The organism is Streptomyces sp. R33 (assembly GCF_041200175.1).
GTDB classification, from domain to species: domain Bacteria; phylum Actinomycetota; class Actinomycetes; order Streptomycetales; family Streptomycetaceae; genus Streptomyces; species Streptomyces katrae_B.
The window spans coordinates 285242-340522 of record NZ_CP165728.1 but is presented as its reverse complement, the minus strand read 5'-3'; the positions used below and the strand labels follow the sequence as shown (position 1 = coordinate 340522).

The window sequence follows — 55281 nt, the reverse complement described above, 5'->3', positions numbered from 1 at the left end:
GATTACGAGCAACGCGGTCGACTTCGCCAGGTCGCAGTGCCTGCACCTGGTGGACCGCAAGGTCCTCGCCGAGTGGGCCAGCGGCTCCCGTCCTCTGTGGGAGCTACTGCGGGCCGTCCCTCCGCCCCGGCCGCCGTCCTCACTGTCCTGAGCACACCGAGCGGGCCCGTCCTGGATCCCAGGGACGGGCCCGCTCGCACATCCGGGCGCGTATGGGATCTCGGCATCGTCCGTTGGCCTACATCCGCCGGAACGCGGGCGGGACCGAGCTCACCACATTGGACAACCTCGAGCCTCTAGCATCCGAACGTTCGGCAGGTCGAAGGAGGCGGGACGTGCTGAGAAAGAAGGCCGACGACATCTTCGGACCAAGACCCTGAGGTCGACGTGGTGCGTTCATGGGGGCAGCCTGCCCCCCGGATTGCTACCTTCGACGGCTGGGCCCGCTCCCTCGTCCAAGAAGTTTGGGAACCCTATGGGGACTTGGAAGATCTTGGGGTACCATTCACAAGTTCACAAAGTCCTGATTTCTGCATGTAAAACCCTCCCCCATGGGGATTTTGGCACCGAGAGCGTGCACTTTCCCTCGCTGGGGGGATTCTGGGACGGGTTATCAGTCTTCACTGTTTCTCAGCTGACACGGCTTTGGAATGGTCTCGCTCAGCGTCCGAGGTCTACCAGGGGGTGGCTCCCCCTGTTGATCTCTTGTGCTCGTAGAGCACGTATCAAGGCGGTCGCACCCCCTGGGGGGGGCGGCCGCCTTTGCGTTACCCCAAGGGATCTTGACGCTCGATCAACAATCTCTGGGTAGAGCTTTGTTGAATCCCGAACGCGCTTCCCCGACCCGCAGTTTCGGATGAATTCCCTCCGGGCGGCGGTAGTTTCGGTCGGGTCACTCGGGTGGCGTATTCTGCCGTGTAGCCGGTTCGACCCCTCGCCAGGGTTCGAGCTTCACCGGTCATGCGTTTCGCAAGTCGAGATCATTCCGAAGACGCGGTCGAGCTGTGCTTTCCCCTCGGGGCCAGTACGGCTCGGCCGCCATACCCTAGGGGTACACGTGTCTGGAATTCTCGCGGCGGTACTCACCGTCGCGATCGTGGTGGGGGCGGCCTGCTTCGCCATCCACTACCTCAACAAGACCGCCGGCCGCATCGCCGTCGTCATCACGGCCTTGGCCGTCCTCGTCGGTGCCCTCGTGCCGGTCGTCAAGATCCTCGCTGAGTCGCCCTCCCCTGCGTCTGGGCAGGTCGTCGCCCCCGCTGTGCCCAACCCGGGGCTCCCGCAGGCCGGGACCGGCCTCGGAGGGGGTGCTCGATGACCGACGTCGTCGAGGTCTACGAGCCCCGGCGGTTCCGGGCCTGGCCGTACAGCTCAGTCTCCGTGTACCTGAAGTCGCTGGGCCTGCCCTCGTACGCGGTGGAGTCGCTGATGCTCGCTGGCCGTATTGAGGCCCAGGAGCGAGGTGATGTCTTGGCCTACGGCCCGGAGTGGATCCACATCATGGGCCGCGGCATCATCAAGGAGACCACCCCCCACGGCAGCGCGCGCTTGTGGAGGACGGGCATGATCTTGGGCGACATCAGTCGGGTGATGCTCCGGAAGAGCAGCATCGATGAGTCTGGTTCCCGCGGGTCCGGAACGCACATCGAGTTCCTGCACATCGGATCTTGCCTGAGCGTCACCACCCGTACGTTCGCGACGCTGATCGAGAAGGAGCCGGTGCTGGCCCTCCTACTCGCCCAACTGACCAACGAGCGCTCCCGGATCGTGGAGTCGGTCTACGGGGCCACGAAGGCGGACCCGGTGGTCAGGGTCGCGCGCCTTCTGGAGTACCTCGCGATCGCGCCGTCCCGAAAGGGGGTCGATCGTTTCCGGTGGACCCGCACCGGAACCCACCAGGTGCCCACCGGCGCGGTCACGCTCCACGGCCCTAGCCAGGCCGACATCGCCGACGCGCTCGGACTTGGCCGCACCACGGTGGAGAAGGCCATCGCAAACCTGAGGGCTGTCGGGGTCTTGACCGAGCTGGCACCCGGCACCCGGTCGAATCGGTACTACGAGATCGTGGACTTCGGACACCTGAGGTCCCTTGCCCGCTCAGAGACGTGACCCTTCTGAACGAGCTTCCCGTGCCCCCGGCCTCTCCGGGGGCACAGGCGTTTCTGCCCGCGGGCAGTTGCTCGTGTTCAGTGGCTGGGTCGAGATCGGGTGGCGGTCAGCGGGCGAAGACATCACCGAGCTCTCCGTGTACGAAGGCCCGGATGACCTCGGCAACCTGGTGGGCGCCGGCGAGGGAGGCCGGAGCCATAAGGATGTCGGAGTCGCCCCTTTGTCCGCCTCGAGGGGTGGAGGGGCCGCGGTCTACGACGACACTGCCGCGGCGTGCGCCGAGCTGGGCCCTGAGGCCGATCTCCTCGGAAACCAGAGCCCTGGATAGGAAGCCCGTCAGGGAGGTGACCTTCGAGTCGGTGCGCTCGGTCTCCAGGTCACGCTCGTACGGGCAGGCGGCGAGGCCAAGCGCGCCTTCAGCCACGTTGCCAGTCCAGCTCCGCCGAGCGGGCGGCACGGAGTGCTTACCGCCTATGGCCCACAGGCTGGTGAGCAGCTCGGCGGCGTGCTCCAGGACGCTCGGCACGTACAGGGCGGGGGGTCTCGGTGGCGACCCGTGTGTTCGCGGATGACGAGCTGGCGCGGCTGCGCAGCTTTCCAGAGATCAACAAGGAAGAGCTGATCCGGTTCTTCACCCTGACGTCGGCGGACGTGGGGTTCATCGATCCGGGCCGCGGGCGTAGCCCGAAGGACCGGCTGGGTCTGGCGGTCCAGCTGTGTGCTCTGCCGTGGCTCGGGTTCGTTCCGGACGACGTCGCCTCGGCGCCCCCGGCGGCGGTGGCCCGGCTCTCCGAGCACTTGCAGATCCCCGTGGGCGAGCTGCGGTTCTACGGCGAGCGGAAGCAGACCCGCACCGGCACCCTGCGCGAAGTGACCCGGTACTTGAACTGGAAGCCGGCGAAGGCGCTGGAGCTGAAGGAACTGGACGAGTTCCTGCTCGCCCACGCGATGGAGCACGACTCCCCGTCCCTGCTGTTCCGTCTAGCCTGCGAACACCTCGCGTCCGCGCGGGTGGTGCGGCCCGGGGTGGTGAAGCTGCTGGAGCGGGTGGCCAAGGCTCGGGCGGAGGCCGGGCGGGAGACGTACCAGCGGGGATCAGGTCATCGGCTGGACTCACGCCCTGGCCTCTGCCTCGCTCCTCGAGCCTCGTGGGATGGACCGTGAGTGCCTGTTCCATATCCCCGTCGCCGCAGGTAGAGGCTCAGTTTCAGGGAGACCCGCCGCGAGACGCGTTCGGGGAGCGGTCACTGTGACCGCTCCCCGAACGGAAGTTCCTTGTTTCGATGAGCCTGTTGTGAAAGGTGCGGTGGTCACCGCTACCACCGCGTCCCGGGCTCCCCGTTGACGGGGGCGAACGCGGCCCGAAGGGCTCTACTCCGAGGGTAGCGCCGCCGACCGCGACCGGGGACGTGGAACAGGCACTCACCCTGCCATGTCTACGGGCCGTGCAACCACTGCGCGGGACCGCCTGTTACCTGGCTCTGCGACCGCCCTGATCCACGCCGCATTCGGCGGGCTTGGCCCGAGGCTTGCCATACGCGCAGGGCCCCTCCCAACGGGAGGGGCCCTGCGTTGTCTCGCACTAAAGAATCTTGAGCTGCTGGGGCTCGGCGTCTGGCTTCTCCGTCACGGAGACGGAACCCCCGGCGCTCCAGACCTCCTCCAGGTACGCATAGACCTGAATGGCTCGGATGATCGAGTCGGTCTTGCTGTAGCCGGTCAGTTCTACGATCCGCTCCAGGGCCAGTGCGGCTCGGGGAGGAAGGTTCGCGGTCACGCGATCCACCAGGCTCGTCTTTCCGCGGCCAACCCTGCTCTTGGTCACTTCAGCGGTCTCCGGCATCTGCGCCTCCTTAAGTACACGGTTCAGAGGACGGGTGAGGGCAGACCAGTCCGTCTCAGGCCCCTGGGCACAGAGCTTCTGACTATTCCCTTACCCAGGGAGCGGCCCAACCATACGCTGATTTACGTTCGAGAAGCAAAATATGTACGTAATTTGCACGCAAGGTGTACGCTACCTCTGGGCCCTCATCCGGAGCATGAGGTTCCGCTTGGTGGGAGAGGAGCATCTCGTGGCGAAAGACAAGGGCCACAAGCCCTCGCAGGGTGGCGATCCGCAAGAGCCGATCTTCGAAGTCGGGGAGCGGCGGGGCCCCTATCCGGAGATCGTCGATCACTTCAAGGAGCCCCACTCCATCGAGATCCGGGGTGGCAGCGACGGCCTCGAGGTGATCCTCAAGGCGCACCCCTTCGCCCCCGCCAGCATCGCCGTGACGTTCCTGATCCTGACGGTCGGAGGCCTCAAAGGCGGAGACTGGGTAGCAGGTCTTATGAACGGCATCGGGCCTCACTGGGTGGCGCCGGTGTGCGGGCTCGTGACGGGAGTCGGCGTGCTCTTCCTCGGCCTTGGAGTGGTACGGCGAAGCCTCGACAGGATCTTCGGTGGTGCCCGAGACGAGGGTCGCCACCGAGCCGACGAAACCTAGGGCACGCCGCACCTCGGAGTGCGGCAAGTCGGCCCAGACAGGGAGCCCGGGACGTGGTGGTGGCGGTGACCACCGCACCTTACACAACAGGCTCATCGAAACCAGGAACTTCCGTTCGGGGAGCGGTCACAGTGACCGCTCCCCGAACGCGTCTCGCGGCGGGTCTCCCTGAAACTGAGCCTCTACCTGCGGCGACGGGGATATGGAACAGGCACTGAGCTTGTTCTTTATGGTCTGGCCTGGTCGCGTTCGATGATGGTCTCGGGGCGCCTGACGGTTTTGCCCACGTCGTAGCGGGTGGCGGGCCGCTGGTTCTTCGAGCCGAGAGGTCGGCCGGGGCCTGGCCGGTTCGGTTTCGGCGCACGTGCCGGGCAAGACAAGTGAGCGCGGAGGTTCCGGAACCCGCGCCGGTCTCGGGCGGGGGTGAGCCGGCCGGGCTCGGCGGGCTTCTCCCAGGGGCGGCGGAGGTCCTCGGCCAGCGAACGGGTCAGGCGGAGCTGGGTGTGGGCGGTGTTGATCAGCCAGGTCCAGCGGTCCGCAGCCTCGGGGGTGCGGATCTTCGGTCGGGTCCAGCCGAGGGTCTGCTTGATTATCCGGAAGGTGTGTTCCAGGTCGAACCGGCGGAGGAACGCCTGCCAACCCAGGTCGACGGCAGCTCCGGTCATGCCAGTCTGGGAGGACCACAGCCACAGAGGCAGCGGATCTCCGCCGCCCGGCAGATGGTCGACCTGCAGGGGGATCAATGTGCCCTCGATGAGGGGTAGTTCGCCGTCGTGGTCAATCCAGGCCGAGCGAGTGGTGAGGCGGGGGTGGATGCGGTCCCAGGCCATGGCCTGGGCGGTGCCGTACCGGTCGGTGACCTGTGTGGTGGCCTCGTCCGGCTCGCCCCAGCTCTCCGGCTTGGCGAAGCGGAACTCCTTACCGTGCTTCGGGGGCCGCCCACCCTGGGGCGGGCAGATCCAAGGGCGCGGAACGGGCTTGCGCATCACGCGGTCCGACCGCAGCCGGCCCAGGACTTCAACGGGCAGGCCGCCAAGGAGGTAGGCCATGCGCGGGGCATCGTAGCCTGCGTCGAAGACGATGAGGATGTCGGCGTCGCCCTGGCGCCACTGGCCCCCGGCGATCAGGTCCTCGACCACGCGGCGGACCTGGGCGGCGGTGACCTCTGCGACATCGTCCTCAGGCCCCAGCCGGACGGCGTCCAGCAGCTGGCACCACGATGTCCGCCCTGCTTCGAGGGCGGCGACGAACGAGTACGGCCATCCGGGGATCATCAGGTGCTGGTCCCGGCCGCGGCCGAAGGTGTGGCAGAACAGCCGGTCCGCACTGCACTCCGCGTCCGGCCGCAGCCAGTTGCTCACGTCAACCGCCAGGACGAGCCGTGCGTCGGCGGCCTTCGGCTGGGGCAGCGCGGCCAGTGTCCGCCGCAGTCGGCCCGCGTCGATGCGACCCTCGTTCAAAGCCGCGTACAGGGCGCCGTGCCCACGACGATGCTCAGCCAGCAGTGTCAGATCCACCGGCGTGGTCACCGGCCCGTCCGCGCACAGCAGTGCGTCCGCGACCTCGAACAGGCCATCGCGCCGCCTGGTCAGACATTCGTAGAAGTCGTTCCGGAAGTGTGACGCCACGACGAACGCATCCCGCTGGCCATCGTGATGCAGCAGATTCATTCCCCCACGGCCTTTGAACTGGTCAGATGCCTCTTTGGTCGGAGCACAGGATCAGGCGAAGGCCGTGTTCACGTCTTCGGGATCCCTGAAAGAGTGATCACGTTCGTAGCACCGTTCGACCTCAAGCAGGCTTATGCGAGGTCGGAGTATGCGAGGTGGATCGCGCAACCGCGGCATCGGAACAGATGCGCTGGATGGTCGTCCTTGTCCAGCGAGCCGAGGTGGTGCTCGACCTGATCCGACGGCCAGCCCCAACCGCTCGTCTCCTGTCGCAGTGTCTCCAGCGCGTCAGGGTGAGCGGCGAGTTCGGCAAACCCGACACGACCCAAATAGGCGGCGCCTTCGCCGCAGTGGAAGAACCACTGGGGCTCCTGCGATGCCGGGAAGCCCGGAGTGTGTCTGTCGACTGCCGAGAAGACCTCGAGGGGTACGTCGTCACCCAAGCAGGTTCCTGCCGTGAAGTGCGCGTCAAACCGCTCGGCGACGCTGCCGCTTGCGATGCACCACGGGCACAGTCGGTCCTTGAGGTCTTCGACGGCGTACACCGGGCCCGTGTAGATGTACCCGCGCCCCCGCCCACAACAGATACAGGTCATATCGGGGTGCCGGTAAGAACCCTGTCACCAGCCGCAAACGGTGGTGATCTTGCCGGGTGTCCCTCGTGCGGGTGAGCCCGCTACCGTACGGCTGCGGTGTGTGAGCCCGCGCGAGGACGATCTACGAACGTGGCCCGTATCCCGTTGGATCTGGATGAGCTTGTCGAGCACTGGACGCTGTTGAAGGACGAGCAGGTGCTTGTGTCCGGCAAGCGCGGTGCGACGCGGCTGGGCTTCGCCGTCCTGCTGAAGTTCTACACGCAACACGGCCGGTTTCCCCGAGGCCGGGCGGAGCTGCCCGGCGAGGCCGTGGAGTTCGTGGCTCGGCAGGTGCAGGTTCCTGCGTCTGAGCTGGGCTTCTACGAGTGGACGGGCCGTACGGTCGAGTACCACCGCGCGCAGATCCGGGGACATCTCGGTTTCCGTGAGTGCAGCGTCGCGGATGCGGAGAAGCTGACGGCTCATCTGGCCGAGCACGTTGCGCACAAGGAACGCAGGCCAGAGCAGGTCCGGGTGGAGTTGCTGGCGCGTTGCCGCGTCGAGAGCATTGAGCCGCCCAGGCCGGGGCGGTGCGACCGGATCGTCGCAGCTGCCCTACGGGCGGCCGAGGAGGCGTTGACGGAACGGATCTCCTCGCGGCTGACCGCGGAGAGCGTTGCGCGGATTACGGCTCTCGTGGCCGGCGGCACCGACCAGGACGACGAGGCCAGCCCCAGCGACGGCGGCATCGACGGCGAGGACGGGCCGCCGGTGCTGGGGAAGATCAAGGAAGCGCCGGGCAACGTGAGCCTGGAGACGATGCTCACCGAGATCGACAAGCTCCTTGCGGTGCGGGCAATCGGCCTGCCGCCGGACCTGTTCATCGACGTGGCACCGAAGGTGCTGGCCGGCTGGCGGGCGCGGGCCGCAGTGGAGTCGCCCTCCCATCTGCGGACGCACCCGGTGCCGCTGCGGGTGACCCTTCTGGCCGCACTCCTGCACGAACGGGAGCGCGAGATCACCGACACACTGGTGGAGCTGCTGATCTTCACCGTGCACAGGATCGGGGCGCGGGCGGAGAAGAAGGTCACCGAGCAGCTGATCAACGCGTTCAAGAAGGTGTCGGGCAAGGAGAACATCCTCTTCAAGCTCGCCGAGGCATCGCTCGGCACTCCGGAAGGGACAGTCCGGCAGGTCGTCTTCCCGGCGGTGTCCGGGGGCGAGGCGACGCTGCGGGAGCTCGTGCACGAGTTCAAGACCCGTGGCCCGGTCTACCGGCGGACGGTGCAGACCACTTTGAAGGCGTCGTACACCAACCACTACCGGCGCGGGCTGATCAAGCTGCTGGACGTGCTGGAGTTCCGCTCCTCCAACCGCGCCCACCGGCCCGTGATCGAGGCCCTGGCGCTCGTGGCGCGGTACGCGAACGCCGGGAACACGACGTACTACCCGCTGGGCGAGACGGTGCCGGTCCACAAGGCGATGGGCGGGGACTGGGCAGAGGTCGTCCACCGCACCGACAAACGCGGCCGGCTCCGGGTGGTGCGCATGGTCTACGAGGTCGTCGCCTTCCAGGCCCTGCGCGATCAGCTCAAGTGCAAGGAGATCTGGGTGGTCGGCGCCGACAAGTGGCGCAACCCGGATGAGGACCTGCCACAGGACTTCGACGTACGGCGGGCGGAGAACTACCGGGAGCTACGCAAGCCGCTGGACGCCTCGATGTTCATCGACGAGCTGCGCGAGCAGATGACGGCCGAGCTGACCTTGCTGAACGACCAGATGCCCAAGCTGTCCTGGCTGGACATCGCGGAGCGGAAGTCCGGGGCGATCCGGCTGACCGCGGCCGAGGCCCAGCCCGAACCGCGCAATCTGCGCAGGATCAAGGCCGAGGTGCAACGCAGGTGGGGCATCGTGCCTCTGGTCGACATGCTGAAGGAAGCGGTGTTGCGGACCGGCTGCCTGGACGCGGTCACCTCCGTCTCTGGTGGCGGCAGCCTCTCGGCGGAGGTGCTGGCCGAACGCCTGCTGCTGGTCATCTACGCGTACGGCACGAACACGGGGATCAAGGCTGTGGCGTCCGGTGGCCACGGCCACACCGAGGATGAGCTGCGGTACGTACGGCGCCGGTATCTGTCCGCCGAGGCGGCCCGTGCCATCGCCGTCCAGATCGCAAACGCCACCTTTGCCGCCCGCAGCTCCGAGCTGTGGGGCCAGGGCTCGACCGCGGTCGCCTCCGACTCCACCCACGTCCGGGCGTACGACCAGAATCTGTTCACCGAGTGGCATTCGCGCTACGGCGGCCGCGGGGTGCTCATCTACTGGCACGTGGAGAAGAAGTCCCTGGCCATCCACTCCCAGCTGATCAACTGCACGGCCTCCGAGGTCGCCGCGATGATCGAGGGCGCCATGCGGCACGGCACGACCATGGACGTTGAAGCCAACTACACGGACAGCCACGGCCAGTCGGAGATCGGGTTCGGCATCACGAGGCTGCTGAACTTCGACCTGCTGCCCAGGATCAAGCGGATCAACAAGGTCAAGCTGTACCGGCCGGTGGCCGGCGACCCGGACGCCTACCCGCAGCTCACCCCGGCCCTGACCCGGCCGATCCGCTGGGAGCTCATCGCCCAGCAGTACGACCAGATGATCAAGTATGCGACCGCGATCCGTACCCGCACCGCGTCCACCGAGGCGATCCTGCGCCGCTTCACCCGCAACGCCTCCCACCCCACCTACGCGGCCATGCTGGAAGTCGGGCGCGCCCAGAAGACCATCTTCGTGGCCCGCTACCTTCGGCTGCGGGACCTCCAGCGGGAGATCGAAGAGGGCCTGAACGTCATGGAGGCCTCCAACGGCGCGAACTCCGTGATCGCCTACGGCAAGGGCGGGGAAATCGCCTCGAACCGGCGCGACGAGCAGGAGATGTTCGTCCTGTGCCTGCGCATCCTGCAATCCGCCCTGGTCTACGTGAACACCCTGATGCTCCAGGACGTCCTCGGCGAACCTGAGTGGGCCGACCTCCTCACTCCCGCCGACCGGCGCGGCCTGACCCCACTGTTCTGGTCTCATGTCCGCCCGTACGGCGAGGTCAACCTCGACATGGGCACCCGCCTGAACCTCTCAGCGGTGACCATGCCCGGCCCCCGCACCGCGCCCGATGCGGGCGCTGCGCAGCCGACAGGACACCGTGTGTGACATCGACCGTGGCTGTGCCCCTACCTCACTTCCCAGGCTCGCCCGGCGAGGCTCTACGCCCGCGTCGCGTCACCTGCGGGGCGCCTCGTGCGGCGTTACGGTTTTTAAGAGAGGCCGCTCAGGCGAGGAGGCCGGAAGATGCTGGTGGAGGCGCTGGCTGCAGCTGGCGGCACCGCGGTCGTACAGGCTGCGGGGACAGATGCGTGGAACGCATTCCGGCAGGCGGTAGCGCGTTGGTTCGGGCGGGGCGACGCCCAGCGGGAGCAGGCGGAACTGGAGCGCCTTGACCAGACCGCAACCGCCCTGCACACCACCGACCCAGGCCAGGTGGAGCGGGCGCGGCTTGTACAGAAGGCCTCCTGGCAGGCCCGCATCGAGGCTCTCCTGGAGAGCCTGGACGAGGCAGAGCGCGACCAAGCCGCCGCGCAGCTGCGTGCCCTGCTAGCCGAGCACGTCCCAGAGGTCCGGGTGACGGCCGGGCCGGGCGGAGTGGCTACAGGGGGGAACACAAACATCCGTGCCGAGGGCAGCTCAATCGCGGCCGGGGTCATCCATGGGGGTGCGCATATCAGCCCCCCTCCGACGCCGGATCCGCCCGGGGACTGAGCGGACCGGCCAGCCTTCCCCTGGCACCCGGCTCCATCGGCGTACCAGGAAGTGTCACGGCCCTCGGTCACAGCTTCGCAGTCGGCCAGGCCGACAAGGTCAACTATTACGCCGCATCACGTCCCCCGGTGACTGGGCCGCACCAGGTCGGCGTACTGCCCCGGCAAGCCGACTGCTTCCAGGACCGTGCCATCGCCCAGCAACTGGAGCACACGGTAGACGGCGAGGGCACCGTGGTGCTCAGCCAGGTATTGGCCGGCCTGGGTGGAGTCGGCAAGACCCAGCTCGCTGCCCACCACGCCCGCACCCAGTGGCAGGCCGGGAAGCTGGACCTGCTGGTATGGGTCACCGCCGCCACCCGCGACGCGGTCGTCACAGGTTACGCCCAGGCCGCGGTCGAGGTACTCGGCTCCGACCCCGCCGACCCGGAGCTCGCCGCACGCGCGTTCCTGGCCTGGCTGGAGCCCAAGCCCGGCACCGCGCACCGCTGGCTGGTCGTACTCGACGACCTCGCCGACCCAGCCGACCTCCGCGGCCTGTGGCCCCCCGCCAGCACGCACGGCCGTACCCTTGTCACCACCCGCCGCCGTGACGCCGCTCTCACCGGACACGGCCGTCAACTGGTACCGGTAGGCCTGTTCACCGAGGACGAGGCCACCTCCTACCTCATCACGGCCCTGGCCGCGCATGACCGCAACGAACCCGCCGCCCAGCTCGCCGGCCTCGCCGACGACCTCGGATGCCTGCCGCTCGCGCTGTCCCAGGCCGCCGCCTACCTCCTCGACGTCGGCCTGGACTGCGCCACCTACCGACACCGGCTGACCGACCGCGCGCACACCCTCACCGACGCGCTGCCCGACCCCTCTGGGCTGCCTGACGACCAGGCCACTACCGCCGCCGCCGCTTGGTCCCTGTCTATCGATTGCGCCGACCAACTCCCGCCGACGGGTCTGGCCCGCCCCATGCTGCAGCTCGTGGCGATGCTCGACCCCAACGGCATTCCCGCCACCGTTCTGACCAGCCCGCCAGCCCTCAACCACCTTGGCCGGCACCGTACTGCTGCCCCAGGACAGACACAGGCCGGAGAGGTCGCGCCCTCAGACGCCGCTCAGGCGCTGCGTGCGCTGCACCGCCTGAGCCTGATCGACCACAATCCCAACCGCCCACACCACACTGTCCGCGTCCACCAACTCCTCCAGCGCGCCGTCCGAGACAGCCTCTCCGCCGACCAGCACGGCCAACTCGTCCGGACGGCCGCCGACGCCCTGATCGCAGCCTGGCCCCAGGTGGAACGCGACACCACCCTTGCCCAAGCCCTTCGCGCCAACACCGAAGCGCTCACCCTCCACGCCGAAGACGCCCTGCACCAGCCCGACGCCCACCCCGTGCTCTTCCGCACCGGTAAGAGCCTCGGCGAGGCCGGCCAGGTCACGGCTGCCCTCCACCACTTCCAGCACCTGGCCGACACCACCCAGCACCACCTGGGACCCGATCACCCCGACACCCTCGCTACCCGCCACATTGCCGCCTACTGGCGGGGCGAGTCGGGGGATGCGATCGGCGCGGCCGCCGCATTCGAGCGGCTGCTCCCAGACAGGGAGCGGGTGCTGGGGCCCGACCACCCCGACACCCTGAACACCCGGAACACCCTCGCCGGCTGGCGGGGACTGGCAGGCGATGCGGTCGGCGCCGCCACCGCCTACGAATCAGTACTGGAACAGATGCTGCCGGTGCTGGGACCCGACCACCCCTACATCCTCAACGCCCGGCACAACCAGGCCCACTTCCGGGGCGAGTCGGGGGATGCGGTCGGCGCCGCCGCCGCCTATGAGCAGCTGCTGCCCGACAGGGAGCGGGTGCTGGGACCCGACCACCCCCTCACCCTCGGCACCCAGGCCACCCTTGCTCACTGGCGGGGCAAGGCGGGGGATCCGGTCGGCGCCGCCACCGCCTGCGAATCAGTGCTGGAACAGATGCTGCTGGTGCTGGGACCCCACCACCCCTACACCCTCGCCACCCGGGCCGCCCTTGCTCACTGGCGGGGCGTGACGGGGGATTCGGTCGGCGCCGCCACCGCCTGCGAATCAGTGCTGGAACAGATGCTGCTGGTGCTGGGACCCGACCACCCCTACACCCTCGACACCCGGGAGGTCCTCGCGGTCCTCCGGGGGGAGGCGGGGGATGCGGTCGGCGCCGCCACCGCCTATGAGCAGCTGCTGCCCGACATGGAACGGGTGTTGGGTCCCGACCACCCCGACACCCTCCGCACCCGGAAGGCCCTGGCCAGTTGGCGAGTAGAAGGCAAAAGCAGAAGTGTTGATCAATCGACCGATTGATGAGCAAGATCGGTAAGCGTACGTCTGCGGCCGAGTCGGCGCCGGATCATGCCCACAAAACGGTGTCAAAAAGTCGGCATGCTCAAGAACTTCGGCATGACCCCTTTCTGTACGATCTGGGGGTGCAGCAGCCTCCGGACGACGACACCGCCGATCTCCTCGCCCCCGTTCCGGCCATACGCACCGGTGACCTTGTGGGATACGCACGTGTGTCCACCAAGAGGCAACTGCTCGACCGGCAGATCTGCGCGCTCACCGATGCCGGATGCAGCCGGATCTTCTCGGACAAGAAGTCCGGCAAGAACGCCGAGCGCGAAGAACTCTGGAAGGCCCTCGACTACCTGCGGCCCGGCGACACCCTCGTCGTCCCGTCGCTCGACCGGCTCGGCCGCTCCATCCAAGACCTCATCGCCATCGTGTCCGGCCTGCGCAAGCGCGGCGTCGGCTTCACCTCGCTGCACGAGGCACTCGACACCACCACGCCCGGCGGGCGCTTGGTCTTCCACGTCTTCGCCGCCCTCGCGGAGTTCATCCGCGAACTCATCGTGCAGGGCACCAACGAGGGCCTGGACGCCGCCCGCGCCCGCGGCGCCCGCCTCGGCCGCCCGCCGGCCGTGACGCCGGAGCAAGTACGTCACGCCCGCGACCTGCTCACCCGCCCCGAGAACACCGTGACCTCGATCGCGAAGCTGCTCGGCGTCTCCCGCAACACCATCTACAACTACGTGCCCGAGCTGAAGGGCGGCCGCCAGGCGCTCGCCGAGGCGACCACCACGGCCGAGCTGCCGCGGCCGACCAAACCCAAGGAGTGATCACCGCCGTTTGCGGCTGGTGACACGGTTCTTACCGGCACCCCATATCCGAAGGAACGACCACGCCCGTGGCGACGGGGTCGGGGTGGTACGGGAACTCAGGAAGCCGCTCAGTCACAGCCGCGACCGTAACAGTCGTCACGGACAGTCAGCCGACCCGACCATAAAGAACAAGCTGAGCGCTGGTTGAAGGCCCAGTTCATCACCAGGCTCGACAGCATGCTGCTGCTCAGGGAAAAGATCGTGAAGCTCTTCGAGGACGCCGAGGAAAGCGCCTTTCAGTTCAACTGACCGACCCGCTTATCCTGCCCCGCGATCACTCCACGTGATCACGGGGCAGATTCGTTTCCCATGCGCCAGACCACCGAGCCCCTCTCCAGCAGACCGGGTACGTCGTTTCCTGCTTGATCCGAGTGAGTGAGCGCGGCGGTCTGCCCCGGCTGACGGGACCTGCCGTGGCACCGCCCCGGGGGGCGAGGAAGTCTTCCTCGCCCCCCGGGCCCCTGTTACTCGTCGGGGAAACCGGGCAGGAGTGACCGCTGTACGGGGCGGTGATGGCCGCCACCACGGCGGCGAAGGCGCCTGCTCCGTGCTGCGGGATCGCGGCTGAGCTCCACGGGAATCTGACGGGCCTGCGTCTCGAAGCCGAAAAGTCTGACTCTGCTTGCGAACCGGTTCTCCCGAATGTAGGCCTTGCTCCAGATGATGTTGTTCCCGTCTCTGAGCGGGATGGTGAACGGGGCGGCTTCGAGCGTGTCGCGCTTCTCGTGGCGCCATGCACGACTCCATGCCTCGTCCCACGCCGGCAGTGCTGCCTCGGGTACCTGGCAGGCGCGGAGGAAGGCCCGGAACTGGGCGGCCGAATGCGGTACCGCCCGGCGGTGCACGATCCGGTGGGCTGTGCTGCGGGGCAGCAGCCCGAACCCGCCAGCCCGCTGTTCCATCTCCCGGAGCGTGGGCGACCCCGCACGCTCATAGAGATGCCGCAGCTGCGTGCTGAGATCGGCAAAGTCCCGGACCAGGGCCGGAGGGCTGACGTTGTGGTGGGGGCCGCGACCGCGCCGGGCCCGGGCCTCGACGTAGCGGGCTTCCTTCCACAGCGCCTCCGCAGTGTCTGCGGATGCGTCACAGGCGAAGGCGTAGAGCAGGACTACACGGAGCTTGGGTACGGATTCTCCGGATGCGGCCCGCTGCAGGGTCGTGGCGTGCACGCCGGTCCCCGAGGCCAGCGCACGGTAGCTGGGCTGACCCATGCGCCGTCGCTGCGCGCGCAGCCACTCGGCGAGTTCCCGCAGTGCCTTGTTGTCGGTGCCGATCGGCTTCTCGGGGCGTCCCATGGCTGCGGCCTCAGACGGTGGCGCCAGCTGCGGCGGCCCGGAGGGCGAGCCGAAGTGCACGTGCGGGCGCTGAGGTGCTGAGCCCTACCAGCACGATCGCCAGCAGGCTCGCGCCTGCGAGCAGCTGCAGGACATCGGTGACGGGGAGACCCCGGATGTTCAGCGCCGCTGCGGTCAGGACGATGACGATGATGACGACGGCGTCCGGGGCGTGCAGCCGACGAGGAATGGGCTGCTGGATCTCGCAGGGCAGGGCAGGGTTGTTCTGGGGCATGACGCGTACTCCTGATGAGGCGGGACCGGCGACCGAGGCCGCCGGACCGCGCTATTGGCTCCAACCGGGTACAGATCACAGGGCGGTTGGCGCCGCCCTCGGCGTGGTCTGTGGACATAGATGTTGGCAGCCCCATCACGCAGCTCCGACATCCGCACTCAATGTCGGTGCCGTTTGATGCATGCCTGGCTCGCGTGTCGAATCGTGAAAGCCGTCACAAGCGGTCGCCGTACATCCGCGCGTGCCGTTTTAAGCTGCGGCAACACGCGACTCACTCTGGATGCTTGAGATGTCAGGCTTTCGTGGTAGCGGGCGGTTGATGCACGGGCGCCCCAATCGGCCTTGCTTGCAAGCAAGGGCTCCTGCGACCATGCGGAACCTGGCGCGGGCCGTACGGCCTGCGCGGAGGAAACCCTGATCGCTATTGGCTCCAACCACGGCATGAGCAGGGAAAACGCGGGTCCGTGTTGGCGCACGACCGCTCGAGAGCCGGTGCCTGCTGCAGGCACCGGCTTTCCCTGTGTCCGCTCAGCGGCCGAGAGGTTGATGCCATAGAGCGGGTTCAGCGCCTCGTCGAACGCGCCGCGCGGTCGCGGTACGCGGCAAAGCGCTCTAGCCGAGCAGGCGATGGACGGTCCGTACGGACGGGCGCTTGCCCGCGTTCTTCCCCTTGGGGATCGTGAGCCGCTGCACGATGTCGGGGACGGGTACGCCCTGGGTGTGCAGGAACTTGGCGAGGGTGGCCATGTCCCCGTCGGTGATGGAGGGGCGCCCGCCGTGGCGGCCGGCTTTGCGGGCGCTCTCCTGGCCTTCGAGCATCCGGTCGCGGATGTAGTCGCGCTCGGACTCCGCCGTGGCGGCCGCGATGCTCAGCGGTGATGGAGCAGGTTCAGCAGCGCACCAATCAGGGTGGTCATCGCGGCTGAGACGACGGCCCCGAGCACCGTCTGCGTGCCGACCCGGAGCAGGTCCTGCCGGGTACGTCGGCAGCGGTGTCGGGGGTGGTGAGCGGATCGGCGCATACGGTGGGACATGAAAGCCCTCCCAAGGGATCGGCCCCGTGCCGGAAGACCTGGGCAAGGAATGACCGGCGCGGGGCGGTTTCGGACACCAATCACCCTGCCGGGGGCCACCGAGTGCAGTCCTGCTAGAAGGCGCGAATCTCGGTGTACGTTCCAGAACGTGACAGAGCCTCAGCAGCACTGGCTTCCCGGTACGACGGAAGACCTGGTGGAAGACGCCCGCCAGCTCGGGGTGCAGCAGGTCAGCCCCCGCCTGGTCAAGGACTACGTCGAAGTCGGCTTGCTGGCCAGTCCGCAGCCGCGTAAGTCCACCCAGCGCGGCAGCGACCCACGCGTCTTTCCCCCGGAGCAGCGGCGCCTGTTCTCCGAGCTGATGAAGGCGAGGCGTCACTCACCGCTGGGCCGGGTGCCCTATCGGACGATGATGCCGATCGTGATCCAGATGTGGCTGACCAGCCCGCTGGGTGCTTCGGTGATCCCCGTCAACCAGGCTCGACGGGCACTTCGGACATGGGCTGAGGAGACCGGATTGCACAGCATTGCCTCCCGCAAGAAGTCCTCGCGGGCCGTCATCGAGCAGTTCGCCCACCCCACAGCGACCAGGAATCAGCGCCGACTTGTCGAGCACCTACTTCAAGAGGGTGAGCGGACCAAGCAGCCGCGTTGGGATCTGCTCACCGAGGCATTGAAGGACTTGTCCAGCCCGTGGCGCGCACACGCCCGCGCATACGGTCTCCACGGGACCGAACGGCGGATCGGACCTGCTGTGACGCCCATGAGCGTGGACGTTGCGGTGGCACAGTGGCGGTTCCACTGGGAGGTCAATCAGCAGCTGAAGGCGGAGTCCGTGAAGGCAAAGGAACTCCTGTACGCGCGGGAGCTCCACCGCCGGGCGTGGGCTGGGTATCAGCAGCGGCGCCCGGCGCTGATGGCCCAGGCTGGGGAGCAAGCAGCCTATTTCGCGACGCCGGACAGCACCGAACAGCAGATCCGTAAGGAAGTCGGGGCTTTCACCACCACACTTGGTCACGTCCTCGGAGTAGACGCAGGGCCTCGCGTTCCTGGTTGAGTGGCCATCCGGATCAGGCCCCGTAACGTGAGCCGTGAGCCGGCTTGCCTCGCCACTCGATCGGCTTGGTTCGTGTCCGGGGCGGTCGTCCGCAACCCCTGACCGGGAGCCGAGGACGGGATGCCTGGCTCGGCCGCCTGCTTTCGTGACGGCCGAACCGGTCTCGCGTTGTTCTGGGTATGGACGACGAGTTGCTGGACGTGCTCCTCGACGGGGTCACCGAGCCGCGCCTGAAGCTGATCAGCGAGGACGAGGCGCGAGCCCTGACGATCCTCTTCGGAGTGCTCGACGATGACGAGCAGCCCGAGGAGGTCCGTCATGCCGCCGGGGAGATGCGCTTTCGCATCGGATCCCGTCTGGCCGTGCCCCTGTAGAAAGGGCGCGTCTACTTCGCGGTGTCGAAGGGGACGGTCTCGTAGGTGACGGTGGCGCCGGGGCAGTCTTCGGCGAGGCCCAGGAGCGCCTCGCGCTCGCGGTCGTCGGCGGTCAGGGACCAGCGGAGCTTGGTCTCGACCCAGCCAGTGACGTAGGTGCAGTGGTAGGTGGTGGTCGGCGGCAGCCACTCGGCCGGGTCCTTGTCGGCCTTGGCGCGGTTGGACTTCGCGGTGACTGCGATCAGCGAGGTCGGGGTGGCGAGGTCGTTGGCGTAGGCCTCGCGGCGCTTGGCGGTCCAGGCCGAGGCTCCGGAGTCCCAGCTCTCGGCAAGCGGGACGAGATGGTCCACGTCCAGGCCGGTGGCTGCGGTGACCCAGGTGTCGTCGTACGGGGAGAACCAGCGTCCGCCGGTGAGCTTGCAGCCCGGGGCGATCTCGGGATAGTCGACGGCTTCCTGGAGGAGAACTTCGGCTCGGGTGTTGCAGCCGTCGTCGGCGATGGCGCCGGCGTTCCAGTGCTTGAAGGCGGTGCGGACGTAGCCGTCGCGGGACTCGGCGGCCGCGGGGATGCGGTCGATGCCCTCGAACAGGGACGTCGTGTCCGACTTGGCGGGCCGGGTGACGGCCGAGGCCGGGCCGTCGGCGGAGGCCGGAGCGGCGGTGGCGAGCAGGGGCAGGGCGGCGAGGGCGAGCGCGGGCAGGCCGCGCAGCAGCAGGTTCTTGATCACGCCCAGGGTTGTAGCCCCCCGTCAGCCTGTCCGGAAGGCGGGCCGCGGGCCCGTCACTCGGGCGGGGGCGCGGATTCACCGAAGAAACGGCACTCCAGGGTGCGCATAGACCCTTGCGGGTGCGGCTAGCCCGCATGCTACGGAACCGTTGGTGTTTAGCAGGGTGAGGCCGAGATGGGTCAGCGTGTGCAGGGCGACCTTCCGCTGCCGGGTCAAAGCGGTCAGCCCGGCGCTGCGCAGGGTGGTGGCGTGCTCGCTGGCGCTGGCCGGTGATATGCCCGCCAGCTGCGCGAGCTGCGTAGTAGTGCACGCAGGATGGTCGGCTATCACGCACAGCACGATTGCCCTGGTACGGCCGAGGAGTGCGGATAGAGTTGGCGGTACCGGGGCATCGACCTGGCGCATATCCGTGGGGGAAGCCCAAAGGGCAGCCGCGTGGACCGGGTTGTTCAGAGCCGGATACACCATGACGACCGTCTCGGCCTGGGGGCTGGCGAACAGCTGTGGAACCGGCTCGCAGAACACCGACGGGGCCAGAATGAACGGACGGCCCCCCAAGTGGAAGTCGGCCTCCGGGTGGATCAGGGGCCGATAGCCCGGAATCTCGAGCACGGGGGGCTGCCACACGGCCATCGGGCACAGACTGTCCAGCAGTGCCCCTGCCCCGCCCTGCACCATGAGCCGCCCACGCCGGGCCACCTCCCCCACCAGGTGCTGGTCGATACGCCCCCAGTACGGGTCAACCGCCACCCGGCTCCAGCCCTGTAACGCGACGGCCATCCTTCGCACCGTCCGCGGGTCGCCATCCATCGCTTCGGCCAGCCACGGTGCCCGCCGCGTACTCGCGCGCGGAAGTACGGAGAACTCCGCGCGCAGCCGCCGGTCCGACGCACTGATCAGCCGCTCTATCCCCTCGTCCATACAGCCCACCGCGCCCACGAGAGTGAACAGATCGACCAGGCCCCCAGCAGAAGAGCTGAGAAACCGCGCCGTTTCCCTCCCATCGGCGCCGATCTGCGGACCGGTACGCGCACGCCAACCACCGAACAGCGCCTCACGGTCACGCCGCTGCACAGTCTGCAGGCTCAGCTGCGTCTCTGCCAGCGGCCCCAGCACCGTGACCTGCACCTGCGCCAGGTCCTCGACAGTGAAGTGAACCCGTAGCACGACATCCCCCTCTCCCCTGGTGATCCTTCCCATCGCTCTCGTTTCGGGACAGGCCGAAACGAGTCGAACTCCGCACCGGGCTGGGCGCAGGGTGTACCTGATCGGTCACGCGGGCGCCCGTCACGATGCACGGAAGCGAGGGGGACTACAGCAGCCGCTGCTGAGACGTATGAGTCCAGCTCAGTGGTCAAGCAGAGGATGCTCGCCAAGGCCCGATCCCTGCCGCGGAAAGCGGCGAAAGCGAGTGCATGAAGAGCATGCACATTCGGCCGCCCGCCGCCTGGCGTGGCCGGCCCACGACGAAGGAGAAGCATGGGCATTCGCAAGAAACTGGCTGCTATCGGGGTGGGGGCGGCACTGGCTGTCGGCGCTATGGCCGTTCCGGCGCAAGCGGCACCCTCGGGATCCTCGGGCGGGGTCGCTCCGCACGTGGCGGTGCAGGCGAGCACCGTCGGCGACGCCGCTACCGCCGCGCCCCGGTGGCAGTACACCGGGGCCAGGTACTACTGGGCGATCGAGTGCAATTGGGATGCCAACGAGCTGACCTACGCCACGGGATGGCCGACCCAGTGCCGCGGCCCGCACACCGACGGCTACTACTACCTCTGGGCCTACCACTAGGCGGTGTCTGATGGCTCTTGCCCGGGGTGGTGGATCTGCTGCCGTTCCGGGCAAGAGTCGGTCATCGTGCGTCGGCATGAACTGACGAATGCTCAGTGGGATCGCATAGCCCCGCTACTGCCGGAGACCGGCGGGCCGGGTGGGCGGTGGGCCGACCACCGGACCGTGGTCAACGGGGTGCTCTACCGGACACGGACCGGGATTCCCTGGCGTGACCTGCCCGAACGCTACGGATCCTGGCAGACCGTCTACGAACGCCACCGCCGCTGGTCGGCCGATGGCACCAGGTCCAGGACGCGGCGAATATAGATCATGGCCCGGAAGCGGGAGGCGGCTGTCAGCGGTCACGCAATTCCCCAGGATCTTCATGATCAGCGTCACGTAATTCCCCACTGGAGCTGAGGCGTGGGTCGAAGAGAGACAGCACCGCTTGGTGGAGCCACCGAGCCGTGTACGGGCTGTCGTAGGCGGGTGAGAGTCTGGACCAGTGCTGATCAAGGGATTCGAGAACACCCCGATTGTCGCGGGGGAGGAACTGCTGGCGCTGCCGGGGTTCTGGGCGGCCTACCTGATGTGGCTGAGCCAGACCGAGGAGCACGACGCTTCTTTGTATCCGTTCGGTGTTGACGGGGCTGATGCCGATGCGGCCTGCGATGCGCTCGGCGACGCGGATCACTGGCCCGTCTTCCGGATCCCGTTTGGTGATGGCCACACCGCGCTGGTCCTCGGACGCAACTTTCCCGACGACCCGGAAACGGAGTACTTCATCACCCACCCCGAGTGGGGACGGCACGGCCACCTGGCCACCGTCAGCGGCCACCAGGCTGGCCCCGGCTTGTCTTGGCGAGAGCTCCACCACATCGCCCGCACCCCTGACCTCAACGCTCCAGGAGTCCACGCCGAATATGCGCGCCTGCTCCTCCTGCTGCCCGCCCTCGGCGACCAGGACTTGCCAGAGGACGCCGCAGCCGTGCTCGGCGGCGCTCTGGCGCAGGCGGGTGTACCCACTGCGCTGGCCCCGCCTCTCGCGGTAGCGCTCCTCGCCGACCACCCCTTGTGGGAGCCGGCTGAATGGACGCTTCCTGCTACCTCTCCGCTCTCGGCCAGCCAAGAGCCCTTCCTCGGAATTCTGCACTGTGACGGGTACATGAGTCCGCGGTGCGGGACTAGCCTCGCCCAGGGCATCACCCGCGAGCAGAGCAACCGCCTGGCCCACGCACTCGGCACCTGGCCCGCCTGAACGGTTCACCCAGCAGTCACGGGTTGGATGGAGACATCAGGTGGCCTGGAACGCCCGGGGACTTTGGGGATCTTGACACACGGTCGTCGTCCCCATGCACACCACGGTCGTGAGACCGTCGTCCCGGTGGCCCATTACGTGACGTTCCGGGTGGGGAAATGCGTGACCGTCCACAGCGGCCATGATGCGTCGGCGGGGCACCAGCGCCGTAAACGGACTCGGCGCCCCGCCGACTACGTCAGTGGTGGGTGTTCCACCACAGGATTCCGGCGGAAACGAGCAGCGCCCCGAGGGACGTTGCAGCCCCCTTCACAAGGCCTTCAGCAGCTGTACCGGCCAGCCGTCGGGCTGCTCCTGGCTGGTCAGACCTTGGCTGCGGGTCGTGCTTGCGCATACGGTCGTCGTTGGTGTGGATGACTTCTCCTTCGGTCGAGTACGTCCATGCATTCGTGAAGGCGGCTCCCTGTTGGCGCAGGGGGCCGTCGCCGTTTCCGGTGACGGCCGAGTGCCGCGGATGGCACGCTACTGAATCACTAGTTGTCGCAGGACATCACGGGACATCAGGAGAGAGGCAATGACCGCACACTGGAAGCCAGTTAGCCCCGATTCCGGCGAGTTGTCGGAGTTCGCCGAGCGGCTGCGGGACGCGGTCAGTAGCAACGGCTATTCGGTGCGGGAGATCACTCTGTGGCAGGAGATCTCCCGCTCCACGGTGTACGCGGTGCTGGCGGGCGAACGGCTCCCCAGCCAGCTGCTGCTCGAGCAGATCCTGATGGTCGAAGCTCCACGGAGGAGGACTCGCTCCGCCGACATCACATGGCTTTTCGCGAGACGGGCGAAGTTGGAGAAGGCGCGCAGGAGCCGCACGGAGCCCCCGACGACTCCTGTTCAACTCGATCCGGTCCCCGAGCAGGAGCGCTTCACCGAGGCGTTGAACAACTGGGTCAAGACGTACCGCCCCCACTTCATGTACTGGTGGCCAGAAGGCACACAGCGAGGCGAGGGGGTCTCAGCCGGATGGCTTCAACGCTTCCTCGACGGCATAGCGATCCCCTCCGAATCTGGCCTGGGGTCCCTTCTGCCACGAGAACGCCCCCGCGATATGGACCGGCAGCTCTGGAACAAGTGCGCCACCGACCATGACCACCTGCAGAGGCTGGCCCTGGACGCCCGGAGAAGCCGGCGCACGGCTCGGGAGGTCCTGCGCATCCTGCAGGGCGGCCGGTGACCTAGGCGAAGAAGACGGAGGAACAGGAGCACAGAGCCAGGCGTGACCGGAGCACCGTAGCCGGTCCCCCCGGGGCTGCCGCTTCGTCTCGTCCGTGGCAGCCCCGAAGCGTGCGGGTTATCTGGCCAGACTGACCACTGAGCGGCAGATCGGTCACGGCGACCACCGATGCGAGTCGCCGTGACCGATTCCCAATGACCGTGGTCAAGCGTCGAAGGTGCTTACTGGGTCCTGCCGATGGCACGCCGGAACCTTGCCCAAAGAGAGGTCGGCAAGGTGACGTCAGTGACTTCATCCGGAGAGCCAGCATCCTGCGCCGTGGCGGTCCGCTCTGCTGGGTCCTCGTGAGCGTCTCCGCGGAATGCGACGGCGTCCTCCCCGATCCCGACTACCTCTAGGAGGGTGTCCAGGGCCTTGTCGGCTTGCTCGTGCGGCTGGGTGAGCCAGACATACGAGACGCCGACCGGATTGCCGTCATGCTTGCTGATCGCAAAGCTGAATCCCTTCAGCCGGAACAGTACGACGTCGAGGTCGTCCAGCCCGTCCCACGACCGCTCCACGTGCAGACGCAGCCGCTGGGCCACGGGCCGCACCGGCAGCGCCAGCACTCCGATCATCTGGAATAGCGGGGCGGAGTGCTCCCAGACGCTGTACTGATGGGCGGGATTTCTGCCGGTGTAGTACGGCGGCTGTGTAGCCGGCTGCCAGTCGGGCTCAGGCCCCGGGACCTCGATCTCTGTCACAGCAGCTCCTCCCCACGGCCTCCAGCGAACTGGTGATCAACTTGTTGGTCGCGGATGAGGGCCCACAGAACGTCGAGGCGGCGGCGAGCGAGGGCAAGGACTGCTTGTTTGTGGCTCTTGCCTTCGGCTCGCTTGCGGTCGTAGAAGGTCTTGGACGTGGGGCAGAAGCGGGCAGCGATCTGGGCGGAGAGGTAGAAGACCCGCAGGAGCCGGCGGTGGTAGCGGTGTGGTCGGCGCATGTTGCCGCTGATGCGACCGGAGTCCCGCGGGACCGGTGCGAGACCGGCGACGCCGGCAAGCCGGCCCGCGCTGCCGAAGGCGTCCATGTCGCCGCCGGTGCAGGCGATGAACTCCGCCCCCAGCAAAGGGCCCATCCCGGGCATGCTGAGGATGACTTCCGCGTGGCGGTGCTCTCGGAAACGAACCGCGATCTGCGCGTCGATGTCAGCGATCTCGTCGTCCAGAGCGAGCACGGTCCTGGCCAGGGCGTTGACCACGGCCGCGGCAGTGCTCTCCCCGGTCACGGCGGTGTGCTGGGCCTGGGCCGCGGCGACGGCCGCATCGGCCATGGCCTGGGCGCCACGGACTTTGCGGTTCTTCAGCCAGGTCGCGAGCCGACTGGGGCCGAGCCGGCGCAGGCCAGCCGGCGTCTGGTAGCCGGTCAGTAGGACAAGTGCCGCCTTGGAGGCGGCATAGTCGAAGGCCCGCTCGAGAGCGGGGAAGTACTCCAGGAGCTGTGCTCGCATCCGGTTGATGGCACGGGTGCGGTCGGCGGCGAGGTCGTAGCGGCGGGCGGTGAGGATCTTCAGGTCCACCGCGGTCTCGTCCCACTCCTGCAGCGGCTGCAGGTCCCGGCGCATCCGTGCCTGGTCAGCGATGACGTAGGCATCCTTCGCGTCAGTTTTGCCGTCCCCGCGGTAGCCACGGGAAGCGTGATGGACGGTCCGGCCAGGAATGTAGAGCAGTCGCTGACCATGGCCGGTCAGGAGAGCGATCAGCAGAGCGCCCCCGCCAGCGTTCAAGTCGACGGCCCAGGTCACCGGGCTGTCCTCGGCCAGTGCGAGGACATCGCCTATCAGCTCCAAGAGCTCGGGCTCGTTATTGGGCACCCGGCGCGAGAGCACCTTCGTCCCGTCCGTGTCGATCACCGTGCAGTGATGCGCGGCCTTGCCGGCATCCGTCCCCGCCCAGAGCTCGGGCACCCGAGCCTCCCTTGCCGATCGGTTGACTGGTCCCTGCAGACGACCACGCCGACGTGTCCTTACGAAGCGATCTCTGTTCGCTCATCCCAATGAGTGGCCGTGTCGTCGCGGGGCACTGGGCGGCCAATCAGTCAAAGCCACAACCACGGCATGAGCGCGCTAAAGCCACACCCAGGCCCCTGGGTCTCCCGATCGTACGAAGGACCGGAATCAACCCGCCAACAAGGTAAGGAGCGCTCTAATTGTCCAGTGAGCGTTGGGCTTGGCCAGCTGAGCTCTGAGTCGCCGAACTGATCGGCGGACGCGTTGATGGAACCCGCGTCTGCCCACTTGCGACGGTTGGGGATGCTGTCGGCCGGTAAGTCATGGGCCGCCTGGAGAGCAGGCGGGCTACTTCTGGTCGTGGCCTCTCGCGCTATAGCTCCACTCAGGATGCAGGCCAGGCACGCTTGCATTAGCGTGTGGTTGGCGCTTCAGGATTGCAATGCTTCTTCCGGCAAGTAGAATTGAGTGCCAACATGAACATTTATGCTCCGAGTGATTTTGTGGCCAGGTTGGCGAACAATGAGCTGACGGAACATGAAGCTGGGCAATCCGTTGAGTCTAAGGGTGCGGAAGCTCTAGAAGTCGTCGGCGTTGTGAAGTGCATTGAAGGCTCTTCCGTGCTCATCGGGTTCTCCAGAGCGCTCGGCTGTCCTCGAATTGACTGGATCCCTCTACCGATCGAGCTGTTGGAATCTGTTACGCATCTCAGGTTCCTCTCGTGTGAAACAGTTAAATACCCAGCCGTTCGGCTCAGATTCAAGAAACCAGGTGATCGGCGCCAGGATGTGGAGTTCTTGTTGGGCCTGTGCACCCAGCTTAAGTCATCTGCGGCTCGCGCCTTCGAGCTTTCCGGAAAGCCTCTCGCGAGTCGTAGGTTCGATGGGGAGTTGACCGAAGGCTGTGAAATCTTGGAGTTCGACGGCGAAGTTTACATTTGCTGCGACGGCGAATGTGGCGGCCTCGTCTGATAGGCATTGCTCTCTGCGGCCTGGCCATCGAGCTCAGCAGCCGCGCGATCGACTATGCGCATCGCCGCCGACCATCGGCGGCTAGGTGTTCTGTCCACGGAGGTTCGATACGCAGGTCTCGAACCTCCGTGGACAGAACACCTAGTTGTCCAGTGAGTGCGCAATCTGGCCAGTTGAGTGCCCGGCGTCGATCGCTGCGGACAGGTGCTTGGCGTGGGTGTCGAGCGTGCACTTGAGGGCTGCGTAGCCCGTACTGCCTCCGCGTGTGAGGTAGTGCCGCCCTGGGTCGCTCCGGGCTCCGGGTGGACAGGGTGCGAATCGCTGCTCGCCCTTGGTGACCTGCGCCCAGACGTAGATCGAGCAGGACAGCCGCTTCCCGTCGTCGCCGGCGATGTCGCGTTGTGCTCTAGGCATAGGTGTCCGTTCGAGCAGGTCATGCCATGTATCGGTCTGGAGCGCCCAGTCGAGCATGGCCTCTCGACGTCGGCGATAGTTGATCAGAGATGTTTTTGGTAGCGCTTCTGCCAAGGAATCGATTGCTGAATGGAACTTGTCCAGCAGGCCCAGTGATCGCAGGTGTCGTGTGAGAGTTGTGATGAACCCGATGTGCTTGCCGCTTTGATTGATTCCCAGGAATTGTGCTGCCTCGGGGGCTGATCCGCCCTTGGCTCGTTGGACTAGTAACACGGCGACGGAGCGACGCAAGCTATCAGGGGCGACGCCTGGGAAGCCGGTGAAGTAGCGGACAGTCCATTCGTCCAGCAAGAAGGCGGGAACATGGTGAGGGCGGAAATCCGCTTGGGGGTGAGGGCGTCTGCGGCCTTTCTGGCCTGTGTGTTGTTACTGCCGCTCGCTGAAATTCAGGCGAGCACTCCTGCCGGGCAGCCTTGAAGGAGAATTCCCAGGTATTGTAACGCTGCGCCCTGCGACCGCCTGATTCGTAGGTCGGCATGAGCGGGGAGATCGCGGTGGACCTGTCGGGAGCACTGTGAATGCTGTCTGCGTTCAGGAGGATCGCGGCGCAAGCCCGCGCCTCGACGGGAGGGGCATTTGAGGTGAAAGCGGCAGGGCTTTCTTCTTCTCCGCTGCGACGTTCGGCCAGGACCCGGTCGGTGGTCATGGTCGTCGGGTCCGGGGCCTTGAGGCTGCCTGCCGGCCATGTCGCGATGACGAGCGAGCTGAGCAGATGCAGCTCCGTGAAGTACCTCGCCGACTGCTCCGCCGGGTAGTGAGGATCGAGTTTCGCGAGAATCCGAGCCTGCAGATCGATGTGCTGCTGGCTGGGTGCATCTCGTGGTGTGAACCGATCAAGCTGGGCGCCGCAGATCGCGATGAATTGCCCGCGAGACCATTGCCCCGAAGTGGATGCCACAGAGGCCCGGCACTGAGCGGGGTGCAGCCCGACTGCGGCACTGCGAGAGATCAGGCGTCGGTTCTTGTTTCCAGTGATGGGCTGACCGCATGCAGGGCAGAGGTGTTCCAGGAAGCAGCGGTGCTCGATGCAGAGGAATACGTCAGGCAGCCGCCAGAGCGCATGCCAAGTCCCTCCGTATCGTTGCTGGATGAGGGAGTCGTCGCCTGCGAGGCAGCGCGGGCAGTACCGGTTGACCTTCCCGAAAAGCCAATGCAGTTTCATTGCTCTTTGGAGTGCTTGCCGGACCGGAGGGAAGTGACGGGCAAGGGGCCGGAGCGTGAGAGCTTCGACTTCTGCCCGGGAGAGCCGCGTTGCCACGGAGAAATCTTCGATCATTGTCGCTGTCAGTCCGGTGGAAAGGACGGGGCTGACGTAGGTGGACCCTTGGCTCAGTCCTGTCCGGCGCATCAGATCGGCCGGGGGCACTGCGAGGCGGTAGCTCAGCCTGAGCAGGAACCCAGTGAGGGACTCGCCGGGCAGAGGGTCCAGGCTCCGCGGCAAGGGGGTGACCGTGGTGCGGTTCATCCCGCCTCCCCCGCCGGCCCCCGGTCGTCGAAGACCGTGTTCCGGCCCCGCTTGGCGATGGCCCGCTTGCGAGAGGGGACGGGCGGAACCTCGCCGGCGCCGGCATCGCGGGCAGGTGAGCCGTCGAGATCGATGGCGATGGCGTCCAAGAGAGCCTCGGTCAGGTGCTCCTGTCCGCAGTCCATTGCCTCGCGGCAGCCGTCCTCGATCAACCGTTCAAGGAGGCCGACAACACCGCCGGTGCGTTCGTAGAGGTACTCGGGCATCGTTCCCGTGCTCAGCATGCCGGGGCGGGCGTCAAGCAGACGCAGTGCGTTCTCGACTCCGGTCAGGTGGCGGACCCAGGCGGCGATGTTGGCCGAGCTGCCGTAGCGGAACGGGCCGAGTTCGACGAGGTCGAAGCGCCGCTCGGTCTGGGTGGCCTCCAGCCCGTTGACCCGCCGCGACGAGGCGGACGCCAGCGTCCACTGGCCGGTGGTGTCGACGTACAAGTGGACGTGGCCCTGGCAAGATTTCCGTGAAGCTGGGGTGTGCCACCGTGCGCCCGTGACGCTCCGTCATGGGCAGCGGGACAGTCGGCAAGTGTGATGACCTCGTACGGATTGTGTCTCCGCACCTCGGTGCGGTGCGGGTGGAGCGGGTGTGGGTGGATGGCGGCGTGGTCCGCGTTGCGGCCTGCACGCGCGAATCGACGGTGGTCTGTCCGGACTGCGGCCGCGGTTCCGCGCGGTTGCACAGCCGCTACTGCCGCACGCTGGCCGATGTGGCTGTCGGTGGGCGTCCGGTGCTGATCGAACTTTCCGTGCGGCGGTTGTTCTGTGACAGCCCGGGCTGCGGCCGGCGGACGTTCGCCGAGCAGGTCGAGGGGCTGACCGGGCGCTACCGGCGCCGGAGCCCTCTGCTGCAGCATCTGGTGGAGATGGCCGGCGTGCTGCTCGCCGGTCGCGGCGGCGCCCGATTGCTGCAGATCCTGAAGGTGCCGATGTCGCGGACCAGCGTGCTGTTCCACCTGATGCGTCTACCTCTTCCGCAGGCTGCGACGCCGCGGGTCCTGGGCGTGGACGACTTCGCGCTGTATGCGGACGTCTACGGCACCCTGCTGGTGGATGCGGGGACCCGGTTGCCGATCGAGCTGTGGGAGGGACGCGAGGCGGAGCAACTGGCCGCCTGGCTGCGGACGCACCCCGGTGTTGAGGTCGTCTGCCGGGACGGTTCGCTGGTCTACCGACAGGGCATCACCGAGGGCGCTCCGGAGGCGGTGCAGGTCAGCGACCGCTTTCACCTGTGGCAGGGGCTGTCGAAGCGGGTCGGGGACATCGCCGCCGCCCACCGCGGCTGTCTTCCGGCTGCGGTGCCCGAGCCCGAAGCAGCGCCGTCACAGGCCGAGCCTGTGAGACCGTCCGACGAGGCCGATACCCCGGCCCGACGCCATGCGAAGCGACTGTTCGAGGCCGTGCACGCGGTGACCGGCACCGGCCGATCGCTCAACGCCATAGCCCGCGAGCTGGGCTTGAACCGCCGCACCGTGAGCAAGTACGCCCGAGCAGCCACCTGGCAGGAATGCGTACGAAACACCCGGCCCCGCCGACCCACCAAACTCGACCCCTACCTGGAGCACCTGCAACAACGCTGGGAAGAAGGCGAGCACAACGCCACGGTTCTGCACCAAGAACTCCTCGCCAAGGGCTACCGCGGCCACTACCAGCGGATCAAGATGGCCGTCGCACCGCTGCGTCGAGGCCTGCCGATCGACACGCCGCGCGAGCGACCCCCATCGCCCCGCAAAGTCGCCCGATGGATCACCACCACACCCTCCCGACGCAGCCTGCATGCCTCCGAGGGACTCCGCCGGCTGTTCGAGCACTGCCCGGAACTGGACCGCACCCACGATCTGGTGCGCCAGTTCGCCGCCATGCTCGACACCCGCGACGCCGCCCCGCTACCGGCTTGGCTCGAACACCTCACACAATCACGCCTCCCGCCCCTGGCCAGCCTGGCCAGCGCCATCCGGGAGGACCAGCCCGCCGTCGTGCAGGGCATCACCACCCCGTTCAGCTCCGGCGTCAACGAAGGCCGCATCACCGACCTCAAGCTTCAGAAACGGATCATGGCCGGCCGCGCCGGAGTCCCACTGCTCCGCCACCGCGTCATCCACATGGCCATACTCCGACGCAACTACCAGTAACGGAGTGTCACCGACAGACAGTCGCACACCCCAGCTTCACGGAAATCTTGCCAGGGCCGTGGACGTGCGCCACCTCGTACGAATGAAGGTGCTCCGTTTTCGGGGCGGCGATGGGGTGCTGGCCGTGAGTCTGCTGTTGTCCGTTCGGGGTGGCAGGGAGGCGGCTGAAGGTGGTCTTGGCCGCCCGGAGTCGGCAAGATCCACATCGCCGTCGCTCTCGCGGTCGCGGCCTGCCGAGCGGGCTACTCGATCTACTTCACCAGCCTCGACGACATGGTCCGTCACCTCAAAGCCGCCGAGGACCAGGGCCGGCTGATGAGCAAGCTCACCAGCTACCTCCGCCCCGCCGTCCTCGTGGTCGACGAAGTCGGCTACCAGCCGCTCGAGCGGGCCGAGGCGAACCTGGTCTTCCAGGTCATCTCCAAGCGCTATGAGAAGGGCTCGATCATCCTGACCTCGAACAAGACCTTCGGCGAATGGGGCCAGGTCTTCGGAGACGAAGTCCTCGCCACCGCAATCCTCGACCGGCTCCTGCACCACTGCGAGGTCGTCTCCACCAACGGCAACAGCTACCGCCTCAAGAACCGCCTTCAGGCAATCCAGCGGGACACCGACGTAGCCTGACCAGTGGCGCACACAACTTCGTACGGGGTGGTGCACTCAAGCGAGTACGCGGACAGTGCCCCCCGAGGTGACGTCCGGGCCTGTGCAGCGTTGTCCCCTGCATGGACGAGGCACTGGACCTGCTGGACACCCTCCTTGACGGCGTCACCGGCACCCCGTCTGCAACGTTGATGGTGCTCCTCGGGCTCCTCGAGGACACCAATCAGAGCGAGGACATCTGCCGGGCCGCAGGCGAGTTGCGTTTCCGGATCGGCTCCCGCCGCGCCTGACCCCCTGCACCAGCCCGTGTGCGACTACAGAGCCGGCTCGTTTCGAAGGCGCAGGTGGTCGGCGCCGGCACGGTCTTGACGACCCGGCCCTCGGCCGCCCGCGTCGTCACTCGCGTCAGCGGTGCCGCCTGAGTCCTCAAACGTCGCCCGGCAGCCGACGTCACCGCTACCCCGTCCGTGCGGGCGTGGCGGTGGTCGGGGGCATGCCGCACGGCGATCCACCGGCAGGCCTGCTCATCACCGTCCGCCGCGATGCCGGCGGTGTGCTGATGGGGAGGTTTGGATTTCCCCACTTGTCGCTCTGGGTGGGGCAAACCTGCTCTCTTGATCTCCCCATCTATTGTGTGATCCTCCCGGCGTGTCGAACTGGTGTCGGCGTGTCTTGGAGAGCCTGCGTGAGCTAGACGAGTAAGTCCGAAGTCTTCGAGCGCATGAAGCGAGGGTCTCGTTGGTTCGCTTGTGACGACAAACCTCGAAACCCTCGCGACAGCACTGTACGTGAGGATCGATGACTCTCTGGCAGGAACGCGGCGGCCGGGCCGTCCTCCGAGGCTGACGGATGCCGAGCTGTTGACGCTTGCGGTGATGCAGGCCGTGCTCGGCTTCGTCTCCGAGGCCCGGGCAGTCCGGCTACAACAAGCGCCTGCAGGCCGCGAACAGACTGATCGGCCGGTTCATCCGAACCCTGGCCCGGGACACCGATCTGTGGCACGACGACGTGTGGATCGTGGACTCCACCCCGGTGGAGTGCGCCCGGTCCCGGCCCACCGTCAAGCGGTCCGACCTGGCCGGCTGGGCCGCCTACTCCTACTGCCCCTCGCACTCGCGGTTCTTCCGGGGTCTTCGCCTGCACCTGCTCTGCACCCCCGGCGGACTCCCGGTCGCCTGGGCCCTGGCCAACCCGAAAACGGACGAGCGGGAAGTCCTGGCCGGCATGCTCACCCAGGACGCCGATCTGCTGGCCACCCACCCCGGGCAGACCGTCATCGGCGACAAGGGCTACGTCTCCAAGCACCTCGACGCCTTCATGACCGACCACGGCCTGACCCTGCTCCGGCCCAGCTACCGCAATCGCACACCCCGGCCCGGCGAGCACCTGCTCAAGCCGGTCCGCCAGCTGATCGAGTCGGTCAACGACACCCTCAAGGGCCAGCTCGACCTCGAACGCCACGGAGCCAGGACCCCAGCCGGAGTCCTGGCCCGCGTCGGGCAACGGATCCTGGCCCTGACCGCGGCGATCTGGCACAACCGGGCCAACGGAACACCGTTAACCAGGTCACTCATCGCCTACGACCACTGACCAGCACTTCGGACTTACTCGTCTAGGAGTTCGGCCTGTTCGGGGGCCTGAATGCTCACTCGGGAGGAAGACGTGGCCGCTCATGCTCTGCGTCGTCAGGGATGGACGATCTCTGCGATCGCACGGCATCTGGGCTGTGATCGCAAGACGATCCGTGCCTACTGAACGGCGAGCGGACCCCTGGCGAGCGACGCGAGGGCTGGACGCGTTCGTCCCGTTCCTGGCCTACTGCCGCCAACGCCTGGCCGACGACCCGCATTTGTGGGCATCGACCCTGTTCGATGAGGTGACCGAACTCGGCGGCCGGGCCGGCTCTACACGGCCCGGCGGGACGGCCGTGGATCATCCAAAGGGGCCCGGCGGGGCCGTCAGGGCCAGTGCCAGGGCCGGCTTCGGCACGGTGGCGGCATGCGAGGCTGGTCCCTGCCCCTGCTCCTCGCCGCGCTGCTCGCGGCCTCCGGATGCGTCACCATCCACCCCACCCCTACCCGGCCCGCCAAGGTCTCCCCCGCCGCGGGTGCGGCGGGCCACAAGCAGCCCGCCGTATGGCCGGTGACCTGCACACACTCGCGCCACAAATCGAACACATGATGGAATAGGGCTGTACGCACACCGAGGAGCACCGCCATGAGCCTTCGCCAACTTGAAGTCGCAGGTCAAAGGGCTGGTGTGATCCGTTCTCGTGGTGCTCGTGCTGGTCGCGGGCGGGAGTCTGCAGACAAGATCGTCCGTCAGCGGTCGACTTCGAGGTTCGTCAGGACGAGCAGAGCACGCAAGAGTTGGGTAGCGCGGGCGGGATCGGTGCGGAGCTTGGTGAGGGTCCGCCAGTTCTTCAGGTGGGCGAAGCCGGGCTCGACTGGTGCGACCAATGGGCCCGGGATGCCATCTCATATTGGGTAACAGTCCGCACCCAGGGGGAGTAATGAATCATCGCTCAGGCCGTGTACTCGGTATGACTGTCGCCGCGTTAATTGGCCTAGTCGGTTGCGGCAGCGGTAAGCCTTTCGACGGCTCTGTGTCGGAGTCCCGCTCGTCTGCCGTACCTGAGTATGTTGCCGCCTACCGTGCTGGATACACCGCGGGCAAGGCCGTCTACGACTCCTCGGGCAAGGGGGCGGCCGTGCGCGAGACCGTATGGGGCGGCTGTACGCGCCGGGCCCTGCAGGCCGGCAGCGCCGCCGAGACGGATCGTGGCTCCTGGGTGCGGGGCTGCCTCAACGGCGTCGCCAACGCCCCTGAGCAGTTGCCCGCCGGTCCCGTGACCAGGCGGGCCACGGATGCAGAAATGCTGGAGCGGTTCCGTGCCTGGGCTCGCGCCAAGGGTGAGGCGCAACAAGTCGACCACGTCCGCATGCTGGTCACAGCCCAATTGACCGAGAAGGACTATGACGTTGAGTTGAGCACGGACTACTCGGCAGGGCCCGGAAATCCTGGATCTGAATCGCTTGCCCAGAGTTTCGTCGAGTGGTGGGACGGTGACCGTGGCCGGGACGGTATCGCCAGGAACGTTCTGGTCCTTGGGACAGATGGAGAGAGGCTGACCGCACAGCGCATCTGAGGAGTCCACGGCCCCGTAGCGCTGGCTCTTCGGCAGCTTCACCGAAAGTGCCGAAGAGCCAGTTCCTGCGCGCTGTAGCCGGGGCGGCCTCTACGATCCGATGCATGCTGGATCCCGAGCTGATGGAACGGATCACCGCGCGACGCGTGGAACTGGACGAACTCGAAGAACGGCTGGCCAAACAGCTGGCAGAGGTACGGATCGAGCGGGACGAGCTCGCCGTCGCCGAACGCGTCCTTGAGCGGATGACCGAGCAGCTCGCCGAGGAACGCGCCTCGGACCTACCGGTGCCCGGGCAGGTGGCTGGACGGGCGGTGATGCTGGTCCCGCACCGCGAACTGGGCGTGGAGGAGAGCGCGCTGCCGCCGGACTATCAGCGCATCCTCGCCGTTGTGCGGCAGGCCGCCGGACCGGTGATGGCCCGCGAGGTCGGCGAGGTGGTGGGGGTGGACGTCAGCGTGCGGGCCAAGCTGGAACCGCTGCGCAGCAAGCTGGTCCGACTCGTCGATCGCGGCTGGCTGCGGAAACTGCCCGACGGCCGGTTCACCACGCGCCTGTGACCAGGAACGCCGCCGCTCGGAGGGGCTCGGCACGGGCGTAACCCGGGCGCCCCCGACGGCCGTTGGAATTGTGTGACGAATACCAAAGACCGCGCCGAGGACACCCGCCCGCTTGTCTACCAGTGCCGTCTGTCACTGTCCACGCGTACCGTCAACCACCTCGCCGATCTGCTGCGGCCATCTGAAGGCGATTGGGTCCCGGTGGCGGATCCTGCCGCCGGGGAAGATCGCGGTGATTATCCTGGCCGTACTGCGCCACGACCAGCGCCTGGCCGACATGGCTGGCGGCAACGATGTGTCCGAGTCCACCGTCCGCCGCTGGCGCGACGAGCTGATCGGGCTGCTCGCCGCCCAGGCACCGCGTCTGGACCGCGCCCTGAAGAAAGTCGTCAAGCAGGGCGGGGAGGTGGTCCTGATCGACGGCACCCTCATCCGCACCCAGCGCCGCACCGGAAGGGCCGACCGGCGGAACTATTCCGGCAAGCACCGCAGCCACGGCCTGCACTTCCTCGCCCTGACCGACGAAAACGGCCGCTTGATCTGGATCTCGGCCGCCCGGACCGGCCGCACCCACGACAACACGGCCGCCCGCCACGACCACATCCTGGCCCACCTGCGCGGCGCCGGTCTCGTTGCCCTTGCAGACCTTGGCTTCCGCGGCCTGGACAACGACGTACTTGACCCTGTGATCGTCACCGGCTACACCGCCACCCGCACCCACAAGCTCACCCCGGGCCAGAAGGAAGCCAATCGGGTCCTCGCCGTCGGACGTGCACCGGTCGAGCACGGCTTCGCCCACCTGAAGAACTGGCGGACCCTCACCAAGCTCCGCACCGATCCCGCCCGCGCTACCCAACTCTTGCGTGCTCTGCTCGTCCTGACGAACCTCGAAGTCGACCGCTGACGGACGATCTTGTCTGCAGACTCCCGCCCGCGACCAGCACGAGCACCACGAGAACGGATCACACCAGCCCTTTGACCTGCGACTTCAAGTTGGCGAAGGCTCAGTGGGGTGCACCGCACCGTCGGTGCGCACCACCGCACCGGGTGCGCACCATCGGGTCCACTCAGTTGCCGGCCTCGCGGCCGCGGTGCGGTCCGGGCCCCTGCGGGCGGTGCGCCTGCTGGTCGTCCGGGCGCACCGGGCGCACTACGTCGGCGTCGTGCTGGCCGGTGTGGCGGTCCGCGCGGAGCCGGGATTCGGCGGCCATCTTGGCGGCCGTCTCCTGGATAAGGCGCAGTCGGTCGGCCGTGAGATCGAGGGCTTCCACATCCGTACGGGACTCCCGCAAGGCCCGCAGCGCCGTCATGTCGATCGCCTCCCGGCGTCCGGGCTCCGGCTCCTGGTCGTCGTGCTCGACTTCGGCGGTCGGAGGCGCGAGCAGCTGCTCGGGCATCGCCGCTTGCTGGTGCCGGGCGACGTCGTACGCCCGGCCCCGCACGGCGGCGGACGTGGTGGTGCGCAGCTTCTCCCGCACCACCGCACCGGCGAGGACGGCCCGGTCGTACTGGAGCGGGATGCGAGGGATCTCCCACTCCCCCGCGTCCTGGCCCGGAGGCCGGAGCGCAGCCGGCTCGCCGGGGTCGGCCGGGGGTTGCCGGTCCGGGTCGGGCGCGAGAGTGGGTGGGCGGGGCCGGGCGGGGAGGTCGGCCAGGTCCCACCGGGCGGTGTAGAGGCGGTAGTCCGCCAGCAGGCCGATCGTGGTCTTCGGCTCGCTGATGTCCAGGCAGTGGGTGGAGATGGCGGCGGCCACGATCTGCTCGTCCAGGCCGGGTTCGCGGCGGCGTCCGCGACCGACGAGGGCGAGGTGGCGGCGGGCTTCGGCGAACAGGTGCCGGCGGTGGAAGCGCCCGCCGTCGTTCATCACGAACACCGTCGCGGTGACGTCGACGGCCGCCAGGGCGACGTCGACCACGGCGGCGACGCGGGCCCGGATCGCCGCGGCTGCGGCGCCGGCGTACTCGAGGAGGGAGGTGATGACGTCGGCGGCCACCCCGGAGCTGACGTACGTCTCGCCGCGCCGGACGGCGCTGACGTACAGCACGGCCGGGGACGCGGGAGCCAAGGCCATGTTCCTGTTCGCCTCCGAGTCCCTGGACTACGACCGCCACGACGTGGCCCAGCAGAAGAGAATGCTGGCCGAGGCGTACGCCGGCGAGGCCTGGGAGGTTCCCCGCCTGCTGGAGGCACTCGACGGCGCGCCGGACTTCTACTTCGACTCTCTCAACCAGGTTCACCTGGACGAGTGGTCCAGGGGCCGCATCGCCCTGGTCGGCGACTCCGCGTACTGCGCGTCGCCCGCCTCCGGGCAGGGGACCAGCCTCGCCCTGGTCGGCGCGTACGTCCTGGCCGGCGAACTCGCGGCCGCCGGGGGCGAGCACCGGGCCGCCTTCGAGGCCTACGAGCGGGAGATGCGGCACTTCGCCGCGGAGAACCAGAAGCTCGGCCCGGCGAACATCAAGCACATGGTGGTGCCGACCAAGATGCAGATCTCGGTGCAGCTGACCATGCTCTCCGTGCTCGGGCGGCTGCCCGGCAAGGAGCGCATGATGGCCAAGGTCATGGAGCCGGTCCAGAAAGCGGCGAAGGCGATCACCCTCAAGGACTACTGAGCAGGCTCGTACCGCTGCCGCGGCTCAGGCGAGCTTGGCCGCCAGGATGTCGACCGGGAGGATCTCGGGGGCCTCGGCGAGCAGCTTCGGGGCGTTCTCCATGAGGGCTGCGGCGATCCTGCCCTGGAGGTGGGCGGTGCGGGCCTCGTCGCTGCCGAAGGCGTCGAAGACGCCGAACGTGGTCGGGCCGAGGCGCAGGGCGAACCAGACGGTGGTACCGGTTTCCTCCTGGGCCAGGGCGAGGGCTCCGGTGAGCAGCCCCTCGACGTCGTCGGCGTGCTCCGGCTTGGCCTCGATCCGGGCGAGCAGGCCGACGCGGGTGGTCTCGGGGACGGAAGCGCTGGTCATGGAGGCTCTCCTTCTACGGTGGCGGACCGCGCCGTGCGGTGCGCGCCGTGCGGTACGCCCACCGTAGGAGCGGGCCCCTGACCACGCTCAGTGGCGGATCCGCCGGATGCTTTACCGTTTCCGACATGCGGATCTCGGTGCTGGTCATGGACGGCCTCTTCGACTCCGGGCTGGCCACGGTCCTCGACGTCCTCCAGATGGCCAATGAGCTGCGGGGCGAGCTGCCCCATCCCCCGCCGCGCTGGGAGCTGACCCGGGTCAGCGGCTCCGGCGCCGTGCGCACCGCCTCCGGGCACGTGATCGAGGCCGTCGCCGTCGAGGACGCCCCACGGCCCGATCTCCTCGTCGTGCCGGGCGCCGGCCCCAAGCAGCCGGAGCCGCTGCTGGACTGGGTGGCGTCGGCGGAGCGCGGTCCGCAACGCGAGGCCCTGCGCCAGGCCCGGGCCGACGGCATTCCCCTGGCGGCGGCCTGCACGAGCACGTTCCTCCTCGCCGAGGCGGGGGTCCTGGACGGGCTCTCCGCCACCACGAGTTGGTGGCTGGCCCCGGCCTTCCGGCAGGCCTACCCGCTGGTGGGACTGGAGGAGAGCAACATGCTGGCCCACGCCGACGGAGTGATCACCGCCGGCGCCGCCATGGCCCACCTCGACCTGGCGCTCGCCCTGGTCCGGCAGGCGAGCCCCGTGCTGGCGGAGCTCACGGCCCGCTACCTGGTCGTCGACGACCGCCCCACCCAGGCCGGTTACGCGATCCCCAGCCACCTCGCCCGCACGGATCCCACGGTCAGCGCCTTCGAACGCTGGGTGCGGCAGCACATCGACGAACCCCTGCGGATGGCCGACGCGGCCCGGGCGGTCGGCGCGAGCGAACGGACCCTGCAGCGGGCCGTGGACCGGGTGCTGGGGGTGTCGCCCCTGCGCTTCGCCCAGACCATCCGGCTCGAACAGGCCACCCACCTGCTGCGCACCACGGATCTCCCCACGGATGCCGTCGCCCGCCGGGTGGGCTACGAGAACGCCTCGACCCTGACCACCCTGCTCCGCCAACGCCTCGGCACCACCCCGGGCCGCCTGCGCACCCCGGACACCCCCCGCCCGTGACGGGAGTTCTAGGCCACCACGCGCTGGACGATCAGGCAGGACCAGGTGAAGCCGCCGCCACCGCTGAAGCTGATGGCGTACTCACCCGGCGCGAGCAGGTCCTCCTCCCAGACGTGGGCGAGGTTGGCCAGGGCGTCCCCGCCGCCGAGGTGTCCGGTCTGCCCACCGAGCTGGAGGATCTCCGCCTTGAGGACGTCTTCCATGATCGGGAGGTAGAGGAGCTCGATCGTCTTCGGCCCGAGCCGGGACAGCGTCGCGCAGCGGATCCGCGGATCGTGCGGGGTCAGGCCCGCTTCCGCCAGCGCCGTCATCAGCGTGCTGCGCACCTTCTGCGGGCCGATCTCGCCGAACCGGGCCATGCCGCCCGACGCGAGGAAGGCCTTCTTCGTACGCCGGGCGTCTATCGGCGCGGAGTGGGTGAGCGGAGCCGGGCTGAAGCCGTCGTCCCCGCGGTACATCGTCTCCAGTTCCGGAGCCGCCGAGGTGGCGTACGAAACGATGCGCAGCCCCGGCCCGGAGCGGGCGAGCACGGCCGCGGTGCCGCCGTCGCCGAAGACCGCGTCGTAGTCGCTGCGCCACCGGTCGAAGCCGGGCGCGGTGAACCGGTCGCCGGTGGTGACGAGCGCGGTGCGCACCGACGGGTCGGCCTCCAGCCGGACCGCCGCCGTGTGCAGGCCCATCGCGCCCACGTGGCACATCTGCTGGACGCCCATCGGGATCGCGTCCACCGCTCCCAACTGGTGGGCCACGTAGTGGGCCGGGGACCAGAAGTCCTGGCCCTGGTGGTAGATCCAGCCGTGGACCACCATGTCGAGGTCCGCGCCGGCCACACCCCCGAGGGCGAGGGCTCGCCGGGCTGCCCGTACGGCCATCTCCGGGCCGGAGGCGTCCTCGGACACGGGCACCTCACGGGCACCGGTCGCCCGTGCGTCGTCCTCGGAGACGAGTCCGGCGCGCACGGCGGCTTCCGCCGTCTGGCGGGTGTCCGGCAGCCAGGTGGACACGGCACGGATGGTGGGATTGTTCCCGAAACGCATTCGGGCTCCTTTGTCGAGGTTCTGTTCCCGGGTCGCCCGGACAGAGCGGCCCGTCACGGCGGCGAGGACACCGCGCCACCGTGATCCGCCTCACCCGGAAGGCAAGGGGGACGAAGGCCGTGTGACGAGTGCTCAGCTCTGCCAGGAATGCGGCGCGCGGAAGGCCGGCATCGGCTGCGGCCGTCGTCGGCCCGCCGTGGAGCCGGCGGACCGGGCGGCCGGCGCCCCGGGCTGCGGAGCGGCCCGGGCCAGGAGGACCGCGGTGATCGCAGCCAGTTCCTCGGCCTCGGGGTTGCCCTTCTCGACGCGCAGCAGTGGAGCGGCGACGGCGGGAGTGCTCACGTGTCTCTTCCTCCTACTGCGGTGGGTTGCCGTGCTTGCGGGACGGCAGGTCGGCGTGCTTGTTGCGGAGCATGGTGAGGGCGCTGACGAGGGTGGCGCGGGTCTCGGCGGGGTCGATGACGTCGTCGACGAGACCGCGTTCGGCCGCGTAGTACGGATGCATCAGCTCGGCCTTGTACTCCTTGACCATCTGGGTCCGCATGGCCTCGGGGTCGTCGGCCTCGGCGATCCGGCGGCGGAAGATGACGTTGGCGGCGCCCTCGGCGCCCATGACCGCGATCTCGTTGGTGGGCCAGGCGTACGTGAGGTCCGCGCCGATGGACTGCGAGTCCATGACGATGTAGGCGCCGCCGTAGGCCTTGCGCAGGATCAGGGAGATCCGCGGGACGGTGGCGTTGCAGTACGCGTAGAGGAGTTTGGCGCCGTGGCGGATGATTCCGCCGTGTTCCTGGTCGACGCCGGGCAGGAAGCCGGGAACGTCCAGGAGCGTGATGATGGGGATGTTGAAGGCGTCGCAGAGCTGCACGAAACGTGCGGCCTTCTCCGAGGCGTGGATGTCGAGGACGCCTGCGAGGGCCTGCGGCTGGTTGGCGACGATGCCGACGACCTGGCCGTCGAGCCGGGCCATCGCGCAGATGATGTTCCGGGCCCAGCGCTCGTGGATCTCCAGGTACTCGCCGTCGTCGACGAGCTCCTCGATCACCTTCACCATGTCGTACGGACGGTTCCCGTCCACGGGCACCAGGTCCAGCAGTACGTCGTTGCGCCGTCCGGCCGGATCCTCGCTCGGGTACGAGGGCGGGTTTTCCCTGTTGTTGGAGGGCAGCATCGAGATGAGGTAGCGGACCTCGGAGATGCAGGTCTCCTCGTCGTCGTACGCGAAGTGCGCGACGCCGCTGGTCTCGGCGTGCACGTCGGCGCCACCGAGCCCGTTCTGCGAGATCTCCTCGCCCGTCACCGCCTTGACCACGTCCGGGCCCGTGATGAACATCTGCGAGGTCTCACGCACCATGAACACGAAGTCCGTGAGCGCGGGGCTGTACGCCGCACCACCCGCACACGGGCCGAGCATCACCGAGATCTGCGGGATCACACCCGAAGCCTTCGTGTTCCGCTGGAAGATCCCGCCGTACCCGGCGAGCGCGGAAACGCCCTCCTGGATACGAGCACCCGCACCGTCGTTCAGCGACACCAGCGGAGCACCCGCCGCAATCGCCATGTCCATGATCTTGTGGATCTTCGTCGCGTGCGCCTCGCCCAGCGCGCCGCCGAAGATCCGGAAGTCGTGCGCGTAGACGAAGACCGTACGGCCCTCGACCGTGCCCCAGCCGGTGATCACACCGTCCGTGTAGGGCTTCTTGTCCTCCAGACCGAACCCGGTCGCCCGGTGCCGGCGCAACTGCTCGACCTCCTGGAACGAACCCTCGTCCAGCAGCAGCGCGATGCGCTCCCGCGCCGTCAGCTTGCCCTTGGCATGCTGCGCCTCGGTCGCCCTCTCACTCGGCCCGCGCCTGGCCTGCTCGCGGATCGCCTGCAGTTCCGCCGTCCGCGCCCTCGACTCCGTCGGCGTCCCGGTCCCGCTCATCGGTGGCTCCCTTCGCCGCGCTCCGGCTGCTGCACCACGAGACAGGACCAGGTGAAGCCGCCGTCTCCGGTGAGCACCAGCGCGAACTCACCCGGATCGAGGAGCCGCTGGTCCGTGATGTCCGCCAGGCAGGCGAGCGTGTCCCCGCACCCGAGATGACCGGTGCGCGCGGGCACCGGCCGCGGAGTGCCCGTCAGGGTCTCGCGCACCACCAGCAGGTAGACGGACTCCAGCGTCGGGGCTCCGAGCCGGGGCAGGGCGACCTGGCGAATCCGCGGGTCGCCGGCGGCGAGCCCGGCTTCGGCCAGCGCCTGGGTGAGCACCTTGCGTACCGCGTCCGGTCCGGCGTCGGCGGACGCGTCCCCGTCCGCCGTTGCGTGGACCACCTGGGCGACGAGCCGGAGACCGCTCCCGGAGCTGCTCAGAACCGCTGCGGCGGCACCGTCGTGATGTGCGGCGTGTCCGCTCGTCCCCCCACCGGAATCCGCGGGGGCATGTGCGTCGGCGGTCGTGACCAGGACGGTTTCGACCGCGGGGTCCGTGACGAGCTGGATCGCGGCGCTGTAAAGGGCCATCGTTCCGGAGTGACAGCCCTGCTGAATTCCGAGAGGAACGGCGGCGATCGCGCCTATTCGGCATGCCACGTCGTGAGCGGGGCAGCGAGAATCATCACCGTGCCGGGATAGCGAATTGTGCATCAGCAGGTCGATCTCGACGCCTTCGACGCCCGCCAGCGTCAATGCGTCGCGGGCCGCCGAAACGGCCATGTCGAGCGCGGACGGCGGTTGCGGGACCAGTAATTCCGCCGCCCTCGCGGCGGGGCTCCCGCTCGGCTCGGGCAGCCATGTCACGGCCGCGTTGATCGTCACGGCCTCGCTGAAGCGCATCAACAGGCTCCCGTCCCGGACTCGGTCTCTCGACCCGAGTGGCCCCGTGCGGGCCACTGCGTGGGGAACAGAGCTCACCGGACCGCTCCGGGATACACCTGGGCCGGGTGCGCGCGGCGCGGTGTGCGCGGCGCGGGTCCACCCGGCCTGTGGGGGGGACGGCCCCTGGGCGGCGGGAGACGGGTCCGCACACGAGGGCCGCCGTGTGGCAGGGGCCGTTCGCAGCCGTCAGGGCGACCAGTTCTCGACGGGCAGCACCGCCACGCAGGCCTCGGCCCAGGGCTCGTTCAGGTTCCACAGGTCCATGGCGGCCATGTCGTTGAGCATCATTCCCAGGGACAGGAACTGCTTGACCGTGACGTCGTCCGCCCCGGACCTGCTCTGGACCGCATGCCACATGCGGCCGAACCCGGTCTGGACGGCGGCCCGGATCTCGGGGTCGTCGCACGCCGCGAAACCGTGCAGCTGAATCAGCAGGAACGTGCGGTCCTCGCGGACGAGCGTGCGGTACATCTCGCCCATCGCAATCAGGGCGTCCGTACCTCCGAGTTCGGCGGCGGCCCGGTTGAAGTTCTCGACGATCTCGTCGAACATCGCCTCGACAACTGCGATGAAGAGACCACGCTTCGTTCCGAAGAGCCGGAATACGTAAGGGTTGCTGATGTCGGCTGCCCGGGCAATTACTTCGACCGATGTTCCGTAGAAGCCGGTTCGGGCAAATTCTTCAGAGGCGATTCCCAAGATCTGCTTCCGCCGATCGGCGCCCGTCATTCTCTGCATGCCCATATGTAACCACGCACCTGCTTCTTGCCTTGCCCGGCGGGGGGGACGGGCGGCGTTGACTGAGTAGTGACTAAGTACTATCTTCCCGGTTGTGGCGCCGCTCTGCAAGCGGTCGGTCACCTCTTGTCGCCTGGGGTTCGGGACCCCCGCCGTCCCCAGGCGGCACCCCCCCCAGCCACCCCGACTTCCGTTACGAGCCTTGCGAGGTACCCACATGTCCGGATCCGCTCCCGCCACCACGTCCCCCGAGGCCGCCCGCGCCCTGTGGGCGAAGTGGAACGCCCTCTGGAACGGCGAGCTCGACTTCTCCCGCGCCGACGAGGTGCTCGCCGACAAGTTCACCGTCCACGGCACCAGCCTCGCGGGCCGCATGAAGACGGCGAACGTCGACCAGATCGTGGACCGCGCGGGTCTGGTCGCCTGGATCCAGGGCACCCGCGGGGCGCTTGAGGAACTGCACTTCACCGACGAGCCCGGTCCGATCGTCGACGGCGATATGGTCGCCGGCCGCTACCGGGCGACCGCCGTGCACCGGGGCGGCACCCCGGGCGCCACCGCTCCGATCGGCACGCCGACCGAGCACGTGGGCATCAACATCCTCCGCATCGAAGACGGCCGCTTCACCGAGTACTGGACCGTCGCCGACACCCTCGGGCTCCTCACGCAGCTCGGCCTCATCAAGGACTGACCGGCCTTGGCACCCCTGAACCCCAGCACCCTGAACGGACTTTTATGAGCACCCACCCCGTGACCGAACGGCCGGCCCCCGCAGCGCCCGGCCGGACCCCGCGCCGCGACTGGCGCCGCATCCTGGCCGCCGGCACGATCTCGGCGGGCATCATCGTCTCCACCCTCGACCTGACCATCGTCAACGTCGCCTTCCCCGCCATCGGCGCCGACTTCACGGGCGCGTCCGTAGCCGACCTGTCCTGGATCCTCAACGGCTACGCGATCGTCTTCGCGGCATTGCTGATCCCCGCGGGCCGGTTCGCCGACCGCTTCGGCATGAAGAACGTCTTCCTGACCGGCCTCCTCCTGTTCACCCTCGCCTCCGGACTGTGCGCCGTGTCCGGATCGGTGGAGATGCTCAACGCCGCCCGCGTGCTCCAGGCCGTCGGCGCCGCCGCGCTCGGCCCCACCTCCATGGGGCTGCTGATGGTCACCTACGGACCCGAGCAACGCGCCAAGGCCATGCGGGTCTGGGCCACCGCCGCCGGCGTCGCCGCGGCATCGGGGCCCCTCGTCGGCGGCGTCCTCGTCAACGTCTCCTGGCCGTGGATCTTCCTGGTGAACCTCCCGATCGGCGTGGTCGCCCTCGTCGTCGGCGGCAAGGTGCTCGCCTCCGGACGGGGCCCCGCCGGACAGCGCCGGCCGATGCCCGACCTCCTCGGCTCCGTACTGCTCGCCGGCGGCATCGGACTGCTGTCCCTCGGCATCATCAAGGCACCCGACTGGGGCTGGACCTCGGCCCGGGTCCTCGGCTGCCTGGCCGCCGCCGTGGTCCTCGTCGCCGCACTGCTCTTCCGCTCCGGCCGGCATGCCAGCCCGGTCATCGACCTCGCCCTGCTGCGGATCCGCGACTTCTCCATCGCCAACCTCGCCGCCGCGCTGTACTACATGAGCTTCGCCGCCACCGTCCTGTCCGTGTCGCTGTGGTGCCAGAACGTCTGGGGATGGTCGGCGCTCTCCACCGGCCTGGCCATGGCGCCGGGCAACCTGCTGCTGCCGTTCCTGTCGGTGCTGTCCGGCAAGCTCGTGGCGCGGATCGGGCAGGTGCTCTCGATCGTCCTCGGGTCAACGGTCATCGCGATCGGCGCCGCCTGGTGGGCCCTCGTCATATCCGTGGAGTCCAACTACCTGCTGGGCATGCTCCCCGGCGTCCTGCTCACCCGGATCGGCATGGGCCTGTCCCTCGCCCCGCTGATGGGCGCCAGCACCCGCGACCTCCCTCCGACCGCCGTGGCCACCGGCTCCGGCCTGAACAACATGTTCCGTCAGGTCGGCTTCGTGCTCGGGGTGTCGATCCTGGTGGTGCTCATCGGCAACCCGGTCGGCTCCGACGCCGCACTGACCGCGTTCCGCTACGGCTGGTGGTTCACCGCCGCGGCATCGGCTGCCACCGCCCTCGTCGCCCTGGTGCTCCGGTCCGATCGCCCCAAGGCCGGCTGACGTCCGGCCTGCCCCACCAGACCCTTCGCCCGGAGGCCTGCCCCTCGGGCCCCCGAACGCCGGATCCGTCACACGGAAGCCGGGTGGACACGGCTCACCACGCCGTGCCCGCCCGGCTTCCGTGCGTACGCGCCCCTTCCGGCGCACGGGTGTATCCAGCGGCGTTCCGAGCGCTCTGTAGGGACGGACGATCCGCCCGCACCCCCAGGAGCACCATGCCCAGCACTGCGACCACTCCGCGGCAGCACGACCGGCACACCGAGCTGTGGGACAAGTGGATGGAACTCTGGAACGGCCGACGGGAACGGGCCGACGAGATCCTCGCCCCCGGCTTCGTCCTGCACCTCCCGCAGTACGGAATGCCCGACCCGGCCACCCTCCGCACGTCCGAGCAGTTCGTCGCCTGGATCGACGCCTTCCGCTCGTCCTACGAGAACGCCCGTATCCGGACGGACCTGGGGCCGTTCGCCGACGGCGACCACGTCATCGGCCGGTGGATCTTCCAGGGCAGCTGGCAGCACGGCCGGCCCGCCGGAGTCACCGCCGCCCCGGGGACCCCGGTCACCCTGCGCGGCGCCGACATCCTCCGCCTCGACGACACCGGACGCATCGCCGAGTACTGGCTCTCCGACGATCTGCTCGACGTGTACGTGGGCCTCGGCGCCCCGCTGCCCAGCCCCTGACAGGGCCCCCGTCCCCCCTGCTTCCACCGCCGCACCCCGACCTGATCCCGATCTGTGAAGGAACCCCCGCCATGCCGCAGCGCTCTGGCCGTCTCGTCATCGTCACCGGAGGATCACGCGGTATCGGCCGTGCGATCGCCGTCCAACTCGCCGCCGAGGGATACGACATCGCCTTCTGCGGCCGCAGCGCGTCCGCCGCCTCGGAGGAGACCGCCGAACTCGTCAGGGCCCAAGGGGCGAACTGCTTCCACGAGCCCTGCGACGTCGCCGACCACCAGTCCGTCGAAACCTTCGTCAAGCGCGCGGAGGCCGCCCTCGGCCCGGCCTACGGGCTGGTCAACTCCGCCGGGATCGTCAAGGACAACCACCTGGTGATGATGCCGGTCGACGACTGGCAGAGCGTGATCGACACCAACCTCACCGGAACCTTCAACTTCTGCCGCACCGTCGGCTTCGGGATGCTCAAGCGGCGCGCCGGCGCGATCGTCAACATCTCCTCGGTCGCCGGCGTCTACGGACACGCCACCCAGGCCAACTACGCCGCGTCCAAGGGCGGTGTGAACAGCCTGAGCCGCACCCTCGCCAAGGAACTCGCCCGTCACGGCATCCGTGTCAACGTGGTCGCCCCCGGCTTCATCGAGACCGACATGACGGACCAGCTCAGCGAGAAGGCGACCAAGGAAGCCCTCGCATCGGTACCGCTGCGACGCTTCGGCACCGCCCGGGAAGTCGCCGACCTCACCGCCTTCCTGCTCTCCGACAAGGCCTCCTACATCACCGGCCAGGTGCTGCAAGTGGACGGCGGCGTGGCGTTGTGACCTCCGCGCACCCGGCGCCCGGCACGGGCGAACTGCACACGTGGTGGCTCTCCGTGCCGCCGCCGGGCGCGACCCCACGGCCCGGTCTGCACCCGAGCGACGAAGACGGCAACGGCGACGGCGACGGACAGCGGCAGTGGCAGCGGGCCACCCGGCCGGGCCGGTCCCTGCACCGCCACCGCCGGGCCTTCGCACACGCCGGTCTGCGCCTGCTGCTCGCCGGCTACCTCCCCGCCTCACGCGGGGAGCCGACACCGGCCCGCGCGGCGTGCCCCGTCTGCGCAGGACCCCACGGCCGCCCGTACGTCAGCAACGACCAGGGCCTCGAATTCTCCATGTCCCACTCCGGCGACGGCGTGCTCTACGCCTTCACGACGGGCGGCGCCGTCGGCGTGGACGTGGAATCCGGTCCCGTCCTGGACCGCACGCGGCACACCGTGTCCCGGTGGCTCGCCCCCCACGAGCTCCGCGCCATCGAAGCCGCGCCCGAGGGCGAGCGGCCCGCGGCGTTCCTGCGTACCTGGGTGCGCCGGGAGGCATGGCTCAAGGCCGCCGGAACGGGGCTGGCGCACGGAATGGGGCCCGCGCCCGTCCAGGTGCCGGGCGGGCCGCAGATCATCGATCTCGAAGTCCCCGACGGGTACACGGCCAGTGCCGCCGCCCCCGCCGGCACGCGTCACATCCGCCACAGACGGATACCGCCGGGACGGATACTCGACACGGCGGTATGAGACAGAGCGAGGAGCACCGGTATGCCGGATGACAGCACCCCGACGCCGACACGGCCGTCGGAGACGGACGCGGACGCCGAGGCCCTGCTCGCCCGGCTGCGGGCGGCGGTGGGCACTCCCTCCGCAGCACTGGTACGTCAGATCAGTGCCTGGCCCGCGCCCTCGGGCGGCTCGGTCCACCCGGCATGCGTCCCCCGGGCCGAAGCGGATTCCGCCTGACGCTCCCGCTCCCGGTCCAGTTGCCCGGCCAGCCGGCGCAGCGCCCGACCGCGCAGCGGCCCCACCGAACCGCGGGCTATGCCGAGGCGCAGGCTCACCTCGTCGTAGCTGGGCGCCGGATCGGCGCTGACCAGCGCGAGCAGCGCCTGGTCCCGCTCGGACAATCGGGCCAGCGCGGCACGGATCTCGGCGCGGCTCTCCCGCTCGAGCAGCGCCTCCTCAGGACCGGACTCCGTGCGCCGGTCCCGGTCCAGGGTGGTCATGTCCTCGACGGGCACGTAGCGGACCGTGCGTTCGTACTGGCGCAGGCTCTCGCGCCGCGCGCACGTCGTCAGCCAGGCGGGGAACCGCTCCGGGGTGTGCATGCGGGCCAGGTTCTGGTGCACGCGCAGCCAGGTCAGCTGGAAGACCTCCTCGCAGTCGGAGTCGCTCAGCCGGTGGGACCGGGCAACCGTCCAGACCAGCCGTGCGTACCTCTCCACGAGCGCCGTCCACGCCTCCTGGGAGCCGGCCAGACAGCGTGCGACCAGCTGCCCCGGATCCTGCTCCGGTACGTCCGTGAGCTCACGGAGGACAGGCGCGGGTCGCGACTGCGTCAACATCATGGGTACCTCTCCGCCCTTCCGGCCTGCAAGCCGTCAACCGATGCGGCGGGAGCCGCTTTCGCGGCCCCCGCCGTTCACGTTCCGCCGGCGTCAGTCGCCGAGCCCACCGGCGCCGAGCCCACCGGCGCCGAGCTCACCGGTACCGAGCTCATTGGTGTCGAGGACCACGCACCCGACCTGGCCCTCCTGGGACACCGCCGTCACCACCGCGGTCTCGCCCGCGGCGGCCGCACCCTGGTCCTGCCATGCACCGAGCAGCGCCGCGATCTGGAGCGCGCCGCCCGAGCTGAAGCACTCACCGACGGTGTCCTTGACCCGGATGACCCGCTGCGGAAGCCGCCCGCCCAGCGCCGCGCGTACGGCGCGCTGCTCGACGAGCTCCAGACCCCTCTGGCCCGTGGAGCCGAGGGACACGGCCTGCACCTCGGCCGGGTCCTTCCCGCTGCGGACCAGCGCGGCGCCGATCACGGCGGCCAGCGCGTCGCCCAGCCCGCGCCCGCCGGCGAAAGCGGTCTCACAGGCCAGGATCCGGGCGAGACCCCGGCGGCCCGCCGCGTGCACCGCCGCGGCCGGCTCGATCATCAGGAACGCCGCTCCCTCGCCCACCGGGGCGTCGATGCCGAGCGCGCCCGAGCGGTGCCAGCCCCACGCGCTCTGCGCGCAGTACTCCTCGACACCGCCGACCAGGAGACGGTCTGCATGCCCCTGCCGCAGGGCGTTGCGGGCGTAGCGCAAGGCCTGCACCCCGGCGAGATGGCCGCCCGCGAGCGTGGCGTTCACACCCTTCAGGCCGTGCCGGATCGCGATCTGGCCCGCCGCGCAGTTCATGACCGTGTTGGGGAACAGACTCGGGTTCACCAGGTACGGGCGATCCTGACGGAGCGTCTCCATCGAGTACTCGCTGGAGCTGCGGATGCTGCCCGTGCTGGTGCCGAGCACCACCCCGGTACGGGGACCCACCGGCCCGGTGTGCCCCTCCAGGGCGAACTGGCAGGCGAGCAGCCCGAGCCGGGTGGTCCGGTCCAGGTGCCGGTTGCCCTTGCGGCCGATGTGCTCTGCGAACGCGTTCTGCAGCTCCGGAACCACGCGGGCCCCCCGCGGCGGCAGCGCCTCGTCACCGAGGCCCTCCGTGTCCGCGGAGCCCTGACGCCCGGCGAGCACGGCGCGGGCGAGCTCCACCGGGTCGAGGCCGGCCGGCGTCGCGACGCCGACCGCGGTGACGGCGAGCGCCGCCGTCCGGCCGGGGGCGTGCCCCGACGCGACCTCCTCCGCGGCGACCATGGCCGTGGCGCTGCTCATGAGACTCTCCCGAGGATGGTGATGGCGTTGTTGCCGCCGAACGCGAACCCGTGGTTCTCCACGACCTGCGGCCTGGCCGGCCGCGCACTGCCCGGTACGGGGTCCACGCCCGCACCGAGCGCCGGGTCCACCTGTTCGACGTTCGCGGTGGGCGGCAGGAAGCCCTCGTACAGGGCCTGGCAGCAGATCAGCGCGCCGAAGCCGCTGGCCGCGCCCATGGTGTGACCGATGATCGACTTGATGGAGCTGATCGGCGGTATGCGGTCGCCGAACACCTCGCGGGCCGCGGCCACCTCGGTGGCGTCGTTGGTGCGGGTGCCGGTGCCGTGCGCGCAGATGTAGTCGATCTGCTCCGGGGTGACGCCCGCGTTGCGGTGCGCGTCCCGGATGCAGGCGGCGATGCTGGTCGGGTCGGGGTGCACCATGTGCTCGGCGTCGCAGTTCACGCTGTAGCCGAGCACTTCCGCGTACATCCGGGCGCCCCGGGCGACGGCCCGTTCGTACGGCTCCAGCAGCAGGGCGACCCCGCCCTCGGCCGTCAGGATGCCGCTGCGGTCCACGTCGAAGGGGCGGCACACCTCCTCCGCGAGCGCGCCCAGCCGGAAGAATCCGGCATGAGCCCAGCGGTTCAGCGAATCCGCGCCGCCGGCCAGCATGTAGTCGGCGTCGCCGCCCGCGACCATGTCGTAGGCGTAACCGAGCGCGTAGTTGCTGGCCGAGCATGCGGTGGCCAGCGTCAGCGCCTCCCCGGTCAGGCCGAGCTCGTGGTTGACCGCGACGGCGATGCGCCCGGCGGGGGCCGCGGCCACCCGCCCCGGAGTCATCGACTTGAGGCTGTCGGCCGCCCATTCGGCGACGAGTTCCTCGATCACGGCGGACTCACCGCTCGTCGTCCCCATGACCGAACCCGCCCGGGCCGCCGCGAGGTCCTCCTCCGCCAGCCCGGCGTCGGCGACTGCCAGTCGCGCCGCGGACGCCGCGAACTGGCTGCTGCGGCCCCACTGGCCGGGGTCGATGCGGCGCAGCCACTCGCGGGGCTCGAAGTCCTTCACCTCACCCGCGTGGACGTGCGGGAACCCGGTGGTGTCGAAGCTGCTGATCTCCGAGGTCGTGGGCGCTCCCGCCCGGATCGCCGCCGTGAACTCGGCGGCTCCGATGCCGGCGCTGCTGACCGCGCCGAGCCCGGTGACCACGACCCTGCGGGTGCCCGGCTCAGACATTGCTGCCACCCGCGAGACTGCGGGTCACCACGGCACGGACGCCGTTGAGGTTGCCCATCTCGACCAGGTCGTCCTGCGGAATGACCACGCCGAGGTCCTTCTCGATGCGGGCGAGGATCTCGATGGCCAGCAGCGAGTCGGCGTCGTGGTCCTCGATGAAGCCGCTGGTGTCGGTGAGCTCGCCCGCCTCCAGCTCCAGAACCTCGATGATGATCTCGCGCAGCATGGTGTCCTGCTCGGCGGAGAGGGCGTAGGTCGTGTCGGTGCTCATGGTGAAATGCCTTTCTCAGTGACGGGAGGTGCGTCGCGACGTGGGTGTGAGCGGCGGGAACCGGCTCACGAAGCGCGGTGCGACAGGTGCGCGGGAGCCCCGCGGTAACGCAGGTTGACCGCGGATGCCTTCGCCAGCGCGATCGGATTGAGGAAGCGCAGCGGCCCGATGAGCCGCGACGCGAACATGTGCATGTGGCGGGCCATCGCGTCATCGCGGGCCGCCGCCGAGAACATCAGCCGCTCGAAGGGGTTGAACGGCCGGGCGGTGGCGTAGTCGGCGGCCAGGTGCTGATGGCCGCCGAGCTTGCGCCGGTGACGCTTGGCGTAGGCGAGGAGCGCACCGTCGAGATCGCCCCGGCCGGTCGCGGCCGGCCCCACGGCATCGGCCAGCCACTGGGCGGACTCCAGCGCCCAGCCGCAGCCGACACCCCACAGGGGATCGCCGGTGACGGCCGCGTCCCCGATGAGGGCGACGCCCTGGCCGACCGGCTTGCGCGACTGCAGCGGATAGTTGACCGTTCCGGTGATCTTGGTGATTCGTTCGGCGGCGTCGATGTCGGGCGCTGCGGGCAGGTCGCGCACGAACTGCATGAAGCTGCCCTCCAGGTCCTCACGGAAGGCAGGCAGCCGCTTCTTGTCGGGGATGACGGCGACGATCGTGACGCCGTCGTCGTTCGGCATCGCGTACGCCACGTCCGGCTCCAGGAACCAGGAGTGGGTGATGCCGTCCTTCAGGGGCAGATTGCGGAAGTGGGCGAAGTAGCTGAAGCGCTGGTTCTCATGGGTACGCGTGGGCAGCTCCGCGAGCTTGGCGACGGCCGAGTCCTTGCCGTCGGCGCCGATGACCAGGCGCGCCCGGATCTCCCGCTCGCCGTCCGGCCCGTTGACCTTCACGCCCGCCACCCGCCCGCCTTCGCGGAGCAGACCGGTGACGTTGTGGCCGAGCAGCAGGTCGACACCCGGGGTGTCCGCCGCGTGGGCGCGGATCAGCGGGTCGAGCGTGCTGCGGCGGACGTTGTAGGCGTACGGCAGCCTGGGCTCGCCGGGCGCCGCCTTCGGCTCGATCCACCCCCACCGGGTGTACCAGCGCGCCTCGTTGTGGACGGCTCCGGCCTTCTCCAGCGCCGGGACCAGCCCGAGCCGGTCGAGGACCGGGTAGGCACAGGGCTGGAGGTAGTGCGTGCACAGCACCTTGTACGCGGCCGGGTCGGACCGGCGTTCCAGCAGGGCGACCCGCACGCCACGCCGGGCGAGCAGTACGGCGGCGGCGCAGCCCGCGATGCTCGCCCCGCTGATGACGACGTCATACGGGCGGTCTTCGGGTGCGGTCATGCGTGGTTCGCTTCCTCTTCGATGGGGCGCAGACCCAGCCGGGTGAGCTGGGCGGTGATCGCCTCTGCCACCGGGCCCGGCTGCTGCAACTGACAGAAGTGACTGAAGCCGGGGTCCTGATGGAGGGAGAAGTGCGGGATGCGCGAGCGGAGCGCGTCGACGGCCTGCGGGGGAGCGGACGGATCGCGAGTTCCGCTGATCATCAGTACGGGTACGTCGACGTCCTCAAGCCGCAGGTCAGGGCAGCGCGCGAGGGTCGCGTAGAACTGGAGGAAGCCGTGCGGCTCCACCCGTTCGCGGACCTTGTCCGCCATGGAGGCGAGGATGTCCACGGGAACGGTCTGCGCACGCGGCCCCATCTGGGCGCGGAGCCCGTCGGCGAGCACCCCGCGGAAGCGCTGGACCGCCTCGTCGAAGTAGCCGGGGTCCATCGGGCGGTCGTCCGGCCGGAAGACCGGCGCGACCAGCACGGACGGGACCCGGGCGGCTTCGACCCGCCGGGTCAGCAGGTCGAGCAGGGTGGTCGCCCCGTAGGAGTGCGCCACGATCAGGTCCGGCCGTCCGGGCAGGAGCGACAGGGCGCGTTCCAGCCAGGCCGGGGAGGTCCCGCCGCTCGCCCACCGGTGCTGCGATCCGTTGCGCCAGGGAAGGTCCAGGGCGTACAGGCGCAGATCCGGGGACAGGTGTGCGGTGAGCGGCTCCCAGCTCTGCCGGCTCTCCTCGAACCCGTGCACCAGAGCGATGCGCGGTGCGTGCGGGTCGTCGGTGGGGCGCTCCCAGATGCGCAGCGTCTCACCGTCGAACTCACGGTCCGCGTACTGCTTCCAGGAGGCCCCGGACGGTGAGCCTCGTTGTGCCGGCACGGGCCTCACTCCTCGTCATCGCCGATGTGGTCGGTGCAGTTGACGAGACCGTAGAGACAGGAAGGCGCCGATGAGGAGCTGGATGAAGGGGGAGTTCCGGAGCAGTGGAGACCAGCTGGAGGGACACTCGCGGCGTGGTGGAGGCGGGCTTGCGTGAGGCTTTAGTTCCGCTTCGCAGCACCGGCCCGGCGGTACGCGAAAGAGCCTTCCACCTGCGCCGATGCCGCCCACGTCACATGAATGTGCATTGACAACTCAGTTCAGAAGTTTCTAGGCTATGTGACTAGTGGCTAACCACTAACTTCGGGGGGGTTGATGGATATCTCGGTGCTGGGTTCGTTACTTGTGCATATCAAGGGAGTCGATGTCACCCCGACGGCAACGAAACAGGCCAAACTGCTCGCCCTGCTGGCCCTCCACCGCGGCCGCCTGGTGTCCCTCACGGAATGTACCGAGGAACTCTGGGCCGGGCAGGCTCCGCGCAGCGCGAGCGCAGCCATCCACACCTACATAGGCAAACTTCGCGCACTCGCCACGACAGGCGCGCCCGCCACCGACCCAAGAGTCGTGATCGTCACACGGCCCGGCGGCTACCAGCTCAACCCGGAACTCACCCAGGTCGACTCCGACGAGTTCGAGCGCCTGGCCGAGCGCGGCCACCGCGCGGTCGCAGCCGGCGACGACGCCGCGGCCGCAACCCGGTTCCGCCAGGCCCTCGCCCTGTGGCGCGGCCCGGCCCTCGCCGACCTGGCGACCGGACCGCTGCTGACCATCCGCGCGAGGGAACTGGAAGAGCGCCGCCGGGCCGTACTCGACCGCTGCATCAACGCCGAACTCCGACTGGGACGGCACTACGAACTCCTGGGCGAACTGTTCACCCACGCGGCTGGAGACCCCACCCACGAGCAGATGCACGCCCACCTCATGCTGGCCCTCTACCGCGCCGGGCGCCGCGTGGAAGCCCTGGAGATCTACCGCGACCTGCGCAACGAGCTCTCGGGCCGCTTCGGCCTCGAACCCTCTCCCCACATCCACGCCCTCTACCGGGCGGTCCTCAACTCCGACCAGTCCCTCCGCAGACCCACCCCGACCACCACCCCCGACAAGCCCCTCGCCGCCCAGACCGCCTCCTGAGGCGCCCGGCGCAGTCGACGGGGCGGTGTGCCTCGTCTGCGATACCGGGGACGCGCGGGACGTCGGCGGCCACCCCGGAGGTGAGGATCGCGCTCGCCTTCCACCAAGCGCGCAACTGCGCGAGCGGCAGGGTCTTCTGCTTGGGCGGGCGGGTCTTGCGGGCGGCCATGGCGTTCAGCTTGGCGCGGGCCCGCTCGGAGACCACGGGCAGGAACTTCAGCTCGCCGTCGTCGTCGACGGCGGTGACGTACTCGTGCTCCAGCTCTTCCAGGCAGGCGGCGATCTGGTCGCTGCGCCGGGAGGTCCAGCGGATCAGCTCGTGCGGCACCCCGGCAATCTCCATCACAGGCCGGCGCCCCGGGGTGACGATGCGCGGCTCGGTCGCCAGCCCGAGCGCCTCGCAGACCTCTGCAGCAACGAGCTCGTTGTAGAGCGCGGAGGCGCACACGGTGGCCTCGTGCAGGGCCGTGGTGTGGATCGAGCCCCACTTCCCGTCCAGGCGCTGTCCCTTCACCGACAGCAGCAGATGGTCATGGAGCAGCGGCATCCCGGAGCGTGCCTCGTAGTGGCGGAAGCGCGCGGCGACCAGACCGCCGGGCGGCCTCACCCGGTAGATGCCGTCCTTGCCGTACCGGATCACCGCGACCTCGTCCTCGATCCACTCCAGCACCCGTACGATCGCCCGCTCGTGCGCGGCCTCGATCACCCTGCGGGTCTCCTCATCCCCCAGCGCCCACAGGAGGTAGATCGTCGGCTGCGGCCGGAACACGAAGTCGACGCCGGTGACCATCACGCGGCGTCCGAGGGCGCCGGCCTTGAACGCCTTCTTCGGGGAGACGCCCTTGGCGAGCAGGCCGGCCGGCGTACGCCTTCAGCCCTCCAGCCGTGGCGAACCGGGTCCGGTCGTCGCCGATCTCGCCCAGGATGCGGGCACCGACCTGGGGACCGATCCCTGGGAAGCTCAGCATGATCGTCGCGTCCGGGTGTGAACGAAAGGC

At 68.8% G+C, this 55281-nt stretch carries 57 protein-coding genes and 6 pseudogenes (2 of these 63 only partly in view); 33 read left to right on the top strand and 30 right to left on the bottom strand.

All coding sequences use genetic code 11. The annotated features are described in order from the left end of the window. The 3 genes from AB5J51_RS41775 to AB5J51_RS41765 form a co-directional block, all read left to right on the top strand. Window positions 1-151: the 3' end of a restriction endonuclease gene (locus AB5J51_RS41775; protein ID WP_369780640.1), read on the top strand. 557 nt of this gene lie to the left of the window's left edge; the window shows 151 of its 708 coding nt (coding positions 558-708); its start codon lies beyond the left edge, outside the window; it ends in the stop codon at window positions 149-151. Between the two features lie 906 nt (window positions 152-1057). Then, window positions 1058-1318 (top strand): hypothetical protein, encoded by a 261-nt coding sequence (locus AB5J51_RS41770; protein ID WP_369780639.1) that lies wholly within the window; start codon window positions 1058-1060, stop codon window positions 1316-1318. Beyond that, window positions 1315-2109, top strand: a complete 795-nt coding sequence (locus AB5J51_RS41765) for a hypothetical protein (protein ID WP_369780638.1) — start codon at window positions 1315-1317, stop codon at window positions 2107-2109. Before AB5J51_RS41770 ends, AB5J51_RS41765 begins: the two co-directional genes overlap by 4 nt. Window positions 2110-2215: 106 nt before the next feature. Here AB5J51_RS41765 and AB5J51_RS41760 read toward each other — a convergent pair whose 3' ends face one another. Further along, window positions 2216-2533, bottom strand: a complete 318-nt coding sequence (locus AB5J51_RS41760; RefSeq protein ID WP_369780637.1) for a hypothetical protein — start codon at window positions 2531-2533, stop codon at window positions 2216-2218. A gap of 122 nt (window positions 2534-2655) precedes the next feature. Here AB5J51_RS41760 and AB5J51_RS41755 point away from each other — a divergent pair. Continuing rightward, window positions 2656-3201 (top strand): annotated as a pseudogene (locus AB5J51_RS41755) (DUF4158 domain-containing protein); the annotation flags it as partial. A 490-nt stretch (window positions 3202-3691) separates the two neighbouring features. Here AB5J51_RS41755 and AB5J51_RS41750 read toward each other — a convergent pair. Beyond that, window positions 3692-3952, bottom strand: a complete 261-nt coding sequence (locus AB5J51_RS41750) for a hypothetical protein (RefSeq protein ID WP_369780635.1) — start codon at window positions 3950-3952, stop codon at window positions 3692-3694. 229 nt (window positions 3953-4181) lie between these two features. On the opposite strand from AB5J51_RS41750, the gene AB5J51_RS41745 reads away from it, so the two are divergent. Beyond that, on the top strand, window positions 4182-4595 hold the full coding sequence (locus tag AB5J51_RS41745; RefSeq protein ID WP_369780634.1) for a hypothetical protein: 414 nt from the start codon (window positions 4182-4184) through the stop codon (window positions 4593-4595). A gap of 227 nt (window positions 4596-4822) precedes the next feature. On the opposite strand, the gene AB5J51_RS41740 is transcribed toward AB5J51_RS41745, so the two are convergent. Continuing rightward, on the bottom strand, window positions 4823-6265 hold the full coding sequence (locus tag AB5J51_RS41740) for an NF041680 family putative transposase (RefSeq protein ID WP_369780631.1): 1443 nt from the start codon (window positions 6263-6265) through the stop codon (window positions 4823-4825). Window positions 6266-6396: 131 nt separating this feature from the next. Continuing rightward, on the bottom strand, window positions 6397-6861 hold the full coding sequence (locus tag AB5J51_RS41735) for a CbrC family protein (protein WP_369780629.1): 465 nt from the start codon (window positions 6859-6861) through the stop codon (window positions 6397-6399). Between the two features lie 129 nt (window positions 6862-6990). Here AB5J51_RS41735 and AB5J51_RS41730 point away from each other — a divergent pair, with 129 nt between their 5' ends. The 4 genes from AB5J51_RS41730 to AB5J51_RS41715 all read left to right on the top strand — a co-directional run bounded on the left by AB5J51_RS41730 (window position 6991) and on the right by AB5J51_RS41715 (window position 13789). Further along, complete coding sequence (locus AB5J51_RS41730; protein ID WP_369780627.1) at window positions 6991-10035, top strand: Tn3 family transposase; 3045 nt, start codon at window positions 6991-6993, stop codon at window positions 10033-10035. A 138-nt stretch (window positions 10036-10173) separates the two neighbouring features. Then, on the top strand, window positions 10174-10641 hold the full coding sequence (locus tag AB5J51_RS41725; RefSeq protein WP_369780626.1) for a hypothetical protein: 468 nt from the start codon (window positions 10174-10176) through the stop codon (window positions 10639-10641). A gap of 128 nt (window positions 10642-10769) precedes the next feature. Further along, a complete protein-coding gene (locus tag AB5J51_RS41720) occupies window positions 10770-12977 on the top strand; it encodes a tetratricopeptide repeat protein (protein ID WP_369780624.1) in 2208 nt (735 codons plus the stop codon). Between the two features lie 122 nt (window positions 12978-13099). Then, a complete protein-coding gene (locus AB5J51_RS41715) occupies window positions 13100-13789 on the top strand; it encodes a recombinase family protein (protein ID WP_369780621.1) in 690 nt (229 codons plus the stop codon). 506 nt (window positions 13790-14295) lie between these two features. Here the strand turns inward: AB5J51_RS41715 and AB5J51_RS41710 are convergent. The 3 genes from AB5J51_RS41710 to AB5J51_RS41700 all read right to left on the bottom strand — a co-directional run bounded on the left by AB5J51_RS41710 (window position 14296) and on the right by AB5J51_RS41700 (window position 16219). Then, entirely contained in the window at window positions 14296-15126 is an 831-nt protein-coding gene (locus AB5J51_RS41710; RefSeq protein ID WP_369780619.1) for a hypothetical protein, read from the bottom strand. 10 nt (window positions 15127-15136) lie between these two features. Then, window positions 15137-15400, bottom strand: coding sequence for a hypothetical protein (locus AB5J51_RS41705; protein WP_369780618.1), 264 nt, complete (start codon window positions 15398-15400; stop codon window positions 15137-15139). Window positions 15401-16012: 612 nt separating this feature from the next. Next, window positions 16013-16219, bottom strand: a complete 207-nt coding sequence (locus AB5J51_RS41700; RefSeq protein ID WP_369780617.1) for a hypothetical protein — start codon at window positions 16217-16219, stop codon at window positions 16013-16015. A gap of 363 nt (window positions 16220-16582) precedes the next feature. Here AB5J51_RS41700 and AB5J51_RS41695 point away from each other — a divergent pair, with 363 nt between their 5' ends. Further along, window positions 16583-17491: a hypothetical protein gene (locus AB5J51_RS41695; protein ID WP_369780616.1), complete on the top strand. Its 909-nt coding sequence runs from the start codon at window positions 16583-16585 to the stop codon at window positions 17489-17491. Window positions 17492-17670: 179 nt separating this feature from the next. Then, window positions 17671-17865, top strand: a complete 195-nt coding sequence (locus AB5J51_RS41690) for a hypothetical protein (RefSeq protein ID WP_369780615.1) — start codon at window positions 17671-17673, stop codon at window positions 17863-17865. A gap of 11 nt (window positions 17866-17876) precedes the next feature. On the opposite strand, the gene AB5J51_RS41685 is transcribed toward AB5J51_RS41690, so the two are convergent. Then, window positions 17877-18590 carry an HNH endonuclease family protein gene (locus AB5J51_RS41685; RefSeq protein ID WP_369780715.1) on the bottom strand — a complete coding sequence of 238 codons (714 nt, stop codon included), beginning with the start codon at window positions 18588-18590 and terminating at the stop codon, window positions 17877-17879. Between the two features lie 78 nt (window positions 18591-18668). Beyond that, complete coding sequence (locus AB5J51_RS41680) at window positions 18669-19793, bottom strand: winged helix-turn-helix domain-containing protein (protein WP_369780614.1); 1125 nt, start codon at window positions 19791-19793, stop codon at window positions 18669-18671. A gap of 396 nt (window positions 19794-20189) precedes the next feature. Here AB5J51_RS41680 and AB5J51_RS41675 point away from each other — a divergent pair, with 396 nt between their 5' ends. From AB5J51_RS41675 to AB5J51_RS41660, 4 genes and pseudogenes are all read left to right on the top strand, one after another. Next, window positions 20190-20381: a hypothetical protein gene (locus AB5J51_RS41675; protein ID WP_369780613.1), complete on the top strand. Its 192-nt coding sequence runs from the start codon at window positions 20190-20192 to the stop codon at window positions 20379-20381. A 63-nt stretch (window positions 20382-20444) separates the two neighbouring features. Continuing rightward, window positions 20445-20675 (top strand): annotated as a pseudogene (locus AB5J51_RS41670) (transposase); the annotation flags it as partial. A gap of 193 nt (window positions 20676-20868) precedes the next feature. Then, a complete protein-coding gene (locus AB5J51_RS41665) occupies window positions 20869-21621 on the top strand; it encodes a hypothetical protein (RefSeq protein ID WP_369780612.1) in 753 nt (250 codons plus the stop codon). 574 nt (window positions 21622-22195) lie between these two features. Beyond that, entirely contained in the window at window positions 22196-22849 is a 654-nt protein-coding gene (locus AB5J51_RS41660; RefSeq protein WP_369780611.1) for a hypothetical protein, read from the top strand. 221 nt (window positions 22850-23070) lie between these two features. Here the strand turns inward: AB5J51_RS41660 and AB5J51_RS41655 are convergent, their stop codons facing one another. Continuing rightward, the gene (locus AB5J51_RS41655; protein WP_369780609.1) at window positions 23071-23592 is read right to left on the bottom strand and encodes a hypothetical protein; all 522 of its coding nucleotides are present in this window, start codon (window positions 23590-23592) and stop codon (window positions 23071-23073) included. Continuing rightward, complete coding sequence (locus tag AB5J51_RS41650) at window positions 23589-24794, bottom strand: IS110 family transposase (protein ID WP_369780608.1); 1206 nt, start codon at window positions 24792-24794, stop codon at window positions 23589-23591. Before AB5J51_RS41650 ends, AB5J51_RS41655 begins: the two co-directional genes overlap by 4 nt. Window positions 24795-25312: 518 nt before the next feature. Between AB5J51_RS41650 and AB5J51_RS41645 the strand changes: the two genes are divergently transcribed. Then, a complete protein-coding gene (locus AB5J51_RS41645) occupies window positions 25313-25807 on the top strand; it encodes a hypothetical protein (protein WP_369780607.1) in 495 nt (164 codons plus the stop codon). Between the two features lie 141 nt (window positions 25808-25948). Here the strand turns inward: AB5J51_RS41645 and AB5J51_RS41640 are convergent, their stop codons facing one another. The 3 genes from AB5J51_RS41640 to AB5J51_RS41630 all read right to left on the bottom strand — a co-directional run bounded on the left by AB5J51_RS41640 (window position 25949) and on the right by AB5J51_RS41630 (window position 28237). Beyond that, the gene (locus AB5J51_RS41640) at window positions 25949-26221 is read right to left on the bottom strand and encodes a hypothetical protein (protein WP_369780605.1); all 273 of its coding nucleotides are present in this window, start codon (window positions 26219-26221) and stop codon (window positions 25949-25951) included. Window positions 26222-26516: 295 nt separating this feature from the next. Continuing rightward, window positions 26517-27746, bottom strand: a complete 1230-nt coding sequence (locus tag AB5J51_RS41635) for a TniQ family protein (protein ID WP_369780604.1) — start codon at window positions 27744-27746, stop codon at window positions 26517-26519. Next, a complete protein-coding gene (locus tag AB5J51_RS41630) occupies window positions 27743-28237 on the bottom strand; it encodes a hypothetical protein (protein ID WP_369780602.1) in 495 nt (164 codons plus the stop codon). Before AB5J51_RS41630 ends, AB5J51_RS41635 begins: the two co-directional genes overlap by 4 nt. Window positions 28238-28350: 113 nt before the next feature. On the opposite strand from AB5J51_RS41630, the gene AB5J51_RS41625 reads away from it, so the two are divergent. The 6 genes and pseudogenes from AB5J51_RS41625 to AB5J51_RS41600 all read left to right on the top strand — a co-directional run bounded on the left by AB5J51_RS41625 (window position 28351) and on the right by AB5J51_RS41600 (window position 32715). Further along, a complete protein-coding gene (locus tag AB5J51_RS41625; RefSeq protein WP_369776378.1) occupies window positions 28351-29931 on the top strand; it encodes an ISL3 family transposase in 1581 nt (526 codons plus the stop codon). 180 nt (window positions 29932-30111) lie between these two features. Further along, window positions 30112-30555 (top strand): annotated as a pseudogene (locus AB5J51_RS41620) (ATP-binding protein); the annotation flags it as partial. Window positions 30556-30656: 101 nt separating this feature from the next. After that, the gene (locus tag AB5J51_RS41615; protein ID WP_369780601.1) at window positions 30657-30824 is read left to right on the top strand and encodes a hypothetical protein; all 168 of its coding nucleotides are present in this window, start codon (window positions 30657-30659) and stop codon (window positions 30822-30824) included. A gap of 459 nt (window positions 30825-31283) precedes the next feature. Continuing rightward, window positions 31284-32124: pseudogene (locus tag AB5J51_RS41610) on the top strand (IS982 family transposase). Between the two features lie 51 nt (window positions 32125-32175). Next, window positions 32176-32425: pseudogene (locus AB5J51_RS41605) on the top strand (helix-turn-helix domain-containing protein); the annotation flags it as partial. A 107-nt stretch (window positions 32426-32532) separates the two neighbouring features. Continuing rightward, the gene (locus AB5J51_RS41600; protein WP_369780718.1) at window positions 32533-32715 is read left to right on the top strand and encodes a hypothetical protein; all 183 of its coding nucleotides are present in this window, start codon (window positions 32533-32535) and stop codon (window positions 32713-32715) included. Window positions 32716-32855: 140 nt separating this feature from the next. Here the strand turns inward: AB5J51_RS41600 and AB5J51_RS41595 are convergent, their stop codons facing one another. Beyond that, window positions 32856-32993 (bottom strand): hypothetical protein, encoded by a 138-nt coding sequence (locus AB5J51_RS41595; RefSeq protein ID WP_369780599.1) that lies wholly within the window; start codon window positions 32991-32993, stop codon window positions 32856-32858. A gap of 251 nt (window positions 32994-33244) precedes the next feature. On the opposite strand from AB5J51_RS41595, the gene AB5J51_RS41590 reads away from it, so the two are divergent. The 3 genes from AB5J51_RS41590 to AB5J51_RS41580 all read left to right on the top strand — a co-directional run bounded on the left by AB5J51_RS41590 (window position 33245) and on the right by AB5J51_RS41580 (window position 35146). Further along, window positions 33245-33682 carry a hypothetical protein gene (locus tag AB5J51_RS41590; RefSeq protein ID WP_159047430.1) on the top strand — a complete coding sequence of 146 codons (438 nt, stop codon included), beginning with the start codon at window positions 33245-33247 and terminating at the stop codon, window positions 33680-33682. A gap of 104 nt (window positions 33683-33786) precedes the next feature. Continuing rightward, on the top strand, window positions 33787-34242 hold the full coding sequence (locus tag AB5J51_RS41585) for a hypothetical protein (protein WP_199828221.1): 456 nt from the start codon (window positions 33787-33789) through the stop codon (window positions 34240-34242). A gap of 112 nt (window positions 34243-34354) precedes the next feature. Beyond that, entirely contained in the window at window positions 34355-35146 is a 792-nt protein-coding gene (locus tag AB5J51_RS41580; protein ID WP_369780597.1) for a transposase family protein, read from the top strand. Between the two features lie 163 nt (window positions 35147-35309). Here AB5J51_RS41580 and AB5J51_RS41575 read toward each other — a convergent pair whose 3' ends face one another. After that, window positions 35310-36236, bottom strand: coding sequence for a hypothetical protein (locus tag AB5J51_RS41575; RefSeq protein WP_369780596.1), 927 nt, complete (start codon window positions 36234-36236; stop codon window positions 35310-35312). Between AB5J51_RS41575 and AB5J51_RS41570 the strand changes: the two genes are divergently transcribed. Then, complete coding sequence (locus AB5J51_RS41570) at window positions 36220-36855, top strand: FAD-dependent monooxygenase (RefSeq protein ID WP_369780595.1); 636 nt, start codon at window positions 36220-36222, stop codon at window positions 36853-36855. The two genes, AB5J51_RS41575 and AB5J51_RS41570, sit on opposite strands and share 17 nt — an antisense overlap. Before the next feature lie 24 nt (window positions 36856-36879). Here the strand turns inward: AB5J51_RS41570 and AB5J51_RS41565 are convergent, their stop codons facing one another. Beyond that, window positions 36880-37203, bottom strand: coding sequence for a putative quinol monooxygenase (locus AB5J51_RS41565; protein WP_136227353.1), 324 nt, complete (start codon window positions 37201-37203; stop codon window positions 36880-36882). A gap of 125 nt (window positions 37204-37328) precedes the next feature. Here AB5J51_RS41565 and AB5J51_RS41560 point away from each other — a divergent pair, with 125 nt between their 5' ends. Beyond that, window positions 37329-38303, top strand: a complete 975-nt coding sequence (locus tag AB5J51_RS41560) for a GlxA family transcriptional regulator (RefSeq protein ID WP_369780593.1) — start codon at window positions 37329-37331, stop codon at window positions 38301-38303. A gap of 8 nt (window positions 38304-38311) precedes the next feature. Here the strand turns inward: AB5J51_RS41560 and AB5J51_RS41555 are convergent, their stop codons facing one another. The 5 genes from AB5J51_RS41555 to AB5J51_RS41535 all read right to left on the bottom strand — a co-directional run bounded on the left by AB5J51_RS41555 (window position 38312) and on the right by AB5J51_RS41535 (window position 42934). Then, entirely contained in the window at window positions 38312-39307 is a 996-nt protein-coding gene (locus AB5J51_RS41555; RefSeq protein WP_327364912.1) for a 3-oxoacyl-ACP synthase, read from the bottom strand. A gap of 165 nt (window positions 39308-39472) precedes the next feature. Then, a complete protein-coding gene (locus AB5J51_RS41550) occupies window positions 39473-39682 on the bottom strand; it encodes an acyl-CoA carboxylase subunit epsilon (protein WP_030301114.1) in 210 nt (69 codons plus the stop codon). 13 nt (window positions 39683-39695) lie between these two features. Beyond that, window positions 39696-41267: an acyl-CoA carboxylase subunit beta gene (locus tag AB5J51_RS41545; RefSeq protein ID WP_030301112.1), complete on the bottom strand. Its 1572-nt coding sequence runs from the start codon at window positions 41265-41267 to the stop codon at window positions 39696-39698. After that, window positions 41264-42154, bottom strand: a complete 891-nt coding sequence (locus AB5J51_RS41540) for a hypothetical protein (RefSeq protein ID WP_369780591.1) — start codon at window positions 42152-42154, stop codon at window positions 41264-41266. The genes AB5J51_RS41545 and AB5J51_RS41540 overlap by 4 nt, the downstream gene beginning before the upstream one ends. Window positions 42155-42382: 228 nt before the next feature. Then, on the bottom strand, window positions 42383-42934 hold the full coding sequence (locus AB5J51_RS41535; protein ID WP_369780589.1) for a TetR/AcrR family transcriptional regulator: 552 nt from the start codon (window positions 42932-42934) through the stop codon (window positions 42383-42385). Between the two features lie 217 nt (window positions 42935-43151). On the opposite strand from AB5J51_RS41535, the gene AB5J51_RS41530 reads away from it, so the two are divergent. The 5 genes from AB5J51_RS41530 (at window position 43152) to AB5J51_RS41510 (ending at window position 47338) form a co-directional block, all read left to right on the top strand. Beyond that, on the top strand, window positions 43152-43625 hold the full coding sequence (locus AB5J51_RS41530) for an ester cyclase (protein WP_030301103.1): 474 nt from the start codon (window positions 43152-43154) through the stop codon (window positions 43623-43625). A gap of 44 nt (window positions 43626-43669) precedes the next feature. Continuing rightward, window positions 43670-45106: a DHA2 family efflux MFS transporter permease subunit gene (locus AB5J51_RS41525; RefSeq protein ID WP_369780588.1), complete on the top strand. Its 1437-nt coding sequence runs from the start codon at window positions 43670-43672 to the stop codon at window positions 45104-45106. 215 nt (window positions 45107-45321) lie between these two features. Further along, window positions 45322-45789, top strand: a complete 468-nt coding sequence (locus AB5J51_RS41520) for an ester cyclase (RefSeq protein WP_051833123.1) — start codon at window positions 45322-45324, stop codon at window positions 45787-45789. 71 nt (window positions 45790-45860) lie between these two features. Then, entirely contained in the window at window positions 45861-46607 is a 747-nt protein-coding gene (gene fabG, locus AB5J51_RS41515) for a 3-oxoacyl-[acyl-carrier-protein] reductase (protein ID WP_327364917.1), read from the top strand. Continuing rightward, window positions 46604-47338 carry a 4'-phosphopantetheinyl transferase superfamily protein gene (locus AB5J51_RS41510; RefSeq protein ID WP_369780587.1) on the top strand — a complete coding sequence of 245 codons (735 nt, stop codon included), beginning with the start codon at window positions 46604-46606 and terminating at the stop codon, window positions 47336-47338. Before fabG ends, AB5J51_RS41510 begins: the two co-directional genes overlap by 4 nt. Window positions 47339-47475: 137 nt before the next feature. Here AB5J51_RS41510 and AB5J51_RS41505 read toward each other — a convergent pair whose 3' ends face one another. The 6 genes from AB5J51_RS41505 to AB5J51_RS41480 form a co-directional block, all read right to left on the bottom strand. Beyond that, window positions 47476-48162: an RNA polymerase sigma factor gene (locus AB5J51_RS41505; RefSeq protein WP_369780585.1), complete on the bottom strand. Its 687-nt coding sequence runs from the start codon at window positions 48160-48162 to the stop codon at window positions 47476-47478. A 90-nt stretch (window positions 48163-48252) separates the two neighbouring features. Further along, window positions 48253-49461, bottom strand: a complete 1209-nt coding sequence (locus tag AB5J51_RS41500) for a beta-ketoacyl synthase N-terminal-like domain-containing protein (RefSeq protein WP_369780584.1) — start codon at window positions 49459-49461, stop codon at window positions 48253-48255. Beyond that, a complete protein-coding gene (locus AB5J51_RS41495; RefSeq protein WP_369780582.1) occupies window positions 49458-50681 on the bottom strand; it encodes a beta-ketoacyl synthase in 1224 nt (407 codons plus the stop codon). The genes AB5J51_RS41500 and AB5J51_RS41495 overlap by 4 nt, the downstream gene beginning before the upstream one ends. Next, the gene (locus AB5J51_RS41490; RefSeq protein ID WP_030301092.1) at window positions 50674-50952 is read right to left on the bottom strand and encodes an acyl carrier protein; all 279 of its coding nucleotides are present in this window, start codon (window positions 50950-50952) and stop codon (window positions 50674-50676) included. Before AB5J51_RS41490 ends, AB5J51_RS41495 begins: the two co-directional genes overlap by 8 nt. Before the next feature lie 65 nt (window positions 50953-51017). Further along, entirely contained in the window at window positions 51018-52286 is a 1269-nt protein-coding gene (locus AB5J51_RS41485; RefSeq protein ID WP_369780581.1) for an NAD(P)/FAD-dependent oxidoreductase, read from the bottom strand. After that, window positions 52283-53149, bottom strand: a complete 867-nt coding sequence (locus tag AB5J51_RS41480; protein ID WP_369780579.1) for an alpha/beta fold hydrolase — start codon at window positions 53147-53149, stop codon at window positions 52283-52285. Before AB5J51_RS41480 ends, AB5J51_RS41485 begins: the two co-directional genes overlap by 4 nt. Before the next feature lie 345 nt (window positions 53150-53494). Here AB5J51_RS41480 and AB5J51_RS41475 point away from each other — a divergent pair, with 345 nt between their 5' ends. Continuing rightward, complete coding sequence (locus AB5J51_RS41475; RefSeq protein WP_051833119.1) at window positions 53495-54283, top strand: AfsR/SARP family transcriptional regulator; 789 nt, start codon at window positions 53495-53497, stop codon at window positions 54281-54283. Here the strand turns inward: AB5J51_RS41475 and mobF are convergent. Further along, window positions 54204-55073: a MobF family relaxase gene (gene mobF, locus AB5J51_RS41470; RefSeq protein ID WP_369780578.1), complete on the bottom strand. Its 870-nt coding sequence runs from the start codon at window positions 55071-55073 to the stop codon at window positions 54204-54206. The two genes, AB5J51_RS41475 and mobF, sit on opposite strands and share 80 nt — an antisense overlap. A gap of 67 nt (window positions 55074-55140) precedes the next feature. Then, a pseudogene (locus tag AB5J51_RS41465) lies at window positions 55141-55281 on the bottom strand (transposase) (its annotated part continues 800 nt past the right edge of the window); the annotation flags it as partial.

What these genes read in the sequence shown, in the direction of transcription:
- AB5J51_RS41680 (WP_369780614.1), bottom strand. Translation starts at nt 19,793, where the DNA reads ATGGGAAGGATCACCAGGGGAGAGGGGGATGTCGTGCTACGGGTTCAC.
- AB5J51_RS41635 (WP_369780604.1), bottom strand. Translation starts at nt 27,746, where the DNA reads ATGAACCGCACCACGGTCACCCCCTTGCCGCGGAGCCTGGACCCTCTG.
- AB5J51_RS41690 (WP_369780615.1), top strand. Translation starts at nt 17,671, where the DNA reads ATGGACGACGAGTTGCTGGACGTGCTCCTCGACGGGGTCACCGAGCCG.
- AB5J51_RS41490 (WP_030301092.1), bottom strand. Translation starts at nt 50,952, where the DNA reads ATGAGCACCGACACGACCTACGCCCTCTCCGCCGAGCAGGACACCATG.
- AB5J51_RS41505 (WP_369780585.1), bottom strand. Translation starts at nt 48,162, where the DNA reads ATGATGTTGACGCAGTCGCGACCCGCGCCTGTCCTCCGTGAGCTCACG.
- AB5J51_RS41520 (WP_051833123.1), top strand. Translation starts at nt 45,322, where the DNA reads ATGCCCAGCACTGCGACCACTCCGCGGCAGCACGACCGGCACACCGAG.
- AB5J51_RS41565 (WP_136227353.1), bottom strand. Translation starts at nt 37,203, where the DNA reads ATGACCAGCGCTTCCGTCCCCGAGACCACCCGCGTCGGCCTGCTCGCC.
- AB5J51_RS41750 (WP_369780635.1), bottom strand. Translation starts at nt 3,952, where the DNA reads ATGCCGGAGACCGCTGAAGTGACCAAGAGCAGGGTTGGCCGCGGAAAG.
- AB5J51_RS41530 (WP_030301103.1), top strand. Translation starts at nt 43,152, where the DNA reads ATGTCCGGATCCGCTCCCGCCACCACGTCCCCCGAGGCCGCCCGCGCC.
- AB5J51_RS41740 (WP_369780631.1), bottom strand. Translation starts at nt 6,265, where the DNA reads ATGAATCTGCTGCATCACGATGGCCAGCGGGATGCGTTCGTCGTGGCG.
- AB5J51_RS41500 (WP_369780584.1), bottom strand. Translation starts at nt 49,461, where the DNA reads ATGAGCAGCGCCACGGCCATGGTCGCCGCGGAGGAGGTCGCGTCGGGG.
- AB5J51_RS41570 (WP_369780595.1), top strand. Translation starts at nt 36,220, where the DNA reads ATGACGTCGGCGGCCACCCCGGAGCTGACGTACGTCTCGCCGCGCCGG.
- AB5J51_RS41615 (WP_369780601.1), top strand. Translation starts at nt 30,657, where the DNA reads ATGGACGAGGCACTGGACCTGCTGGACACCCTCCTTGACGGCGTCACC.
- AB5J51_RS41525 (WP_369780588.1), top strand. Translation starts at nt 43,670, where the DNA reads ATGAGCACCCACCCCGTGACCGAACGGCCGGCCCCCGCAGCGCCCGGC.
- AB5J51_RS41600 (WP_369780718.1), top strand. Translation starts at nt 32,533, where the DNA reads ATGCGAGGCTGGTCCCTGCCCCTGCTCCTCGCCGCGCTGCTCGCGGCC.
- AB5J51_RS41735 (WP_369780629.1), bottom strand. Translation starts at nt 6,861, where the DNA reads ATGACCTGTATCTGTTGTGGGCGGGGGCGCGGGTACATCTACACGGGC.
- AB5J51_RS41725 (WP_369780626.1), top strand. Translation starts at nt 10,174, where the DNA reads ATGCTGGTGGAGGCGCTGGCTGCAGCTGGCGGCACCGCGGTCGTACAG.
- AB5J51_RS41535 (WP_369780589.1), bottom strand. Translation starts at nt 42,934, where the DNA reads ATGCAGAGAATGACGGGCGCCGATCGGCGGAAGCAGATCTTGGGAATC.
- AB5J51_RS41560 (WP_369780593.1), top strand. Translation starts at nt 37,329, where the DNA reads ATGCGGATCTCGGTGCTGGTCATGGACGGCCTCTTCGACTCCGGGCTG.
- AB5J51_RS41585 (WP_199828221.1), top strand. Translation starts at nt 33,787, where the DNA reads ATGCTGGATCCCGAGCTGATGGAACGGATCACCGCGCGACGCGTGGAA.
- mobF (WP_369780578.1), bottom strand. Translation starts at nt 55,073, where the DNA reads ATGGTCACCGGCGTCGACTTCGTGTTCCGGCCGCAGCCGACGATCTAC.
- fabG (WP_327364917.1), top strand. Translation starts at nt 45,861, where the DNA reads ATGCCGCAGCGCTCTGGCCGTCTCGTCATCGTCACCGGAGGATCACGC.
- AB5J51_RS41495 (WP_369780582.1), bottom strand. Translation starts at nt 50,681, where the DNA reads ATGTCTGAGCCGGGCACCCGCAGGGTCGTGGTCACCGGGCTCGGCGCG.
- AB5J51_RS41710 (WP_369780619.1), bottom strand. Translation starts at nt 15,126, where the DNA reads ATGGGACGCCCCGAGAAGCCGATCGGCACCGACAACAAGGCACTGCGG.
- AB5J51_RS41645 (WP_369780607.1), top strand. Translation starts at nt 25,313, where the DNA reads ATGAACATTTATGCTCCGAGTGATTTTGTGGCCAGGTTGGCGAACAAT.
- AB5J51_RS41545 (WP_030301112.1), bottom strand. Translation starts at nt 41,267, where the DNA reads ATGAGCGGGACCGGGACGCCGACGGAGTCGAGGGCGCGGACGGCGGAA.
- AB5J51_RS41705 (WP_369780618.1), bottom strand. Translation starts at nt 15,400, where the DNA reads ATGCCCCAGAACAACCCTGCCCTGCCCTGCGAGATCCAGCAGCCCATT.
- AB5J51_RS41640 (WP_369780605.1), bottom strand. Translation starts at nt 26,221, where the DNA reads ATGCCTAGAGCACAACGCGACATCGCCGGCGACGACGGGAAGCGGCTG.
- AB5J51_RS41485 (WP_369780581.1), bottom strand. Translation starts at nt 52,286, where the DNA reads ATGACCGCACCCGAAGACCGCCCGTATGACGTCGTCATCAGCGGGGCG.
- AB5J51_RS41660 (WP_369780611.1), top strand. Translation starts at nt 22,196, where the DNA reads ATGACCGCACACTGGAAGCCAGTTAGCCCCGATTCCGGCGAGTTGTCG.
- AB5J51_RS41700 (WP_369780617.1), bottom strand. Translation starts at nt 16,219, where the DNA reads ATGCTCGAAGGCCAGGAGAGCGCCCGCAAAGCCGGCCGCCACGGCGGG.
- AB5J51_RS41540 (WP_369780591.1), bottom strand. Translation starts at nt 42,154, where the DNA reads ATGCGCTTCAGCGAGGCCGTGACGATCAACGCGGCCGTGACATGGCTG.
- AB5J51_RS41765 (WP_369780638.1), top strand. Translation starts at nt 1,315, where the DNA reads ATGACCGACGTCGTCGAGGTCTACGAGCCCCGGCGGTTCCGGGCCTGG.